The organism is Streptomyces scabiei 87.22 (assembly GCF_000091305.1).
GTDB classification, from domain to species: Bacteria; Actinomycetota; Actinomycetes; order Streptomycetales; family Streptomycetaceae; genus Streptomyces; species Streptomyces scabiei.
Genome location: NC_013929.1, coordinates 7163699 through 7219029, shown reverse-complemented (window position 1 = coordinate 7219029; position 55331 = coordinate 7163699). Strand labels below are relative to the sequence as shown.

Below are 55331 nucleotides of genomic sequence, written 5' to 3'. Positions count from 1 at the left end.
TGGCCGGTGAGGGTGGTGCGGGCCCGTCCGGTGGCGGGGTCCCACAGACGCACGGTGCCGTCGTAGCTGCCGGCGGCCAGGGTTCTGCCGTCCGGGGCGAACGCCAGGGACTCCACGCGGCTGCTGGCGCTGGTGAGCGTGGTCCGCCGGGTGCCGTCGGCCACGTTCCACAGATGGACGGTGCCGTCCTCGGTGCCGGTGGCCAGGGTCTTCCCGGTGTGGTCGAAGGCGAGTGAACTGACCACTCCCGTGGTGCTCCTGAGGGTGAACAGCACCCGGCCGGTCGTCAGGTCCCACAGCTGCGCGGTGCGGTTCCGGACGCTGGTGGCGAGGGTGCGCCCGTCGGGGCCGAACGCGACCGCCATCTCCAGGCCGGTGGGGCCCCGGAGCGTGGTCGTGACGCGGCCGTCGGCCACGTCCAGCACCTGCCCGCTCTCCGTGACGGCGAGTGCGCGCCCGTCGCGGTCGAAGCCCACCGCGGCCATGTTGTCGTCGTCGGGGTGACGGACGGCGACCGAGGCCCGGACGCGCCCGGTGTCCGGGTCCCACAGCCGTGCCTCGTCATTGCCGCCGGTGACGAGGGTCCTGCCGTCCGGGCCGAAGGCCAGGGTGCGGACGAACTCGGGGGTGTCCCGGCCCGCATGTCCGCCGAACACCTTCCGGGTACGGCCGGTCGCCGGGTCCCACAGCCGTACCGTGCCGTCGAAGGCGCCGCTGGCGAGGGTCTCGCCGTCGGGGCTGTAGGCCAGGGCCGACACGGTCGCGGTGTGTCCGGTCAGCCGGTGTTCCAGAGGTACGGCCGCGGCGGCGTACAGGCTCCGGGTGGCCTCGCGGGTGGGGCTCGTCCGGTACGCCTTGATGGCCAGCAGGGAGGCGAGATCGGTGTCGCTGTCCAGCAGCGCGGCGGACTGGGCCGCCAACTGGCGGGAGAGGCCGTCCCGTTGGGCGTCGAGGGCGGTGCGGCGCTGCCAGTAGGCGACGGCGGTCGCGGTGAGCGCGAGGGCGAGGAGGCAGGCGAGGGAGCCGACGAGGACGCGGAGCCGGCGGGTGCTCCGGGCGCGGGCGCGTTCCTCCTGGTCGAGGGCGGAGATGCCGGCCGCCAGGAAGGCGGCCTCCCGGTCGGTCAGGTCGTCGGTGTGGCGCGGGCCCCCGAAGTACTCCCGTGCCGTGGCGAGCCGGCTTCCCCGGTACAGCGCGCCGGCGTCGCGGCCCAGTTCCTCCCAGGCGCGGGCCGCCTCGGTCAGCTGCCGGTGGGCCCGCAGACGGTCCCGGTCCTCCTCGATCCAGCCGCGCAGCCGGGGCCAGGCCGTGATGAGCGCCTCGTGGGCGAGGTCGACGGCCGGGCCGTCGAGGGTGAGCAGACGGGCCCGGGTGAGGGCCTCCAGGACCTCGGCGACCTCCTCCCGGCCGGTGCCGGTGGCCTCCAGTTCGGCCCGGTCGGCGGGCCTGCGGGTGTCGGGGGTGCCGTCGCCGGGGGTGATCAGCCGCAGCAGCACCCGGCGGGCCGTCACCGCCTCGGCCCCGGTGAACCGGCCGTACACGTCCTCGGCGGTCTTGGCGATGGCCCCGTCCAGGCCACCGGCCGCCTCGTACCCGGCGAGGGTCAGTGTCTTGCCCCTGCGGCGCCGCCAGGTCTCCAGCAGGACGTGGGACAGCAGCGGCAGACCGCCGGGCGCGTCGGTGATCTCCTCGACCAGCCGTGCGGTCAGGGCCCTTTCCACGGTCAGCCCGGCGGCCGCGGCGGGCTTGACGACGACCTCGCGCAGCTCCGCCGGACTCATCGGCCCGGCCAGCAGGTTGGCGTCCCCCAGCGCCCCGGCCAGCTCACGGTGTTCGGCGCAGCGGCCGTAGAAGTCCGCGCGCACGGCGATCAGGACGCGCAGCCGGCTCCCGGGATCGCGGGCGGTGAGCAGCAGGTCGATGAACCGGTTCCGTTCGGCCGGGTCGTGGCAGAGGGTGAAGACCTCCTCGAACTGGTCGACGACCACGAGGGTGTCGCCGGTGGCGGCGCCGTCGCCGGGAGCGCTCGCCCGCCTCAGCAGCTCATGCGTGCGGGACAGGCGGTCGCCGGGCGTCAGGATCCGGATCCCGGACAGCCGGCTGCCCCGCTCCCCCGACTCCCGGAGAACGGGGATGAGACCGGCACGCAGCAGGGAGGACTTGCCGATCCCCGACGGACCGAAGACCGCCGCGAACCTGCGGCGGCCCAGCAGTGCGGCCAGCTCGGCGGTGAGGCCGTCCCGGCCGAAGAAGAGCCCGCTGTCGCCGGTCTCGAACCGGGCGAGCCCGCGGTACGGCGGTGCCGCGTCCGCCCCCTCGTTCTCCGGGTCGAACGCGGCGGCCTCCTCGACGGCCCGGTGCCAGCGGCTCTCCCACTCCGCGAGGTCGCCTCCGCAGGCCCCCGCGAAGGCCAGGGCCACCGGCAGCGTGGGCAACTGCTCACCGCCGGCCGCCTGGGAGAGGGTGGTGATCGAGTAGCCCGCGCGCGTGGCCATCGCCCGGTAGGTGAGGCCGCCCGCCTCGGTCCGCAGCTTCCGCAGCTCGAACGCGAACCGTTGTACCGGTCCGGCCCCCGGATCGACCGGCACCTCACGACGACCCGCCACCGCGCTGTTCCCCTCCACCTCGCCCGTACCGTTCCGGAGGACCAACGTACGCATCCGTCCGGCTAAGCGGAGAGGGAGCGTCCGGCCATTGTTTGGCAGGCTCGACACCCCTGCCTGACAATGCGCGATCCGGTGGAATCAGTGCTGTGGGCGGTACGGGGGCCGCACACGGAGCGGCACGCCCACGGGGGACGTGCCGCTCACGGGGGAAAGGGCGGCGCGACCGGCCGCCACGGGGGAACGAGGCGGCACGGGGGACGTGGCCGCACGGGGGAAGGCCCTGCCGGCCGCGGTACGGCCGGCAGGGGCACCTCCGCCGCCTGCACCGGCGGACCCCGCTCACAACCGCTGGATGATCGTCCCCGTCGCCAGCCCGCCGCCCGCGCACATCGTCACCAGCGCGAACTCCTTGTCCGTCCGCTCCAGTTCGTGCAGGGCGGTCGTGATGAGCCGGGCGCCCGTCGCTCCCACCGGGTGGCCGAGGGCGATGGCGCCGCCGTTGACGTTCACCTTCGCCAGGTCCTGGTCGAAGACCTGCGCCCAGCTCAGCACCACCGACGCGAAGGCCTCGTTGATCTCGACGAGGTCGATGTCCTTGAGCGACATCCCCGCCTTCCCCAGCACCGCCCTGGTCGCGTCGATCGGCCCGTCGAGGTGGAAGTGGGGGTCGGAGCCGACCAGCGCCTGGGCGACGATCCGCGCCCGGGGCCGCAGCTTCAGCGCCCGGGCCATCCGCTTCGAGGCCCACATGATCGCCGCCGCGCCGTCGCTGATCTGCGAGGAGTTGCCCGCCGTGTGGACGGCCGTCGGCATGATCGGTTTCAGCCGGGCCAGCGCCTCCCCGGAGGTGTCCCGCAGACCTTCGTCGTGGTCGACCAGCCGCCACATGCCCTGCCCGGCCCCCTGTTCCGCCTCGGTCGTCGGCACCTGGACGGCGAAGGTCTCCTTCTTGAACCGCTCCTCGGCCCACGCGGCGGCGGCCCGCTCCTGGGAGAGCAGCCCGAGCGCGTCCACGTCCTCCCGGGTGAGCCCCCGGTGCCGGGCGATCCGCTCCGCCGCCTCGAACTGGTTGGGCAGATCGACGTTCCACTCCTCCGGGAACGGCTTGCCGGGCCCGTGCTTGGACCCCGATCCGAGCGGCACCCGGGACATGGCCTCGACACCGCAGCTGATCCCGACGTCGATGACGCCCGCCGCGACCATGTTGGCCACCATGTGCGAGGCCTGCTGCGAGGACCCGCACTGGCAGTCGACCGTGGTCGCGGCCGTCTCGTACGGCAGGCCCATGGTCAGCCAGGCCGTGCGCGCGGGGTTCATGGACTGCTCGCCGGCGTGGGTCACGGTGCCGCCGACGATCTGCTCGACGCAGTCGGCGGGGATGCCGGTCCGGCCGAGGAGTTCACGGTAGGTCTCGCCCAGCAGGTAGGCGGGGTGCAGGTTGGCGAGCGCGCCACCGCGCCTGCCGATGGGAGTGCGTACGGCTTCGACGATCACGGGTTCCGCGGCCATGGGGATTCCTCTCAACGGGTTACCCGCGCGGCGCGGGGCGTCCCGGCCCGGCCCGCCACGCAGAACTAGTACGCGTTCTAGTTCTCTTCAGCAGTCTGCTGAGCGCGGCTCCGCCACCGCAAGGGGCGTGCGGCAACTGAAAAGCCCGTACCCCTTGCTTGTTGTAGAACCCGTTACTACGGTCACCGCAATTCTCTATATCTGATGCTCCGTCAGGAGTCGCCGATGCCCTGTCCAGCGCTGCCCGACGGGTTCGACCTCACCGACCCCGACCTGCTGCACCACCGTGTCCCCCTCCCGGAGTTCGCCGAACTGCGCCGCGCGGAACCGGTCCACTGGATTCCGCAGGCACCCGGCATCGCGGGCTTCGCGGACGAGGGCTACTGGGCCGTCACCCGGCACGCGGACGTCAAGTACGTCTCCACGCACCCGGAGTTGTTCTCCTCGACGGTCAACACCGCGATCATCCGCTTCAACGAGCACATCGAGCGCGACGCGATCGACGCCCAGCGGCTGATCCTGCTGAACATGGACCCGCCGGAGCACACCCGGGTCCGCCAGATCGTGCAGCGCGTCTTCACCCCGCGGGCGATCCGCGCACTGGAGGACAACCTGCGCCACCGCGCCCTGAACATCGCCCGGGAGGCCGGCGCCCACGCGGGTCCCTTCGACTTCGTCACCGAGGTCGCCTGCGAACTTCCCCTCCAGGCCATAGCCGAGCTGATCGGCATCCCCCAGGAGGACCGCATCCGGATCTTCGAGTGGTCGAACCGGATGATCTCCTACGACGACCCGGAGTACGCCATCACCGAGGAGGTCGGCCAGCAGTCGGCGATGGAACTCATCGCCTACGCCATGAACATGGCCGCCGACCGCAAACAGTGCCCGGCGAAGGACATCGTCACCACCCTGGTGGCCGCCGAGGACGAGGGGAACCTCACCTCCGACGAGTTCGGCTTCTTCGTGCTGATGCTGGCGGTCGCCGGCAACGAGACGACCCGCAACGCCATCACGCACGGCATGCACGCCTTCCTCACCCACCCCGACCAGTGGGACCTCTACAAGCGCGAACGCCCGGCGACGGCGGCCGAGGAGATCGTCCGCTGGGCCGCGCCGGTCAACGCCTTCCAGCGCACCGCCACCCAGGACCTCGAACTCGGCGGCAAGCGGATCAGCAAGGGGGACCGCGTCGGCATCTTCTACGCCTCCGCCAACCACGACCCGGACGTCTTCACCGACCCCGACACCTTCGACATCACCCGTGACCCCAACCCCCACCTCGGCTTCGGCGGCGGAGGCCCGCACTTCTGTCTCGGCAAGTCCCTGGCCGTCCTGGAGATCGACCTGATCTTCAACGCGATCGCCGACGCGATGCCCGGCCTCCGGCTGGCCGGCGAACCGAGCCGGCTGCGCTCGGCATGGATCAACGGGGTCAAGCACCTCCAGGTGACCACGGCCTGAGAGCCCCACCCCGCAGTGCTCGGGCCGACGGCCTCCCGGCGCCGTCGGCCCGTCCCGATGGAGGCAGGGGCGCAGCCCCCCTACGCCCCGCCCCTGCCTCCGTCGTTCTGCCGGGAGACCGGTGACAGGCCCGGCGCCGGGCCGCGGTCCACGCGCGGGTGCTCACCCGGTTCCCCGGGCTGCGGCCGGGACACCGTGGTCCTCGGTCCCGTCAGGAGGTAGGTGAGGCCGAAGCCCGCGCCGACCACCGCCGCGCCGCCGGCCGCGTCGAGGACCCAGTGGTTGCCGGTCGCCACGATCGCCAGGACCGTGAAGAAGGGATGCAGCAGCCCCAGCACCTTCATCCACACCCTCGGCGCGACGATCGCGATGGTCAGCCCGCACCACAGTGACCAGCCGAAATGCAGGGACGGCATCGCGGCGTACTGGTTGGCCACCTCCGTCAGCCTGCCGTAGTCCGGGCGGGAGAAGTCCTGAACGCCGTGGATGGTGTCGATGATGCCCAGGCCGGGCATCAGCCGCGGCGGCGCCAGCGGATAGAAGAAGAACCCGACAAGCGCCAGCACCGTGGTGAAACCGATCGCGGTGCGGGCCCAGCGGTAGTCCGCCGGACGGCGCCAGTACAGGACGCCGAGGACCGTCAGCGGGACCACGAAATGGAACGAGGTGTAGTAGAAGTCGAAGAAGCCCCGCAGCCAGCCGATCCGGACGACCGTGTGGTTGAACCAGTGCTCCACGTCCAGGAACAGCACCCTCTCGACGGCGAGGATCTGCCCGGCGTGCTCCTCGGCGGCGGCCCGGCTGCCGGTCGCCTCCAGCCGCGTGCGCTGGTAGGCCGCATACGTGACCCGGATCAGCAGCAGCTCCAGCAGCAGGTTCGGCCGGGTGGCCACCCGCCGCAGCAGCGGGGCCCAGCGAAGACGCGTCTGCGGCCTGGGGGCGTACCGGGTGGGAATCGGGGTGCGGTAGTGCTGCGAGGTGCGGGAGAGGAACGGCACGAGGAGTGCGGCGGCGAGTGCGGCCAGCAGGACGACGTTGTCCCGCAGGGGCTGCAGGACGGCCGCGTTCGGGACCATCATCTTCGCGGGCAGTGTCATCACCAGGACCACCGCGACGGGCCAGGCGTAGCGTGAGGACTGCTTCGTGCCGACCCGGCCGACCACGGTGAGCAGCACCCACAGCAGCTGGTGCTGCCAGGACGTCGGCGAGACCGCCACCACCACGCAGCCGGTGATCGCGACGGCGAGCAGCAACTGCCCGTCGCGGGCGTGGTGGACGGCCCGCCGCATGCCGACGACCGCCACGGCAGCGGCCAGCGCGAGGAAGAGGGCGATCTCCGCCGGGCCGGTGAGGCCGAAGCGGAGCAGGGCGCCGTGCAGGGACTGGTTGGCGAGGTCGTCGGCCCTGCCGCCGAGGCCGACACCGGCCAGATGGTGCACCCAGTAGGTGTACGAGTCGTGCGGCAGCGCCACCCAGGCCGGCGCCGTGGCGGCGGCGAACGTGATCCCGGTGCTCGCGGCGGCCCGCCGGCGGTCGGTGAACCACAACAGCACCACGAACAGCAGCACCGTCGGCTGGAACGCCGCGGCCAGCCCCACACAGACACCGCCCGCGCGCTCGCCCCGCACCAGGAAACAGCCCACCAGGACCAGCAGAACGGGCAGGACACTGGTCTGGCCCAGATACAGCGTGTTGCGCACCGGCAACGACAGCATCAACAAGGTGATCGCCACAGGAGCCGCCAGCAGAGCGGTGCGACGGGTGGCGGGCCCGGGCAGGGCACGGGCCGCGACCAGACCGAGCGCGACCACCAGCAACAGCGTGCCGAAGGTCCAGCCCCAACCCAGAGCCTCTTCAGCCGTTCGAGTGAGGGGCTTGAGGACGAGTCCGGCTAACGGGGTGCCGGTGAACCGGGTCGAGTCGTACAGCGAGCCCGTCACGTGCAGGACCCCGCCGGGCCCGACCCAGGTCTCCAGATCCGTGAGCCGCTCACCCTTGGGTGTGCCCAGCGCGACGGCGACCTGCCGCACCGCCAGGACCGCGGCGACCAGCCACAGCACGGCTCGTACCGCCCCCAACCGGCCCACCGCCGCACCCGTGCCGACGGCACCGCCCGGTCTGCTCCGCTCCGTCGCCACGCGCTGTCGTCCCTCCGAGCCGCCCACGTCCCACCGAGAAGGCTCGCACTGCCCCCCTCGCAGGACACGGGTAACCCCCGCTTCACCCGGGAGTCACCTCTGTTTTGTCCGGGATGACCATAGTGCGCGCGAGGTTGCCCGCCCTCGCAGGGCACGACGTCGATCACGGATGCGCGTCACGTGCGGGATCGTGACAGGCCACTGACAATCGCCTGACAGCATGGCCGCAGGCACGGACGCACGACGGGGGGAGCACGGGGGATGAACGGTTGCCTACAGGGGCGCGGACGGCTTCTGGTCGTGGTGCTCGCGCTGCTGGGCTTCCAGCTGGCCTCGCTCGTGGCACCGGCGTACGCCTGCGGCTGCGGGGCGATGGTGCCGGACGGCCGGCGGAACGTGTACGTGAACCGCGAGACGTCCGTGGTGCGCTGGGACGGTCGCGAGGAGCAGATCGTCATGAGTCTGACGGTCTCGGGCGACGCCCGCACGGCCGCCTGGATCATGCCGGTGCCGCACCGCGCGACGGTGCGGCTCGGGGACGCGGCCGTCTTCGAGCGGCTCGCGGCGGAGACCGCACCCGTGTACGAGCGGCGGGAGTACTTCTGGCCACGCTCGCGGGACTGGCCGTTCGACCTGTTCGAGAGCGACGGTGCTGCGGGGGACGCCGCGCCCCGCAGTCCGGGGGCTCCGGTGGAGGTCGTCGGCCGCGAACGGCTCGGCCCGTTCGACGTGGCCCGGCTGACCGCCACCGACTCCGGCGCCCTCGGCGACTGGCTCGACGAGAACGGCTTCTCGCTCCCGGACCGCCTGGACACGGCACTGGAGCCGTACGTGCGGCAGGAGTGGGAGTACGTGGCGGTCCGGCTGGCACCGGAGGACACCGCCGCCGGCCGGCCGCTGACCGGCACCCTCGACCCGCTGCATCTGACCTTCGCGGCCGACGCGCCGGTCTACCCGATGCGCCTGTCCCGCCTGGCCACCACCCCGCAGGCCCTCGACCTGTACGTGCTCGCCGGGCACCGGATGGAGCCCGGATCCTCGATCGGCGGGGACGCGCCGCAGGTGACGTTCGCCGGGCGCCTTACGGGGCGGTCGGGCCCGCTCGCCGGTCTCACCGGGGGCGGTACGGACTTCCTCACCGCCGTCGAGCAGGACTTCCCGCGGCCGGAGCTGATCTCCGGCGACCACACGCTGCGGCGGGCGGCGACCGACGAACCCTATAGAAAGGTCATTCACGTGGACGAGATGTGGACCGTGTGGGGCATACCCGGCTGGCTGGTGACGTTCGGCATCGGCTTCGCCGTGCTGGCGATCAAGGGGGTGGCCGTCGCGATCGTGCTCAGACGCAACGCGAAGCGGCAGCTGCCGCCCGTGCCGCCGCCGGGGGCGTATCCGCCACCGGGCGGGTACGCGCCGCACCCGGGGGCGTACCCGCCGCCGGGCCCGTTCCCGGCCCCGGGCGCGCCGATGCCCCCGGGCGGGCATCCGCAGACCCCCGCGGCCCCGGCCGACCCGAAGTCCGGGCCGATCGGCTGAAACACGCCCCGGGAACCGCTGACAGGGGGCCTGCCCCGCGCCTATTCTTTAGCGCATCTACTTAGCCGTTCTAAGTAACTGCTCCGACGAAAGGCGCGGGAGGCACAGCTTCATGAGCGAGTCGCGGACCTGGGACGACGTCGACACCTACTTCACCACCCACCTCGCCCCGAACGACGAGGTCCTGGAGGCGGCACTGCGCGACAACGAGGCGGCCGGACTGCCGGCCATCGACGTCGCCGCCAACCAGGGCAAGTTCCTGCATCTCCTCGCCCTGATCCAGGGCGCCCGCCGCATCCTGGAGATCGGCACCCTCGGCGGCTACAGCACCATCTGGCTGGCCCGCGCGCTGCCCGCCGACGGCCGGCTGGTCTCCCTGGAGTACAGCGCCCGGCACGCGGAGGTCGCCTGCCGCAACATCGCGCGCGCCGGGCTCGACGGCATCGTCGAGGTACGCGTCGGCCCCGCCCTGGAGTCGCTGCCCAAGCTGACGGACGAGAACCCCGAGCCGTTCGACCTGGTCTTCATCGACGCGGACAAGGCCAACAACCCGCACTACGTGGAGTGGGCCCTGAAGCTCACCCGGGCCGGCAGCGTCATCGTCGTCGACAACGTCGTACGCGGCGGCCGGGTCGCCGACGCCGGCAGCACCGAGCCGGACGTCCGCGGCACCCGGGCCGCCATCGAACTCATCGCCGCGCACCCGAGGCTGAGCGGCACGGCGATCCAGACGGTCGGCACCAAGGGGTACGACGGATTCGCGCTGGCCCGGGTGCTCGACTGACCCGGGCCGGGGCCCCGGCGTCAGGCCTCGTGGTAGAAGCCCACGTTGACACTGCGGGGCCCCGTGCGGTCGTAGATGACGAGTTCGCCGGAGGCGCCGTGCGGGAGCTTCGCGGTGCCGCCGTACGGCAGCGGTGAGGGCTGGTGGCCGAGCAGGGTCAGCCGCACCTCGGAGGAGGGGTCGGCGTGCGAGCCCCGCAACCAGGTGACCTGCCAGCTCCCGTCGGGGGCGCACAGGAACTCCAGATGCACGCGGGAGACGAAGAGCCAGTCGTCCGGTGTCGCGAGCCGGCACACCGCCCGATCGCGGCCCACCCGGAGCACGCCGCCCGGCTCGCTGGGCGCGTCAGCCATCTGCATGCCGGCCGTCGCCCCGGCGTCCGCCTCGGAGACCGAGGCCATGGTGAGTTCGAGCACGTACCGCTCCTAACGGGTCAAACTCCAATTGTCGCTGCGCACGGCACGTTTGGCACGCCGCCGCCGCATGATAAATCGCCGGATCGTCCTGCTGTGCGGGCTCCGGCACAATGGACGCATGACCGAGCGAAAGCCACCCGGTGTCAGCTTCGAGTCCTTCGTCGACAAACAGATCCGTGACGCGGAGGCGCGCGGCGACTTCGCGTCGCTCCCCGGGGCGGGCCGGCCCCTGCGGGACGACGACACGTCCTATGACGAACTCTGGTGGATCAAGCGGAAGATGGCCCGCGAGGGCCTCTCCGTCCTGCCCCCGACCCTGGCCCTGCGCAAGGAGGCGGAGGACGCCCTCGCGACCGCCGCCGAGGCACCGTCCGAACACGCCGTCCGCACGATCATCACCGCGATCAACGCCAAGATCCGCGACATGATGTTCAAACCCCCACCGGGCCCGCCGCTCGGCCTGAAGCCGTACGACGTGGACGAGGTCGTACGGCAGTGGCGGGAGGGACGCGAGGGGCCGGGAGCCACTCCAGAGGCCTGACCCGGCCGGTGCCGGTCACCGAGGGTCCCGGGCCCCGCGCCCACGGGAGGCGTTCCGCCCCCGCCCGCACAGGAGGCCGCGTCCCGGTGCACGAACCGGGGCGCGGCCTCGTCTGTGGATGTCCGCGGCGGTTACAGCCGCAGCAGCCGTTCGGTCAGCTCGCGGTAGTCGCGCAGGGCGAGCCGGAGCTGTTCGGTGTCGGTGGAGCCGCGGTCGCCGGCGGAGGTCTCCCAGGACGTGCGCAGGGTCCGGCGGCGCCGGGTCATCGCGTCGGTGAAGCGGGCCGTGACCTCTTCGAGGACCTGGTCGGCCTCCTCGACGGCGGACCGGGGTTCGTCGACGAACCCGCCGACGGCGTGCTGCAGCCGCGTCGCCAGCTTGTCGTTCTCGTCGTGCGGCAGGAGGGTGGACCCGGTGGAGTGGGAGCCGCCCGGAGCGGTGCCGGTGCCCCGGCCCTCGCCCCTGGCACGGTCCTCGCCGCGGCCGTGGCCGGGCTCGTCGTCCACGCCCATCGTCCTGCCGAGGCGGGTGTCGTCGCCGCCCGTCGTGGTGTCGTGGCCCGCGACGAGCGGGGCCCCGGTGCCGGTACCGGGGGACGAGCCGGTGGCGCCCGCCGCCCGCGTGCCCGGCGTCATCCCGTTCTCCCTGACCCCGTCACGCTCCTTGACGCCGTCACGCCCGGGGACCGCGCCACGGGTCTCGCGCACCCCGCGCTCGCGGATGCCGTCGCTCCTGTTCGTCTCGTCCGTCATACTCCTCAACTCCCCTTCGCGTGGCGCCTGGTGAGCGCCCATGGCAGATGGGACCGGTGGTGGCCGTCGGAGGCGGCGGCGCCGCGTCCGTCGTCGTGCACCGCGCCGTCTCGGCGGGCCGGTTCCTGTCGATCGGCGGTGTCGTGACGGTCCGCACGGTCCGCGCGCGTGTCCCGGCGGCCCGGAGTCACCAGGTCCTCGAACAGGGCGCGGGCCTCGACCATGGCCTCGCGCATCTCCTCGGTGCCGGGTCCGGCGCCGGCCGTGACACCGTCACGGCCCTGTGCGGAGTGCGCCGCGAGGTGCACCCGGCGGTAGCCGTGGACATGGTGGGCGTGGTGGACGGAGAGCGCCTCCACCTGGGTCTCGTAGTGGCCGCCGTCCGGGAAGCCGCGGGCCGCGGCGACCTCGGCCAGCAGCCGGTCCGCCTCGACGACCGCCTCACGGGGCGAGTCGACGAAACGCTCTTGGGCGGCCGCCCAGCGGGACTCGTAGCGCTCGCGCTCCGCGCCCGGCAGCGGCCGCTTCTCCATCGAGCCGTGCCGCTTCACCCGCTCCGCGAGTTCCCGGGCGGCGGCCCGCTCGTCGCCGTCATGGCGGGTCACGGCCCGCTCGTACTCCGGTCCGAAACGCCGCTTCAGGGATCCGCCGCCGCCCGCGCCCGCGCGGGCGCGCAGGGTCAGGACGGCCGCCGCGACGACCACGACCGCCACGATCACGATCAAAGCGATGATCAAGCCTGTGGACATGAATGCCTTCCAGAGTCCTCGGCCCGGGCGTCTCGCCCCGTCGGGCCGTTTCGCATCGGGTTGCCCGAACCCGTTGGTTCAAACGGCAAGCGCGTGGGAGCGGACGACGGCGTAAATCGTTTGCCGACCACCCGCCCCCGCTGCCGACAATGACCGTCATGACCCGTACGCCCCCCACCCCCTCCACGCGTCCCGGCAGTCCCGCGAACCGCACGGCCGCCGGCTGGTCCGTGGACGAGGAGCCCCACGACTCTCCCGTCGCCGCCGCGCTCTGGCGGGCCTACTACACCGAGGTCAGCGACCGGTGGTACCTGCTGCACGAGGGGCGCCCCACCGACCCGGACGAGCTGGAGCGGGAGGTCGCGGCGGACACCGGGGCGTACCTGGCGCCGCCGGACGGCGTCCTGCTGGTGGCGCGGTACGGGGGCGAGCCCGTGGGGACGGCGGGGGTGCGGCTGACGGACGCCGCGACGGCCGAGCTGAAGCGGGTGTTCCTGCTGCCGGAGGCCCGGGGCAGGGGCGGCGCCGGCCTGCTGGTGACGGCGGCCGAGGACGCGGCCCGCGCGCTGGGCGCCGGGCGGATCGTCCTCGACACCCGCGGCGACCTGGTCGAGGCCCGCGCGCTGTACGCCCGGCTGGGGTACGAGGAGAGCGCCCCGCACAACGACCACGCGTACGCGGAGCACTGGTTCGCCAAGAGACTTTCGCCAAGAGACTGACGGGCCTATGACGAGACCGATGTGGACGAGGGAGCCTCCGGGGGCGGGGGTGGTGTGGGCGGCGTACCGGCGGTCGTCGCGCCCGGCCGCCGTCGCGTGATCGCCCCGTCGTCGTGCGGGCGCTCCGCGTCCGAGCCGCACAGTTCGGAGTTGAGCTCCCCGACGAGACGGATGAGGTCGGTGGGGCGGTCGGGCCCCCACCAGTCGCCGAGGAGTTCCGCGAGGGAGTCCTCGCGGGCCGTGGCGAGCCGGTCGGCGGCCTCGTGGCCGGCGTCGGTGAGGACGAGGTCGATGCCGTCGCGCCGGGCGAGACCGCTCTCCTCGGCCTGCCGGGTGGCGGCCATGATCACGTCGAGCGGGACGGTGCTGCGCTCGGCGAGCACGGCCGGTTCCGCCCAGCCGTACCGCCGGATCCGCAGCAGCAGCCAGCTCGTGGCGGGCAGCAGGTCGTAGCCGGCCCGTGCGGTGATCTTCCGGTACACGTCGCGTCGGCCCTCGCGCGACCCGAGCACCGACAGCGCCCGGCACACCTCGTCGTACGACGACCGCTCGACCGGGTTGCTGGCGAGCGTCTCCGTGGCGTCGGGCGCCGTGACGGAGGCCCGCAGCCGGTCCTCGCGCAGGAACCAGGCGAGGACGAAGCCGAGCAGGGCGACCGGGGCCGCGTAGACGAAGACGTCGGTGATGGCGGAGGCGTACGCGTCCAGGACGGAGGGGCGCAGCGAGGCCGGGAGCCGGGCGATCTCGCGCGGGTCCGCCTGCAGCCCGTCCACGCTGACACCGGACGGGAGCGCGGCCCCGTCGAGCGCGCCGGTGAGCTTGTCGCCGAGGTGCCCCGCGAACACCGTGCCGAAGACGGCGACGCCGAACGAGGCGCCGATGGACCGGAAGAAGGTCGCGCCGGAGGTGGCGACGCCGAGATCCTCGTACGGGACGGCGTTCTGCACGACCAGGACCAGAACCTGCATCACGAGTCCGAGCCCCAGCCCGAAGACGAGGAGGTACGCGCTCGTCTCGCCGGTGCCGCTGTCCGCGTCGAGCTGGTGCAGGAGCAGCAGGCCGAGCGTGGTGACGGCGGTCCCGGCGACGGGGAAGACCTTCCAGCGGCCCGTGCGGCTGACGATCTGTCCGGAGAGCGTGGAGGAGAGCAGCAGCCCGAACACCATCGGCAGCATGTGCACACCCGACATGGTCGGTGACACGCCCTTCACGACCTGGAGGAACGTCGGGAGGTAGGTCATGGCGCCGAACATCGCGAAGCCGACGACGAAGCTGATCACGGCGGAGAGGGTGAAGGTGCGGACACGGAACAGCTTGAGCGGAAGGACGGGTTCGGCGGCCCGCCGCTCGACGGCCACGAAGACCACGACCAGCAGGACGGCCAGGACGGACAGGCCGATGATCTGCGCCGAGTCCCAGTCCCAGGTGGTGCCGCCGAGGGAGGCGACCAGGACCAGACAGGTGGCCACGGAGGCGATGAGGAAGGTGCCGAGGTAGTCGATGACATGCCGTTCGGCGCGGCGCGGGATGTGCAGCACGGCGGCGATCACCAGCAACGCCACCGCCCCGACCGGCAGGTTGACGTAGAAGACCCAACGCCAGCTCAGATGCTCGGTGAACAGTCCGCCCAGCAGCGGCCCGAGCACACTGGTCGCGCCGAAGACCGCGCCGAACAGGCCCTGGTAGCGCCCGCGTTCGCGCGGCGGCACCAGATCGCCGACGATCGCCATCGACAGCACCATCAACCCGCCGCCGCCGAGGCCCTGCAGGGCCCGGAACCCGATCAACTGCGGCATGTCCTGCGCCGCGCCGCACAGCGCCGACCCGATGAGAAAAATCACGATCGCCGTCTGGAAGAGCCGCTTGCGGCCGTACTGGTCACCGAGTTTGCCCCACAGCGGTGTCGCCGCCGTCGCCGCCAGCATGTACGCCGTGACCACCCACGAGAGGTGTTCGAGGCCGCCCAGCTCGCTGACGATCGTCGGCAGCGCCGTCGACACGATCGTCTGGTCCAGCGCCGCCAGCAGCATGCCCAGCAGCAGGGCCCCGATCGAGACCATCACCCCGCCGGGCACCCCCTCGGCGACGGGAACGCCCTGGCCACGGGGGCCGGACGGGGATGTGCGCACCTCGCTGCCGTCCGGGCCGCCGGCGCCGTCGGCGGTGCTCGCGGCACCCGCACGTGCGTCGGCGGCGACGTGCGCGGGCTCGTCGCCACCGTCGGCCGGGACGTGGCTGGTGTCGTCGGTCATGCAGACCTCCCGTGGGGCCGAGGGTCTCCTGCCGTGTCCCCGTACGACGCCCTCGGGTTTCCTCTTCCTCCCTGTCCATTCCATCGTGGTCGGTGTGACCGGTTATGGCCTGTCGAGGCGTTCCGGAACCCTTGATTCCCCGCGCTTCCGGGAGATTCGGTGTCGGCCATTTGCTTAAACTCTGGAGACTTCACGGGGAGGAACGACACGTGAGTGAACCGACCAGTCACATATGCCCTGAATGCTCCACCCCCCGGGCCTCGGACGGCACGCCGTCCTGCGCGTGCGGCCGACGCGCCTCCGAGGCCCTGCTCGAAACCCGTACGGCCGAGGCGGCGGCCGCGGAGGACTTCGACCCCCTCCGGATCCGCCCGTACGTGGAACTGGGCGACGCACCCGGGGAACACGACGGATCGCGCGCCGCGGCGGGCCGGGGACCGGCCTCCGACCGGGCCGCCACGATCGCCATGCCGATGACCACGGCGACGACCGGCGCGACAACGGCGACGGGGGCGACGGACGCGACAGGGCCCGACCCGATGGGCGTACGGCCGTTCGGCCGTCGGGGTGGGGGGACGCCCGGCACCGGATTCGGCGCGTGGGGTACGCCGCCTTCACCGGGCCCGGCACCCCTCTCCGCGGACCGCACCTCGCCCGGGACCCCGGCGGGGCGCCCCGGGCGCCGGCGCCGGCGCCGTGCGGGGCTCGTCGTCGTGCTGGCGGGCACCGCCGCCGCGGGGGTGATGGCCGCCGCCGGGTTCGCGAGCGGACTGTTCTCGTACAACGCCCCGGAGCGGGACCGCGCGCTGCCGGACGACCTGCGGGCGAGCGCGCCGGACGCGTCACCGGACGGGGAGGCGTCGCCGGCCGGACCGTCCGGGGAGGGCGGGGGCGGTGGCGGGGCACCCGCTCCGGCGCCGCCGGGCGGTGGCGCGGGCGCGGCGACCGCGAGCCCCTCGCGGAGCCCCTCCCCCTCACCGTCGCCCTCGGAGGCGTCCGGCTCGCCGTCGCCGTCGGTCTCGGCCGAGCCGACGCAGAGCGCCGCACCCGGCGCCGACGCGTCCACGGGCGCGTCGGCCACCGGCTCGGACGGGTCCAAGGACAGCCGCAAGGCCGCCCCCAAGACGCTCCGCCCCGGCGACGACGACCCCGAGGTCACCGAACTCCAGCTGCGACTGAGCCAGTTGGGTATCTACACCGGTGACATCGACGACAACTACGACAGCCAGGTCGAGCAGGCCGTCCTCGTCTACCAGAGCAGTCGCGGCATCACGAAGGACCAGGACGAGCCGGGTGTCTACGGCCTGGTCACCCGGGAACGACTGGAGTCCGAGACGAAGGAGCCGTGACGGGTGATGCAGGATGAGGCCATGAGTATCGTCAAGATCAACGTCCTCACGGTCCCGGCCGAGCAGCGCGAGGTGCTGGAGAAGCGGTTCGCCTCCCGCGCCGGGGTGGTCGAGGGCTCCGACGGCTTCGAGTGGTTCGAGCTGCTGCGTCCCGTCGAGGGCACCGACAACTACCTCGTCTACACCCGCTGGCGCGACGAGGACGCCTTCCAGGCGTGGATGGACGGCCCCATGAAGCAGGCCCACCAGGGCGGTGGCGGCGACCGCCCCCGGCCGGCCGCCTCCGACTCGACCGTCTGGTCGTTCGAGGTCGTCCAGCAGACGGGCCCGAAGACCGGGGCCTGACGCACACCGTCCGGTACCGCGGTACCCCCTTCGCCCCCTCACCCCCGACCCCCGTCCGACGGCTGCGGAATCGCCGCCGGGCGGGGGTTTTCCCGTTCTCGAAGTACCCACCTTTTTGTGGGTACTTGGCGGGCGCCGGCCGTCGAGCGACCCTGGTGGGGAAGGAGCGGCCGAGGGGCCGCGCGGCAGGAACCCGAGGACGGAAGGCGCACCGATGACGGCGATCACAGCCATGCCGGCCATGACGGCGACATGACGACGGCGACATGACGACGGCGACGGCGACGGCGACGGCGACGGCATGAAGGTTCACTGAGCCGGGAGGCGCACCGAATCGTCCTCGACCCCGGTGAGGGTCTCCAGGCGCCGGTGTCCCCAGTCCGACAACGGCCCCAGCGCCTCGGAGAGTTCACGGCCGAACGGGGTCAGGGAGTACACGGTCTTCAGCGGCAGCACGTCGTGCACCTCCCGGTGCACGAGCCCGTCGGCCTCCATCTCCCGGAGTGCCTGGGTCAGCACCTTCTCGCTGAGGCCCGGCAGCGTCCGGCGCAGCTCGCCGGGGCGGTGCGGGCCGGACTCCATCCTCCAGAGCAGCGACGTCTTCCACTTGCCCTCGATCACGGCGATCGCGGCGGTCACCCCGCAGACGTTCGGGTCCCGGGCACGCTCGCGCGACATTCTCGTCCCCCCTCGCCCGTTCCCGGCGCATCGACGACCAGCTTCAACCAGCCTATTTTCCACAGGAGTCACCGAGTCATGCCCGCACACATCGCAGAGCCCGCCCGCAGCGCCACCGGCACGGACACCCCCGTCCCCGCCGTCACCGTACTCGGCCTCGGTCCGATGGGCCGCGCCCTCGCCGGCGCGTTCCTGGACGCCGGCGTGCGGACCACGGTCTGGAACCGTACGCCGGGCCGGGGCGGGGAGGTGGCCGCGCGCGGCGCGGTCGAGGCCGGGTCGGCCGAGGAGGCGGTGGCCGCGAGCGCGCTGACCGTCGTCTGCGTCGTGAACTACGACGCCTCGGACGCGATCCTGCGCGACCCGGGGGTCACCCGGGCCCTCAAGGGCCGCACCGTGGTCAACCTGACCGCCGACACCCCCGACCGGGCGCGCTCCACCGCCGACTGGGCGGCCGGGCACGGCGTCGGCTACCTGGACGGCGCGATCATGACGCCGACGCCGACCATCGGCAGCCCGGAGGGCGTGTTCCTCTACAGCGGACCGGAGGACCTCTACCGAGCGCACCGGCCCGTGCTGGACACGCTGGGCGGCGCCCACACCCACCTGGGCGAGGAGATCGGCCGGGCGGCGACGTACGACATCGCGCTGCTCGACCTCTTCTGGACCTCGATCGCGGGCTACACCCACGCCCTGGCGCTGGCCCGTGCGGAGGGGGTGAGCGCGCGGGAGCTGACCCCGTACGCGCAGGGGATCGCCGCGATCCTGCCCGCGCTGTTCGAGGCGGGTGCGGAGGAGGTCGACAGCGGGCGGCACTCCGGCGAGGGCAATCCGCTCACCTCGGCGGTGTCGACCATGGCCCACGTCGTCCAGGTCTCCGAGTCCCACGGCATCGACGCGAGCGTCATGCGGTCGACCGAGGGCTTCGCCCGCCGGGCGATGGCCCGTGGCCACGGCACGGACGGCTTCACCCGGCTGACGGACGTCCTCGACCGGGCCGGGGACGACCGGTAGCGCCGCCCCTCGCCGCTCCGGCCGTGGGGGTCGCCCCTGGGCCGGGGGGTCGGGGTTTCCCTCGTCGGCCGCCCACGCGCGGCCGCACGGCCCCGGGGGGGGGACCGGTAGCCCCTTGGCCTCCCGGCCCACGGGGATCGCCCCCGGGCCGGGGAGGACCGAGACTCCCCTGCGTCAGCCGCGTACGTGCAGCCGGACCGCCCCGTCCGCCGTCGCCTCGACCCGTACCGCCATGAGGTCGGGGACCACCACGTCCGGGCCGTGGGACCGGGCGCGCTCCCCGATGCCGACGACCCGCATCCCCGCGGCGCGCCCCGCCGCGATGCCGGCCTCGGAGTCCTCGAAGACGACACAGTCTTCGGGGGCGACGCCCAGTTCGGCGGCCCCCTTCAGGAAGCCCTCGGGGTCGGGCTTGCTCGCGCCCACCGACTCGGCGGTGACGCGCAGGTCGGGCAGCGCCAGGCCGGCCGCGGCCATCCGCGCGGTGGACAGCGGGACGTCCGCCGAGGTCACGAGGGCGTGCGGCACGCCGCCGGCGACGAGGGCCGCGAGGAACTCCGGTGCGCCGGGTATCGGGACGACGCCGTCCACGTCGGCGGTCTCCTCGGCCAGCAGCCGCGCGTTGTCCGCGTAGTTCTCCGCCATGGGCCGGTCGGGCAGGAGGACGGCCATGGTGGCGTACCCCTGCCGGCCGTGCACCACCCGCATGATCTCGGAGCCGTCCAGCCCGTGCCGCTCGGCCCAGCGCCGCCAGACGCGTTCGACGGCGGCGTCCGAGTTGACGAGGGTGCCGTCCATGTCCAGCAGGAGGGCGCGGGCGGTCAGAACGGTGGTGGCCGTCATCGGCAGGCTCCAGAGCGCGGGGAGAGCGAAGGTGCGGGGCCGCGGACGGTCGGGCCCGGCGGCCCGCAGGGACAAGGCGGCCCCGCCCACCGGTCAGGGAAATGCGGGCGGGAGCCACTTTGTTCACCCACGGTACAAAACTAAGAGGGCTTGCGCCACTCCCCCGCTCATCCCGACACGGCCTCCCACAGGCTCCACACACCGAGCCCCACCATCAGCACGGCCGCGACCTGCGTGATCAGCCGCAGCGGCACCCGCTTCATCAGCGCCTTGCCCCCCACGATGCCGAGTCCGGCGACGGCCCACAGGGCGAGGACCGCCCCGAGACCGACGGACAGCGGGTCGTCGTACCGGGCCGCGAGGTTCGCCGTCATGATCTGTGTGAGGTCCCCGAACTCGGCGACCAGGATGAGCATGAATCCGGCCCCCGAGACCTTCCAGAAGCTCTGGTCCTCGGGCCGCCGGACCTCGGCGTCGTCGTCCCCGCCCTTCGTCCTGAGCAGCACCACCGCGCCGCCCAGGAACAGCACGCCGGTCAGCGCGTGCACGATCTGCTGCGGCAGCAGGGTGAGGACGCTGCCCGCCGCGACCGCGAGCACGACGTGCACGGCGAACGCCGCGGCGACACCGGCGAAGACGTAGGAGGCGCGGTAGCGGGTGCCGAGGACGAGACCGGCGAGCGCGGTCTTGTCGGGGAGTTCCGCCAGGAAGACGACGCCGAAGACGAGCGCCGTGACACTGATGCTGATCAAGGTTCCTCAGAAGGTCGGGCCACCCCACCGAGACATCATCCGCTCTTGCGACACCTCGGCACGGCAGCACACGGATCGTCCGTGCCGGACGGCACGGACGGTGCACTGCTCTGCCGAAGGTCTCGCTGGCGGGTCCCGCTTCCACGGAACCTGCCTCCGGGCGCCGGCTCAGACGAGCTGAGCAGTATGTCGACGGTCCGGCGAGAATCTCGCGTAGACACATACATGAGCCCTCGGCCTATCCAGCATGCATGCTGCATCCGAATGACCGTTCGCCGCCCCTGCACACGACAGTGCCCCCGATCCGCAGACCGAGGGCACTGCGGCCCATCCCTACCGCCTGGCAGCAGGACAGGGAGGGCCGTCTCACGAGAGGGCAGATACCCCTCTCCAAGCTCTTGCGGTGGTCCGCCGCCGCACGGGGGACGTCGACGGCGGACCACCCGGCCGCCCACCCCCGCCACGCTCAAGCGGGGGCAATCGGAGGGCGGCCTACCTCTGGCGGCCACCGCCAAGCGGCGCCAGAGGAGCCTTGATCACGTCCGGGACTTCCTCGGACGCCACGCGTCGTCTCGGTCACGCGCGGCCTGATACGCCCGCCACAGCTCACCGGCAGACGCACAGCGACTCACGCCCTCGCAGGCAGGGCAAGTCGCGCAGTGCTCCACGTAGTCGCGGTACGCCTGCTGCGAGCGGCTGACCGCCAGATTGAGGGCTCGGCGGAGGAACGCGGGGCCGTTCACGACTCAGGGCTCTCTGCCATCGCCTCACGAGCGGTGGCGATCAGCCGCACCACCCGCGCGGGGTCGCACAGCTGGCCGGCCGACGTCACCGGCACCACCCAGTAGGAGCGCAGAGGGGCCTCCGGGTCGAACCCGGTCCCGTGGCGCGGAACGCCCATGACCGTCCCTGCCCCGAGGATCTCGACACCCAGCTCGCCCCACCGGTCGCCCACGTGCGGCCCGTAGTTCGGCGGCACCAGAGGGGCCACCAGCGCGTAGTACCGCACTCCCGCACGGTCTGCGATGACCGGGCCCCGCAGAGCCGTGGCGATGAACGCATCCGACTCGCTCCGGTCCGATGAGCCGACGACCGCGTACACCAGCCTCGCCGGGATACGGATGGCGCTGTACGCCCTTCCCAGCGGCATGAGCGCGATCCTGTGCTCCTGCCACTGCTTCAGCGCCTTGCCCGAGTCCGGGTCACCGCGAGCGAGCCACGACACGATGGCCGCGGTGTCTGTCGCTGGGCGGCCACTCTGCGACGGCATGAGCGGCATGGGCGGGTTCATGACTGGACGCTGATCTCTCGACATGGCTGTTCTCTCCGACCCGACTCGGCTGTGAGACAGCATCGTCATCCCGGCGCGTCGCCGGTTCGATACACAGCGTGTATCAGCGGGCCGTATCGTCGGCTCATGAGTGGTCGGGAACTCTGGACGGACGCACAGCTGCGCGCCGCTTGGGCGCGCCAGGACTGGGCTGCGATTCTCCGCGAGTACAGACGTGCCGCATGCCTGTCCCAACGACAGCTAGAGCCCCTGGTCGGAATGCCGCAGCCCCACATTTCCGCCATCGAGTCGGGCCGCCGGCGGGTGACTTCCGCTGAACTCATGGCCCGCATCACTGAAGGGCTGCAGGTGCCAGACGAACTGACGGGGATCAACGCGCGACCGGACCTGACGGGCTGGTCGCCCCCCGCCGAACTGCGGGACCGGATTGCACACGCGCACGCCACCGGTCGCACCGACCTGCGCACCGCAGAGTGGATCGGGCGTGTGCTGGTCGAGTACCGGCGCGCCGAGGACGAGGTCGGCGGCCGGGCCCTCTGGACAACCGTGCGCTCCCAGCTGGACTCCATCACCGGCATGCTGCCTGACGCATCCGGCCGTGCCGCCGATCGGCTCCTCCTCCTGGCCGCCGAGCACGCCCACTGGCTGTCCTGGGTGAGCTGGCAGGCGGACAAGCCCGGCCCGGCCCTGTCGTGGCTCGACCTGGCCGGGGGCTGGGCGGTCGACGGCGGACACGCCGACATGTCGTCGTGGGTCAACCGGGTGCGTGCGTACTACTCCCTGCACCGTGGCGATCCCGTCCGGGCTCTGCGGACGGCAGAGGAGGCCCGGGTCACCGCCCAGGCTCTATCGCCGGCAGCCGCATCGGTCGCCGCGCATCAGGCCGCGATGGCGGCCGCCGCTCTGTCCGAGCGCGACACAGCGGCGCGGCTGGCCGACGAGGCGAGGGCCTTCGCGGGCATGGTGCCCAACGTCGAGGACCGGCCCGGCTGGCTGTACTGGCTCACCCCTGTACGAGCCCAGCTGCAGGAGGCTGACACGGCCTACGCGTGCCGCGAGTGGGAGCGTGCCGCAGACGGCTTCCGTGAGGCGCTCCCGCAGCTGGTCGGCTTCCCCCGCGATCACGAGCACTACAGCGCGCGACTCGAAGAGGCTGAGCGACGGTCCTAGGCCAGATCCCAGCTGCGGATGATCGGCTGGTCGCCGGCCTTCAGCGGAACGGCAGCAGCCACAGCCCGCTCCACTTCCTTGACATGCGGGCCGTACTCCATGCCGCCCTCGTGCTCAGGGGCCGGGTCGGACAGTTCGAGGACCAGTTCGCCGCCGTCGAGGTCCGCCGGCTCGTAATCGTCCGGGCCGACTCCGGCGGGCAGAACGCTGTAGCGGACGCGGTACTGGGCCATGCGTGGCTCCTCTACTCCCGACAGTAGGGCGCCCCCGGGGGTTCGGGCCCCGGAGGCGATGACGGCAGCATAGCGGGACGCCATGACAGCGGTACCGCCCATCGGGAAACGACGGAAAACGCCCCCTGTACGGCCCGTGGTGGGCCGTACAGGGGGCATCGGTGTCAGTACTCGCGGCGAGGCAGGATGACACCCTCAGCGAGCGGAGACGAGGGCGACGGCTCATCGGTCGGGGCATCGTCCTTGCGGCACACGAGCGCGGCCTCGTCGTACGGCGGCGCCTGCAGCCGGTAGCCGTCCGGGCAAGTCTGTCCGTCGCGGCCGGCCTCGCCGCGCGGCCCGGTCTCACCCTGGGGCCCGGGCGGTCCCGCCGGGCCCGGCTCGCCCTGGGGTCCGGCCGCGCCCGGGTCGCCTTGCTGGCCCGGCACTCCTGGTTCGCCGGGCTCGCCGACGCCGTCCTGGCCGTCGGTGCCGTCCGTCCCGTCCGCTCCGGAGCGGCCCGGCTCGCCGGTGGGTCCGGTCCGGCCGGGCTCGCCCTGCGGTCCCCGGGGGCCGGGTATGGGGACGGGCACACGGGTGCGGTCGTCGAGGTCGGCGACGGCCTGACTCGGATCCGGTGCCGCCGGCGTCTCCCCCGCCGCCTCGACCTGGGCGCGCAGCACGCGCACATCGGAGGCCAGCGTGCTGACGGCGTCGCCGCGGCGGTCGGCCTCGTCGGCCAGCTGCCCGAACAGCGACCAGCCGGCGACGGCGGCGCCGGTCAGGGCGACGAGCCAGCAGAACACGGTGATCCACCGCCAGTTCCCGGCGAGAGCCCGCTCGGTACGGGTCACGATGGGTCGCCTCCCAGTTCGACGATACGGACGCGGAGCCGGGCAATCTCGACCTGGTCGGCCAGCAGCTGGCGCTGGTCGGTCACCCGCAGTTCGAGGAGTTCGGCGATCCGCGCGTCCCGGGTGGCGAGCTGCCCGCGCAGCCCGTCACGCTCCTCCTGGATCTGGTCCATCTCGCTGTTCAGCCGGGCGTTGGCGTTCTCGCCCCGCTTGCCGAGGTACGTCACCACGCTGCCGGACAGCACACCGATGAACGCGAGCACTGCACCGATGGTGGCGAGGTCCACGGGACTCCCTTACAGCCGGGGGTCGATGCGCCGGCGTTTGCCAGGCCCGTCGCCGGTCACTCCGCCCTGGGGATCGACGGCGTTGCCGAGGTAGCGCACGAACGTGTCGATGTCCTCCCGCATCGCGGCCTGGTCCAGCTTCATCCGAACGGGGGCCGTGATCGGGCCGACGTACTGCGGTGGCCGCGCCCAGCCGAGGAAGATGCCAGCGAGCGTCTGCAGGGGCTGCCAGGCCATCCGCTCGGCGAGTTCTTCCAGGAGCCGGAAGACGGCGTAGTACGCGGCCGCCAGACCGAGGGAGACGGCGCCCGCCGCCGCCTCGCTGTCCACCGGGATGCCGAGCCATCCGGTGGCGGTGAGGACCAGGCCCACGCCGTACGGCACGAACGTCCGCATGAAGCTGACGAAGACGTTGTTCATCGGTGCCTCACTTCCTGGGGAGCTTGAGGGTCTGGCCGGGCACGATCGCGTCGGCGTCCTTGAGGGAGTTGAGGGTGGCGATCTCCCGCCACCGGTTGCCGTCGCCGAGCTTGCTGGCGGCGATCGACCAGAGGGTGTCGCCCTTGCGCACGGTGTAAGTGACCGCCGGGGCGAGCCGGTCGTGGACCCGGGCCCGCATCGACGCCATGGTGAAGCCGCGCGGGTCGACCTTCCCGGGCTGCCACTCCAGGTGGCCGATGACGGAGCGCTCGTTCCAGCCGTGGTGGCGGCAGATCGCGGCCGAGACCTTCTCGATCGCGTCGAGCTGCACATCCGGCCAGGGGTCGATGCCGTCGCCGAGGTTCTCGCACTCGAAGCCGTAGAAGTGGCGGTTGCCGTCGGTGTTGGACTCGTTGTCCGGCGGGAGCGACTTCTCGTCGATGACGGCCCGGAGGACGTCGTCGTCGCCGAGGCCGGCGTGGTTGGCGCGGCCGTAGCCGACGAGGTGCACCTTGCCGTCCTTGGTGATGACGCCGTGGCACAGCGGCCCGGGCAGACCCTCGTAGCCGTTCCGGCAGATCCGCACGGTCTTGGCGCTGCCGGAGGTGACGGTGTGGTGGATCATCACGCCGTGGACCGGCCCCCACAGGCCGATGTGGTTGCGGTTGTGGTGCTCCCAGTCGCCGACCTCGACGACGACGAGCCCCTCCTTGCGCAGCACCGCGGCGAACGTGGCGGGCAGCATGGGTGGTGCCATGGGTCCTCCAGACATGACGATGCCCCGGCCGAGGGCGCGGGGCGGTGGGTGAGCGGGGGGTGGGGTCAGGTGGCGTAGCCGTGCACCAGGATTCCGCTGCCCGCGCCGAAAGCGCCGGCCGTGAAGCCTCCGGCCGTGACCGTCGGCGGGGTGGACAGGCCGGTGTCGGTGCCGCCGAATCCGGGGGCCACGCTGGCGAGGACGTCAGGGACGGCGCCCTCGGAGATCAGGCTGCACACGGTCGTCGCCTTGATCATGACGCCGTAGTAGTGCAGACCGCTGTACGTCGTGGTGTACGAGCTGGCGGCGCCGGCGGTGGTCTGCGCGATCGCCAGGCTCTTGATCGTGTTGGCAGCCCACGCCGTGGTGGTCTGGTCCGCGGTCCTCGCCAGGGCGACCTTCGCCGAGTTGTGGAGGGTGAACCACCAGTTCGTCGGCACGCTCGCCGCGGTGCCGCCGGAGACAAACGCGAGGTTCGAGATGACCAGCCCTTTGGGCAGCCAGACCGGGATCAGGTACAGCGTCCCCGAGGTCGGCGTCGAGGTGGTCCCGCAGCGCAGCCGGCTGGTGGTCTCGTACCGGCTGGAGGGCCGCAGCACGCTCTCCAGGCTGCCGAACCCGGAGTCGAACGGGGAGACCTCGGCGCCCGCGCTGGCGTCGGCGACAGAGCCGAAGGTGTTCCCCCAGCGGCGCAGCCCGGTGATGGTCGAGGTGATGTTGCACCCGGCCAAGGTGGTGTCCCTGGTACGGACGTTGCGCAGGAGCGGGCGGACGGTGTTGGTGGACACCTGCACCCCGAACCCGGTCAGCGCGTAGATGTCGCAGTCGTCCACCACGACGTCCGTGCCGTCCCAGATATGGACCCCGTTCGCCGTCGTGCCGGTGATCGAGCACCGGGCGACCGTGACGTCCGTCGCGGAGGCGGCCGGGGTCGAACGGGAGTCGACGGTCACGCCGGCGCCCGTGGCCCCGTTGACGTGGGCGATGATCTGGCCGCGGCGGGTGCCGAGGGTGGATACGGCGGTGGCGCCGCAGTTGCGGGCCGTGATGTGGTCGGCGGTGTAGTCCTCGACGTCGACCAGGCGCACGGCGGACCCGCCGACGTCGCGGACGGTGATGCCGTCCACGTCCAGGCCCTGGACGTATCCGGTGTCCTCGCCCTCGATGCGGACGGCGGCGTCGTAGGTGCCGCCCCCGTACATGACGATGTCCTTGACGACGATGTTCCGCAGCGGCTGTGACCCGGCGATGGAGGGGGATCCGGCTCCGGCCGGGGTGCGGTGGGCGGCGCTGGAGGAGTCCAGGGTGCGCATGCGCACGCCCGCGCCGCAGTCCTTCAGGGTCAGCCCGGAGACGCGGGAGTCCTGCCAGGTGTAGCCGCCCACCGCCCACTGGGTGAGGCCGTCGCAATACAGGTCCTTGACGACGATGCCGGTGTGAGGCTTGTCGGGGCTGGCGGAGTGCGAGCCGACGGCGCGCGGCCAGCTGGTCGTGCCGGCAGTGCCGGACGGGCCGACGTGGCAGTCCTCGATCACGATGTCGACGCAGGGCGTGTCGTCGTACGGCCCGAAGCCACCGAAGTAGGCGCTGCCCTTGGCGAGGTCAGGCTGGATGAACTCGCTGAAGTCCCGGCCACCGGGGTCGAGGTAGCCCAGGCCGCGCACGTTGGTGATGCGGCCGTTCTTCACCGCGTTGATCTCGATGCCGTGGTACCCGCACACGTCCTTGACCAGGGTGTTGCGGATGATGACGTTCTCGGCGTGCCCGATGCTGATGCACATGGCCGAGGTCGGGTAGGCGTCCGCCCGGGCGTCCCACACGCCACCCTCAATGACGATGTTGCCGTGCCCCGTGTACCCGCCGAACGTCTGGCTCGCGTCCCCGTTCAGCAGCATCGTTCCGGCCCCGGCCCGGCGGATCACGGCCCCGTCGCACAGGGTCAGGCGGGTGTTGCGGTAGATCCGCAGCGGCAGCGAGGCCGCGTCGTAGTTCCCCGGGGGGACGATGACGTGGCCGCCGCCCGCGGTGCCAGCGGCGGCGAGCGCGGCCTGGACGGCGGCGCCGGTCGTCGCGGCGGGGATGATGATCCCGGCCTCGGCCCAATTCGCGCCGAGGTCGAGGGGCTCGCCGCCGACCAGGAGCGTGCCGACGTCGAGGGTGCCGGTCACGTCGAGGTCGCCCGTGATCGTGCCGCCGGCCTTGTCCAGCTTGGAGTTGAGGCCGTCCAGGGCGGCGGTGGGTACCTCCCGGCCGACCTCGTACCAGAGCACCGGCTGCCCGGAGGGGCCGTTGTACTCGTACTGGATCGCCCCGAATCCCTCGACCTTGAAGGTTCGGATCGCGCCGGGGGTGTCGGAGGCGGCGTCGTTGGTGCGGAGCTGGGCGATGGGGGTGGTGCCGTCCTCCTCGAACAGCGCGGTGATGATCGCGCCGGTTCCGGCGGCGCGGACGATCAGCGGGTAGTCGGGGACAACGTCGCCCGTGGTCGTGACGAGGACCGCGGAGGGGTTGCCGCCGTAGGTGTACTGAGGCACAGCAGCCCCTTTCTCAGACGAGGATGTAGAGGCCGGACAGGTCGACCCAGTCGGTTCCGTCGGTGCCCTGGTACCACCAGAGGATGTCGCCGGCGTCGCCGTACGGGGAGGATGTGCCGGTGGGCAGGACCTCCAGCCGTCCGGCGGCGTCGGTGGTGGTCCCGGCCATCGAGCACGCCCCGACCCAGGTGCGCAGCTCGGCCGGGATGCAGGAGCCGGGCACGGCACCGAGGTTGACGGCGTTCGGATCGGTGATCTTCAGGCCGTCCGTGCGCTCGACGCGGCCTTTCAGTTCGACGCGGCGGCCGCCGTCGACCTTCATGAGGCCGATCTCCACGTCGCCCTCCTGCAGGCCTGCGGAGAGCGTCAGCGTCAGGTCCCACAGCGGGGGCGGTTCCCAGATCGTCACCCACGTGTCGGTGACGCTGCTGATCTTCAGCCACATGGTGCCGTCGTCCGCCGTGACGAGCGTGTGCGCGGGCGCCGTGGCGTACTTGGTGGTGCGGTCGGCGAGGTCGGTGGCGGTCTGCCGGAGGTGCGGATCGATGGCCTCGGCAAGCGCGGCCAGGTGCGCGGGCACGGTCGGGGACTGACCGCCCGCGGGTACGGGCAGTTCGGCGTATCCGAGGTTCGCCACGAAGGCCCCCCTTTCTAGGTGGCGGAGAAGCGGATGGTGATCACGCCGCCGGTGAAGGCTGCGTAGTCGCCGCGGCCGTGGCCGTAGATGGCCAGTCCGCGGGCGCTGCCGGAGGCCAGGGCGGTGCGCCAGGCGGCGGGCAGGGTCGCGGTGCCTTTGGCGCCGACGGCGAGGGAGAGCAGCGTCTCGGGGCCGTCGTCGAGGTCGAGTTGGCCGCTGGGGGCGGTGGTGTGGTCGTGCAGGTACAGCCGCATCTTGACCTTGGCGTTGACGCCTGCCCCTCGCTTGCGGGTGAACGCCACCGACATGGAGGAGACGGTCTTGCCCGCACAGGCGTCGGCGATCTTCGTGCCGTAGAACCAGCCGCCGCGCCGGTCACCGCGGCCGGTCCAGTCGCCCTGGGTGGGGCTGGAGGCGTAGTCGTCGGGGCGGCCGCGCCGCCAGGTCCCGGAGTCGTCCGGGGGGATGCTGGCCTTCTTCGGGGCCTGCGTGGCCGGCGCCTCGGGGGACGGGTCGGGGGCGGAGGCGAGCCGCGCGTAGAGCACGCCCTTGCCCGCGCTGTCCTTCTTCGTCCACAGCTCGGTCACCTGCTGGTACCCGGCCCCCGGCGCGGCCGTCCCCCACGTGAACGCGCTGATGGCGATCAGGTCCTGGGCGGTCTCGCGGGCCACTTCGGCGATCGCCGCGGCGTCGGTGTCGGCGGGGTCCTCCCCCAGCCGCCACAGCACCACCGGCACCGCCCCGCGGCGGACCGCGACGACGTCGCCGGCCGCGCGGTTGCGGTAGGCGTCGGTGCAGGCGACGTCGTAGAACGCGGCGCCCCCCATGACCAGGTGGACGGTGCCGGTGTCGGTGACGTCGGTGACCGTGGCCGAGACGGTCTGCAGGCCGCCGGCGTTCTTGTCGAGGGCGTCGAGGGTCTGGCCGAGCTGCTGTCGGGCGCCCATCACAGCCTCCGGGTGCTCGTGCGGGTCTGGCAGGTCTGGGTGATCCCGCCGAGCGCGTACGGGCAGGAGTCGATCAGGTGCCGCTCCCACACGCCGTCCTCTACCTCGACCTCGACGACGTCCCCGGCCTCCAGGGCGGGGTTGCACACAGAGGTGAAGGACAGCGATGACTGGATACCGAGGGAGTCGGCGAGGCGGGCCCGGGCGACGTCGGTGGCCTGGCTCATGCTGGCGATCAGCGGGGACGTGTAGCGGCCGGTGCGCACGCGCACCCCGGGCAGGCCCAGGCTCTGCGGGGCGAGGGGGTCGCCGACGGGGTCGGGGCCTGCGTACGTCAGGCTGCCGGGGTCGTCGTCCCACGAGAAAGCAGGGCCGACCGGCACCGTGCCGGATCCTGAATCGCCGCTCACGGCCCAGAGGTTGACCAGGCCCTCGGCGGTCTCCTCCTGCGCGGGCTGCGCGGTCACCAGCTGACGCGGGATCCGCCACACCACCGCATCCGCGAGGGTCGGCACGGGCGCGAACACGATGGTGCCTTGCGCGTCGGCGTAGACTTCGGCGCCGAGGGAGGCGGCGATGCCGGTGGCGGTGCCGGAGGAGTCGGTGCCGCCGGACAGGGCCGCCCACCGGTCCTCGTCGACGACGACCGCGGGCAGCTGGGTCGACGCTTTGACGCCGTCCCGCCAGGCGACGGGGGCGCCGGGCAGGGCCTCGCCGATCAGAACGCCGGCGCAGGCCCGGGCGGTGTCCGGGCCGACGGTCCGCGCGGTCGGCAGGGAGGCGCCCCGGATGATGTCCTCCCGGCCGAGGAGGTCCAGGCTCACCCCGAGCCGGGTACGGCGCAGCCGGTCGATGCTGTAGCGGCCGGCGGGGATCCACTCGACGTCCCGGCGCGGCACGCCGATGCCCTGGAAGATCCTGATCTCGGTGGCCACGCTGTTGATGCCGTGGCGGCCGCGGGGTGCGTCGAGCAGCTCGACGGCGGCCGAGTAGCGGACCTCCGCGGTACGGTCCGGCGTCACCGCGCCGGAGCCGAACCGGGCCGGAGTCCAGAGCTGACCGCCGTCGTTGGACCACTCCGCCCGCACCGGGCGGGCGGTGGCCTGCCCGAGAGCGGCCAGCGCGGCCGTGGAGATCCGCAGCATCAGGACACCGCGCCATCGGTGGCCAGCGCGGCGTACGTGTCGTACGAAGCCTCCACGGCGTCGTACGTGCCGAACTGCGCGGCGAGGAGGTCGTAGGACCAGCCAGGCGCGTACATCGGCTGTCCGGCCGTGTCGGGGCGCTCGATGGGCACGATGTCGAACGTCACCGTGTAGCCGCCCGTCGAGCCGAGACGGCCGGTGGGCTTCTCGGCGACGTCGCCCGGCACGAAGAACCGGTCACCGATCTGGTAGCCGGGCCGCACCTGCGCGAGCAGCACCCCCGACCTGATCAGCCGCCGGAACTGGCTGATGTCAGCGGCGAGGACGTCCACGGACACGGTCTCCGCCGGCGCGGCCGCGGTGTCGTAGGCGACGGCCATGTACGGGCTCCCCGAGCGGGCGGCGGTGTCCTGGCGGCCCGCGCTGGTGGTGCCCTGAGCGGGCATGAGCATCACCCGCATCGACAGCCCCGGCTCCTCGACGCTCTTGATCCACAGGTCTTTGGCCTGCGCGGCGGGCGGCGCCGGGACCGTGACCGCCAGCGACGTCGACGGCCCCCAGGTGCCGTCCGCGTACAGCGGCCGCGCCGTGTACGCGACCGCCACCCCGAGGGGGGCTTCGTGGTCGTACGCCTGCCCGATGCCCTCGACCGCCCAGGCCAGGTCACCCGAGCGGACGGCCGCGGGCGCGGCCGCGCCCGGGTCCTGGCGGACGATCTCGACCTTCCGCACGTCGGTGACGTCGGGGACGGGGGTGGAGGCGGTGCCGTCGTAGGCCAGCACCACCCCCGCCCACGGCTCGTCGATGACCGCGGTCAGCCATCCCTCGGGGCTGGTGACGGTCGTCGGCGGAGTCACCAGCGGCGCCCCGGGGTCCACGATCATCGGCATGCGGCCTATCCCTTCTTCCCGGCCCGCTTGCTGCGGTGCACGTCGTCCAGGGCGCCGTCCACCCGGTCGTCGACGTAGGCCCGCAGGACCGTGCCGTCCTCGACGACCAGGTACAGCGGGCGTCCGTCCAGGCCCGCGGCCGACTGCTGGCCGGTGCCGGCGGAGGTGACCGGGACGACGCCGGCGGGCACCGCGTCGGCGGCCATGCGCTCGGCCGCCGAGACGACCGACGGACCGGCCGCGACCATCCCGGCGACCAGGCCCGCCCCGAGGTCGGCACCCGCCTGCTCGCCCTTCCTCGACGGGGAGTGCGCGTCGATGCCCTTCTTCGAGCGGATCGCCTTGATGGCGCCGGCGCCGAGCTTGGCCATGGCGGCCTGGATCTCCGCCTCTTGCTTGAGCAGCCCAGTCAGAAACCCTTTCGCTGCGCTGTCGCCGGCGTCGTACATCGAGTCGGCCATGGTCCGGCCGTAGCTGGTCGACAGCTTCGCCCCGGACTTCGCGAGGGCGTTGAGCTGCTTGATCTGACCGCCGGACGCGCCGGAGATCAGACCGGCCAGCTGACTGCCCGGGCCCATCGCGACCAGCTGACTGATCAGTTCCTGGTTCAGGCCCTTCTTCGACAGCGCCTTGATCTGCGCCTCGGACGTGGCCACGGTCGACTGCCGTGCCCGCATCCCGTCCAGGACCTCCCGAATGCTGCCCGCTTCGGCGAAGTTGCCCAGGCCGATGAAGTCAGCGGCGGTCTTCTTCTGGTCGGCGGCCGCGGACAGGGCGGCCTCCAGCTTGCTGTCGACGGCGTCCCGCTGCCGGGCCATCGCCTGCAGCTTGGCCGACACCTTCGTCACGGAGGCGGCGAGGGCCTTGCCGCTTCCGCCGGTCGCCCGGAGGTCCTTCGCCAGTTCCTTGGCCGCCTTGGCGATGTCGGACGCCGAGCCGGTCAGGGACTTGGTGAAGTTGGTCAGGTCGCCGGGGATGTCCTTGCGGGCCTTGGTCCGGGCGGCCGCGGTGCCCTTGGCGAACCCCCGCGCGCCGATGCCCTCCCACATCTGCATCGAGTCGCGGTGGTTGAACACCTCCGCGCTGCCGCTGCCGAACTTGACCAGCTCGGGGCCGCGTTCGCCGACCCAGGCGACTTCACCCGGGCGGGGCTTGCCGCCGTCGGCGTAGCCCTTGGCGGCGAACCCGTACCAGTCGCTGAACAGCTTGTCGCGGTAGCCGCGGGCCCCGGAGCCGACGACCACGCCGTCCCCGCCGCGGCTCTCCACGTTGGTCCCGTTCAGCGTGCCGGCCGTGTGGCCGACACCGCTGTTCGTGATGCCGATCATGAACGGCGAGCGGCGGCCGCGGACCCAGCCGGGCGGGGCCGTCGCGCCGGAGAAGCTGCCGGTCGCCCAGCGGCGGTGGGGTTTCTGACCGCGGATCACGGACTCGATCGCGGACATGAACCCGCTGCAGTCCCAGCTCGGGTTCCCGTTGCCGCCCCACTGGTACCGCTTGCCGTGCTGCGTGCGCGCCCACGACAGCGCGCCCTTGTAGCCCTTCCCGCCGACACCGGCGGCCTCCAGCTTGCCGTCGGCCTTGGCGGAGTAGCCGACGATCGCCTTGATCATCCGCTTCGGGATGCCCGTGATCATGTCCCGGTACAGCGACGCCGAGCCGGAGATCTTCTCGATCAGCGGCCTCACGACGGCGTTCAGGCCGGCCTCGGCGGAAGCCTTCAGCCCGTCCTTCAGCCAGCTCACCCCGGACTCGGCCAGGTCCACGCCCTTGGACGCGGTCGACTTCACCCAGCCGAAGATGCCGCCCTCGGCGAACCCCTCGCCCGCCTGGAACGGGCGCAACGACTTGCCGCGCATGGCAGCCTGGTTGACCGCCAGCAGCCGGCGCCTCTCGTAGGGGTCGCGCATCGCCTCGGACACGGCCACGCCCTCGCCGCGCCGCATGGGCACGAGCTGGTCGTCGCCCTGCCGGTAGGAGGACTGCCCGGGCAGGATTCCGCCGCGGCGGAATCCCTCGGGGTGGAACTCCTTCAACTGGGGGGCGCCGAATGCCTTGGCGACCTTGTTCCAGGTGCCGACGATCCCCCGGTTGTAGACCGTGTTGATCACGAAGGCGATCGGCTTCTTCGCGAGCTGGCCGACCTTCCCGAACTGCCGGCCGATGGTGTCCTTCGCCGAGACGAACGCCTCGCCGAACGCCTTCGCCGCCCGCTTCGCGGAGTCGATGGGGGGCTTGATCCCCTTCTCGTACAGCCACTTCGCCACGGTCGCGATGCCCTGGAACGCGGGCTGCAGGGCTGTCTTCCACAGCCAGGTGGCCCCGGCGCCGACGGCCCGGAACCCGGTCTTCACCAGGCCGAAGTACAGCTTCACCCCGGTCCACCACAGGCGGAATCCGCCGACGATCAGGTCGAGGGTGGGGGAGATCGCGACGTCCCACAGCCACACCGCGCCCGCGCCGACGGCCCGGAAACCGGCGCCGACCAGGGAGAAGTACAGCTTCACGCCGGTCCACCAGAGGCGGAATCCGCCGACGATCCAGCCGATGACGGGAGAGATGGCTTTCTGCCACAGCCAGACCGCGACCGCGCCGAGCCCGTACAGGATGACGCCGACCGCTGTCGCGTAGATCTTGACGGCGGTCCACCACCACTTGAAGGCGGTGACGATGAAGCCCACGACGGGCTTGAGGACGACGTTCCACAGCCACAGCGCGGCGACCGAGACGGCCTTGAAAGCGGCCTGGACGATGTTGCGGAACGTCTCGGATTTCTTGTAGGCGACGACCAGGGCGACGCCGAGCGCGACCAGGGCGATAGCGACCAGCACGAAGGGGTTCAGCGCCATGACGGCGTTGAGGACGGCCTGGGCTGCCGCGAACCCGCCGGTGACCGTGGTGCCGATGAGCATCGCCGCGCGGTAGACGGAGAACACCGCGGTGACGAGGCCGGTGGCGATGGCCTGCGCGTTCAAGGCCAGGGTGAGCCCGCCGACGAGGACGATCACGGGGAGCAGCCAGGGCCCCCACTTGTTGATCCACTGGCCGGTCGCCTGGAAGGCGTCGCCCACGTGGTCCACACCGTAGACCAACCCGTTGATGGCAGGGATGACGACCGCGTTCACGACCTGCCCGAAGGTGTCGGTGAAGCGGCGCTTCAACACTTCGAGGCGGGTGGCGGTGTTGCCCCGGATCGTCTTGCCCAGCTTCGCGGCCGCGCCGGCGGTCTTGTCCATACCGGCCGATGCGGCGGCGGAGGCGGGGTCCATGGCGAACAGGGCGTCGCCCATCACGGTGCCCGGGTCACCGAACAGGGCGGTGGCAGCGGTCAGCTTGACGGTCTGGTCCTCGGTGCCGCGCAGCGCGTCGAGGGTCTGCTGCAGCGCGCTCGTCGCCGAGCTGCCGCCCTTGCCGATCAGGTCGGCCATGTCCCCGGCGTCCAGGCCGATGGACTTGAAGGCGTCCTTCACGCCCTGCTCGGAGGCAAGCGCCAGCTCACCGAACTGACCGATGGCGTCCGCGACCTGGTCGCTGTCGCGGGCGCCGCCCTTGATGGCCTGGTCGATCAGACCGATGGCCATGCTGCCGTCGATCCCGACCCGCCGGAACTGGGTCGAGTACTCGTTCATCGTGTCCAGCAGGTCATCGGCCTTGTTCGCCGACGACTGGAAGCCCTTGGTGAGGATGTCCAGGGCCTGGCCGCCGTCCTTGGCCATGCCCGTGCGGATCATCTGGGCGGCGGCGTTCGCCGTCTTGGACAGGTCCTGCTCGAAGGTGGTGGACAGGTCGGTGACCTTCACGGTCAGCGACTCGATCGCCTTGCCGGTGGCCTTCTCCGGGATGAGGCCGGAGCCCATCACCTGCCGGACCGCTTCGGCGCCTTCCTCGAAGGTGTCGACGACGGCCTTGGAGTACAGCGACCCGGCCAGCTTCCCGGCCCGCTCGGCGCCCTTGCCGGAAGCACCGAGCTGGGCGGCGAGACGGTCGGCGGTCTTCTCCTTCTCCAGCTGCTTGACCGCAGACGCCGCGATCGCGGCCCCCAGCAGGGCGCCGGCCGCGACGCCTCCGGCCTTCAGCTTCTCCTTCATCCCGCCGACCATCTCGTCGCCGCCGGCTTCACCGGCGGCGCGCGAGGCCTGCGCGACGGGCTCGCCGATCTCCCGCGCCAGCTGCCTGCCGAACCCGGACATGTTCGGCAGGACGTCGACCCACACAGCACCAGCGCGGGGCATGGACTCACCCCTTCTCTGCGTACTGGGGGGTCACCTGGGCGACGATCCGCAGATAGCCGGAGCGCGCCTCGGTGGCCTCCTTGCGGGCCTTGTTCTTCCGCTTCTTCTGCGCGGACTTCGGCTCGGGCCGCCACACGGGCTCCGGGTACTGCTGCGGCGGCGACTTCTCCGCCCGGTTGGCGTTGCGGAAGTCGGTCACCAGCTGGCCCATCAGGTCGACCATGTCGGCCATGCGGAAGTCGCCGTAGCCGAGGGCGTGCCCGGCGGCCGCGCGGGCCACGGCCCCGGTCGGGGGCAGGCCCTCGACCAGGACGCGCAACTTGCGCAGCGTGATCTCTCCGCGCCAGTACTCCGCCACCGGATCACGCGGGGAGTAGTGGTGGCACAGGTCGGCCTCGACGGCCTCGGGGTAGTGCCCGAGGACGTCTAGGACCGTGTAGGGCGCTTCTTCACCTGGTCCCGCATGTCCTGCTGCACGGCCAGGAACAGCAGCGCGATGTCGTTGTCGGAGTGCCCGGCGGCCACGTACTTGTCGTACTGCTCCTCGCCGAGGATCGCGACGGCCTTCTCCCGGGAGGACTCGGCGTCGTCGACGGCGGTCGACCACTCGTCGTCCGCGAACAGCGGGTGGGGGAAGGTGAGGATCTCGCCGTTGTCCAGCTCGAACTCCACCTCCTGCCCGCCGAGGGCTTCGGTGAACTGCTGCTTCACCGTCGACAGCTTGTAGCGCTTCCTGTTGGGCTTGCTCACGTGCGTCTCTTCTCTCGTGCTGGGGGTGGCCTCGGGGTGAACCGGTGGAGGCTCCGCGGCGGCGGGGCTCACCCCTGGCCGCCGCCGCGGAGCCCGCTTGCGGGGGGCGGTCATGCTCACGCGCCGCCAGGCGTGACCGTGGTGACGTTCACGGCCGGGCTGGTGCCGCCGGTCAGGCTGGCCGCCGAGGCGGTCATCTGCGCCACGTCCGTGCCGGCGAGCGCGCCCTGGAACGTCACGGTCACAGGCGTGCCCGGGTGCGGTCCGCCCGCACAGACCACGTCGCCGACGCCGATGTTCGACAGCGCCTCCAGCGCCGACTGCACCGCCCCGGCCGTGGCGTTGTAGGCGATGCCGGCGGTGGTCTGCCCGGAGTACGTGAGCGTGTAGGTGCCGCCGGTCGGAGTGCCGGTGATCGCGACCTGCTGCACCTCGTTGGACAGCGGCTCCAGATCACGCCAGCCGGGGCCGTCGATCCACGTCAGGCAGTCCGTGCCGAGGACGTCGTCGACGTACGCCTGATACGTCACGCCGCGGGCGATCTCCGCCGTACGCGTCCACTGCTCGTCCTCCCGCCCCGTACGCAGCGCACTGGGCATGTGGCGGACGATGTACAGCGGCTCGCCGGTGTTCTTGTTCAGGTCCTCGGCGATGAACACCAGCCGCCTGTACCTGGTCGGCGGGGTCTTCGGCCGCGACCACGCCCACGCCTCGGAGCCGATCGTGGGCAGCGCCCCCACCCCGGACAGCGGCAGGTTCTCGTACAGCGCCACCGCGGCGGCGTTGGTCTCCTGCGGCACCCACTGCGCGGTCGCGGTGTCGGTCTCGACGTCGGAGCGCGTCGGCGAGGCGGACTGCCCCGACTCGACGTCCGAGGTGGACAGGTCGCCGGAGAAGGTGACGCCGTCGGTCGTGGTGTAGCCGACGGGCACGTAGCCGGAGGGCAGGGTCTGCAGGACGCCGTCGACGTCGAACGGGTCGGTCACCGCGTCGGCGGAGGCGTCCGCGGCGAAGATCGCGTAGCGGAGCGCTTTGCGGATCAGCGACGAGCGCAGCTCCGCGATGGTGGTGAAGTCAGCGGCCGGCATCGCGGCCCCCTTCCATGACGAAGCCCCCGCACAGGCGGGGGCGGGTGGGTTGCCGCGCGTCAGGCTCGGGTGCTGGCGCGGGTGGTGAGCGTGTAGGTGGCGATCGCCCGGCGTACGGCGGGGTTGCCGTAGGGGATCGGTACCGGGCGCTGCAGGGTGTCGACGGTGTCGATGACGACCTCGCCGGCCACGCTCGCGGCGAGGGCGTGGACGGCCTGGCGGGCGCGTTCGGCGAGCTGCCACATGGCGGCCCGGTCAGCGGCGAATGCCTCCACGTCGATGGTGGCGGTGTCGCTGGTGTGGCTGTCGGCGCCGCCCGCCACCTGGACGACGACCACCGGGACGAGGGTCTCGACCTTGGGCGGGACCTCGTCGGTGACGCGCACGCCGGCCAGATGGGTGCGCATGCCCTTCATGACGGCCAGCTCGATGTCCGGCCACATCAGGTGTCCCCGGTGCGGGCGGCCCGTCCGAGGATGCGGCGCCGGGCGGTGGTGCTGTCGCCGTACTCGTGTGCCTCGGCGTCCGCCCGGTCGGCGACCACCTTGGCGGTGGGCCGGCCGCGCGGCCGGATCTCTTCCGAGACGGTGATGGACTCGGCGAACTCCTCGCCGATCTCTGCGCGCGCGAGCGCCTGGGCGCGCGGCACGATCTCCTCCGCCTTCTGGCGCAGCGCGTCGCGGACCGGGGCGGACTGCATGACCTCCTGCAGACAGGACGGGTCGAACTCGAACCGGATCCCGCTCATCCGCTCACCACCTTCAGAAACGTCTCGGTGTGGTCGAGGAGCGCGGCGAACGACTCGTGCTCGCCCGGGTCGCCGTCGACCTCGTAGAGCACGCCGCGGAACCGGACCCTCGACAGGGCGGTCAGCCCCATCGCCGGCGGTCCGGCCAGCCTCCAGCGGGTGACGACCTGCGTGCGGTCGTCGTTCTGCTCGGTCGAGGTGACGGGCTGCATGTTGCAGTTGGCCACCTCCCGCTCGACGTCGTCGTAGACGTCGTGACCGCGGTCGTCCTGCCCGGTCACGACCCGGTCGATGACGGTGACCGTGTGCCGCCGCAGGGGGTTGGCCAGCGGCGGCATCAGGCGTCGTCTCCCCGGTTCAGGCGGTGCGCCTCGACGGCGGCCCGCCACTGCTCGGTGATCCCGACCGCCGCCGTCACCGCGAAGCTCACGGACTCGGTGCCGGTGGTCACCTGCTGGATCGCCGGGTCCGTGCGGTAGATGGCGCGGGCCTGGTCGATGACCGCCTCCGCCACCTCGCCCGGCACCGGGTCCAGGCCGTGATCCCACGCGACGGTGACCTCCGACCACTCCGGCCAGCAGCCGCCCGGGTGCAGCAGCAGCCCGGCCTGCCGCCGCACCTTCACCCCCGCCAGCTCCTCGCCGTCGACCAGGACCGAATGCACGGCCACGACCGGGGCGGCGGGCAGCCGCAGCACGGCGCGTCCGCTGCCGTCGAGGTACGACGTGTCGTCGGTGACCAGCGACACCGGGTGCCGGACCTGCCCGCGAAACCGCCGGGTCGCGGCACGCAGTGCGGCCAGGAGCCGCACGTCGTCGGCGGGCAGGTCCAGGAACTCGGCCAGCTCGGACGGATCGGCGAGGTACGGGCTGGCTGCCACGGTCAGGTCCCGGCGATCACGCCGCGCGTGCGCAGCGCGGCGAGCAGCGCGTTGTGGGCGTCCGCCGCGGCGGTGAGGCTGGCGAACGGGCTGGCCACGTTGTTGATCGTCGGCGCCGTGCCGGCCATGCCGCCCATTCCGACGGTCCGCAGCGGCGCCACCCGGATCACGGTGCCCGCCGAGGCCGCGTCGTCCAGGGCCATGCCGACCGCGTAGAGGTCGCCGGGGTCGCAGACGAACGCCTTGCCCAGGGTGCCGCAGCGGACCATGTTGCCCGGGTCGATGCCCTCCCCGGCCTCCACCTCCCACACGGCCCGCCCCGACACGGAGAACGTGAACTCCTCCCCGTTCGCCAGGTCGGTGCCGTCGGTGACTCCGACGGGGATCTCGCCGGCGACGGCGAGCCGCATCACGGCCCCGTCGTCGACGGCCGCGGCCGTCGTCAGGAACCGGTGCTTGGGTGCGGCGCCGGACATCGTGACCTGGAACGTGCTCATGCTCATGCGCTGTTGTCCTTCCCCATGATCGTCTTACGGTTCTTGCCCGCGGCCTCGGCCGCCAGGACCCGCGCGGTCTCCGCCTCGTCCGCCTCGGCGAGGTACTCCAGCACCGACGGCGCATCGTGCTGCGACGGGTCGAACACCGCCTGAGGCGTGGGCTCCTCCGGCTCCCCGGCGTCCTCGGGCTCCTCGGGCTCCTCGGGCTCCTCGGGCTCCTCGGGCTCCTCGGGCTCCTCGGGCTCCTGCGGGGCGTCGGTCTTCGGGGGCTCTGCGAGCGCGCGCGTGAGCGGGCCTGCGCCTGCCCCCGTGCGCGCCCGGTAGCGGTCCTCGTCCTCGGCGCGGACTCGGATGCCGTCGATGGTCACCATCTTGTGGTTGGGCATCAGCTACCGCCCCCGGCCGGCTTGACCACGATCAGCCGGTTCGGCTTCCAGATGACCTGTTCGGCGCGCAGCTCCGCGCGGACGTAGACCAGGTTCCGCTGGGCGTAGTCCTTGTGCTGGTTGAACGCCAGGATGGACAGGCCCTCGACGTCGAGGAGGGCGACCTGCCGCCAGTCGCCGAGGATCACGGTGCCCGGGGACAGCCGCTGCGACAGCGCACGCGCGCGGCCCCAGCTGGTGGACGGGCCCTGCCCGAACGGGCCCTGGCCCATGAACCGGTCCGTGGTGTCCTGCAGCAGGTCCCACGCCTCGTCGTCCTCGGGCGACATCAGGCACGCCGTGACGTTGCCGCCCGGCAGGGTCGTGATCTTCGTGATGGCCTGCCGAATGGCCTTCACCTGGGCCATGGCGTCCGGGCCCGGGGAGTACGTCAGCTCCTGCACGCCCGTGGTGTGCAGGATGCCCTTCGGCTCGCCGCTGGCGCCGGTGCCGTTGAGGAGCTTGTCCTCGATGACCGAGTCCAGCGAGTACTCCAGCTCGTTGTTCATGTACGTCGCCAGCGCCGGCGCGTCGGAGAGCAGAGCGTTGGTGACGTCGTAGCCGTCCGCGTACGTGTACGGCTTGGCGTCGGCCAGCTCCGTCTGGATCGTGCTGGTGGGCTTCACCGTCGCGTCGCCCGGGAGGATCTCGTCCGGGACGATCGCGGCGTTGCGGGTGACGCCGGTGACCTGGAGGTACTCGAACGGGCCGGACGCCTCACCCCGCGTGACGAGGTCGAGGATGGTCAGGTTGTCCCGGTCGACCTGGTCGACCATCGGCATCCTCACCGGCTGGACGTGACCGAGGGCGACCTGCAGCGGGGAGGCCGTGGCCTTCCGCCCGCCCAGCCACTCCTTCATCGTGCCGACCTTGATGCGGCCGATGTCGACCGCGCTGCCCTGGCCCAGCCCGGTCGGGTGCTGCTTGCGGAACTCGCCGTACAGGGACGACTTCACGAACCGCTCGCCGAGCGTCGCGGCGTCCGCCGTCTCCTGCCGGTCCTTGACCTGGAGGGCGCCGGCGGGCCCGGCCGGGGGCGTCCCGGGCTGGACGCTCGCCTTGCCCGCCATCGCCGCGGCGGCGGCCTGGGCGGCGTCCGCCGCCTGGACCTTCGCCTCGACCTCGTCGCTCTCCTTCTTCAGCTCGGTGATCCGGGCCACCTCGTCCTCGGTGAACTCCCTGTTCTCCTCGCGCGCCTTGGCGACGAGGTCCGCCGCTTCCTTCAGCAGCGCCTGGAGCTTCTCGCGCAGTGTCATGCTGTCCTCCGTGCAATCAGGTCTCGTGCGGTGATCCACGCATCGACCTGGGCGAGCGACGGACCGGCAGCCTTCGCGGGCGCCTCGGGGGCGGCGGCGGGCGGCACGGCCGGCCGGTGGCCGGTCTCCTCGGGGTTGCCCCGGCCTGCGGGCCGGGAAGTCTTCTGTGGTTCGGCCGAGGCCAGCACCTCGCCGATCGAGGCGTGCGCGCTGGACAGGGCGTCGTAGTTGGCCTGGCTCAGCACCCGGCCGGCCTTCGCGCCGCGCACCAGGTCGGCGGCCTTCGCGGCCAGGAGCTGGGTCTGCTGGTTCGCGCCGACCAGGCACGGCCCCACCTCGTACAGGCGGGAGAACCGCTTGATCTCGTAGTACTCGCCCCACGGGTGGTGCACCAGGTCGTCGGTGTCGACCCAGCCGCCCTCCCCCACGTCGTAGGCGAACGAGAACTGCTTGATCCGGCGGCCCTTCAGCAGGCCGTGCACGTGCTTCGCGGTCGGGTTGGTGTCCATGTCCTCGATCTGCGCGAGGACCTCCAGCCCTTCCGGAGTCTCGGCGGCCTCCAGCACGCTGCCGATGTGGGCGAACGCGTCGCCCCACTTGTGGGACCAGACCACCGGGATCGGGTCGCCGGTCGCCTTCCACTCGGCGAGGACCTGGGCGAACGCGCCCGGGGCGATGACGTCGCCCATGTCGTCCTCGTTGCCGAACACCGAGACCAGCGCCCGGAACTGTCCCTCGGCGAGGCCGTCGGCGGGACCGGCGGCCTTGATCCGGGCGGATGCTTCCTTGGTGCGAGGCACGGTCAGCCCTCCTTCGATTCGCGTGCGGCTCGCAGCGTCGCCTCGGCGCGGCGGAAGCCTTCGTTGTCGACGTCGTCGGTGAAGGCGAACGGCTCGTCTGCAGCAGCGGTGAGCAGCTTCCACCCGTGCGCCTGGTCGCCTTCCTGGTACAGGGCGAGCGCGAGGCCGCGGGGGTGGAACACGGTCCGGTTGATGAGCCACAGCAGGCCGGACTCGGACAGTTCCAGCAGGGGGCGGAAGTCCGGTTCCGGGGACGCGTGGTGGTTGGCGTCGCGGGGCACGGTCAGCCCCCCTCTCGTGTGTAGTCCAGGCGGCAGTTGCAGTTCGCTGTCTCCTCGGCGCTGCCGTTGGCGTCCCCTGGCCAGCGCAGGCCGTTGGAGAAGGTGCCGCCGAGCTCGACGGCGTCGCCGTCCAGGCGGACGTGCGAGGCCCGCGGGTTTTTGCCCCCGGTGCGCCACACCTTGTGCGTGAGCCCGGAGGCGCCGGCGGCGTCGTGCGAGCCGAAGGAGCGGGCCTCGGTCGCGGCGGTCACGGCGCGCATCCCGGCCGCGACGACCCATGACGCCAGCCCGGCCTTGAGGTTGTCGCGCCAGTCGCCCTCGTCACGGACGGCCGCGGTCGCCGCGGTGTAGGCGGCCTGCTCGTACTGGGCTGCGTGCGAGGCCGCGGCCACGGCCAGCCACGCCTCCATGACCGCCGGGTCCCAGCCGTCCGCCTCGGGGTTCCACATCCCGAGCACCGACCAGGCGCCGATCTGCGCGAGCCGGAACCCGTACCCGGCGATGAGCGCGGCCAGCTGCGCCTGCCGCTCCGGGGACTGCGCGGCCCACAGGTCGAAGAAGTCGGGCGGCCCGTCCGCTTTCGCATCCGCCCGTTCCAGCAGTCCGTCGGCCTGCCGCTGCGCCCACCCGGCCAGGGCCGCGGCGAACGCGTCCCGCTCGGCGTCGAACGTCCCCAGGTCGTCAGGCCGCCCGGCCTTCACGCCAGGCGGCCGCGCCCTTTTGGGAGCGTGTCCGGTGCGGTGTCCCGTGGTGAGGCGAGGCCGCCGACGAGGACGTTGAGCGGCACGACCAGTTCCTCGGTGCCTTCGATGTACGGCAGGTTCATCACAGCGCGGGCCTCGGCGCGCTCCATGTACGGCGCCCCAACAGCGGTCTGCAGGAGCGCGGCCTGCTCGGTGAAGGAGCCGCGCAGCTTGGACTCCAGGTTCGCCTCGACGTACAGGTCCGTGCCGGGTGCGAGCAGCGGCACCAGCATGGAGTTGAGGACGTCCTGCCACTGCGTGACGTACGGCCCGAGGCTGATCGTGAACAGCATCTGCCGGAACGCGTCGATGTTGGAGAACGTGCCCTCGCGCGCGCCCACCAGCTCGGGGGCGATGTGGTAGGCGGAGGCAACCTCGGCATCGGTGAGCTTGCGGCCCTCGATGTCCTGCGTCTCCTGCGGGTTGAACGCGTTCACGGTCACCAGGCGCATGCCGTCCTCGAGAATCGGCGTACCGCCGGCCTCGGGACTGCGGCCCATGAACGCGTTGAACCCGGCGATGAAGCGGGCCTTCGCCGTCGCCGACCAGCTGGGCGCGTCCGCCGGCCGCTCAATCACGGTCGGGACGCGGGCGCCGTTCCTCCACACCTGGCGGCGCCACTCGACGGCCTCACGCTGCTCGGCGAGGATCTGCTGCAGCGTCATCATCGGCGACGTGCCGTCCGCCCCGATGGTGGCGTACCCGTGGTCGAACAGGTACGGCGCGGGCAGCGTCACCACCTGCGCCGGCCCCCGCGATGAGATCAGGTACAGCGCGGCCGGCTGGTCGTCGTCGTCCGCCAGGACGTGAAAGCGGCGGGCCGGTTTGCGCCGGAGCTCGAACCCGGACGCGGTGTCGGCGGAGGGCAGGATCTGCTGGCACCACCGGTCGTAGATCAGCCAGTCCACCAGCGTGGAGTGCCACAGCCGCGACGGCGAGCGGTGCGGCCCGGGCTGTGAGAGCAGCTGCGCGAGCGGGTGGTCGGTGACCCGGCGCCGGTCGGTGTCGGAGACTCGCTCGTAGACGTGCCACGGGATGGTGCACAGCTGCCGGGCGATGTAGTCGACGACCTTGCGCACCGAGGGCTGGGTCTCCCACACGCGCGCGGCCGCGGCCGTGTCGGCGTAGTTCGACAGCGGCACGCCGGGGTCCACCACCCGGATCCCGTTCGCCGCCAGGTAGTTGCCCAGCTGCGTCAGGTCGCCGAACTGCTCGGCGGCCTTGGCGAGTACGGGCACGCCGTCCTGGTCGACGACCTGCCCGGAGACAGGCGTCTTGCGGCGTGGCCACCAGCGCATGCGTCCACCCCCTTCTCAGATCGCTTCGAAATCGGAGTCCTCGTAGGCGGACACGCGCTTGGGCGGACGGGCGAGGACTTCGGACATCGCGTCGCACAGCGCGGACACGCCGTCGATCTTGTCGGCGGCGCTGGCCTTGTCGGGCTTGACGTTGCCTGCGGCGTCCATGGCGACGGCGAGGTTGTCGACCATCCACGTCATGACGAGGTTCCCGGCGTGCCGCAGCATCGGCCGGCCCCCGAGGCTCACGGCCCGCTCGCCGGACAGCAGCAGCCGCTTCACGGCTTTGAGCGCCGGGGACATGGTCTTGAAGCCCTGGCCGACGCCGACCATCGGCGCCCGCTCGCCTTCGAGGTCGTTCGTCAGCGACGTCGAGGACCAGCGGTCGAACCCGAGGGCCTTGACGTCGAAGGTGTCCAGGTCCTGGCGGACGACCAGGCCGATGGCGTCGTAGTCGGTGACGTTGCCGGTCGTCGTCTTCAGCCAGCCCTCTTTCACCCATCGCGACGCCGCGCCGGCGGTGCGCTTGTCGAGGGAGGCGAGGTTGTCCTCGGGCGTCCAGAACCTCAGCACCAGGTCGAGGCCGCCGTCGGTGTCGTCGGGGAACAGCCAGGCCAGCGCGTTCAGGTCGGACACCGCTCCCAGGTCCAGGCCGCCGTACGCCTCGCGGCCCTTGAGCTTCGCCTCGTCGACGAGGGCGAGGTTCGCGCGCCAGGACTCCAGCGTCAGGTACTTGGTCACCTGCTTCGTGCGCAGGCCCAGGTGCAGCCGCTGGAACTTCGCCAGGTCCGCCGGCGACTGCTGCGCCTCACGCGACTTGCGTTCCAGGTAGGAGCGGGTGGGCGAGATCCCGAACCCGGGGTTGGCCGCCCGCCACGTGGCCTCGACGAACGGGTCCGCGTCCTTGGGCACCGCCCACACCACGCCGTACACCGACGGGTCCGAGAGGACGCCGCGGGCCAGCTGCTCGATGCGGGTCCGCTTGCGGTTGTAGATCGTCTCCGGCTTGCCGCTGTCCGCCGTGGTGATGATGACGATCAGCGGTTGGCGCCGGGAGCCGGTGCCGGTCTCGATGACCTCGACCATCTCGGGGTCCTTGTGGACGTGCAGCTCGTCGATCACGGCGCCGTGCAGGTTCGCGCCGTGCTGGGCGTCCGCCACGGAGGCGATCACCTCGAAGTAGCTGCCGCTCTTGGGGTGGATGATCTTGCCCCGGTAGGGCTTGACGTGGCCCTTGAGCGCGGGTGCCCGCTCGGCGAGCTGCCGGATCGGGGTGAAGACGTACCCGGCCTGCTGCTTCGTCGTCGCCGCGGCGATGACCTGCGCGCCGGGCTCGCCGTCCGCGCACGTCAGGTAGATCGCCAGCCCGCCCGACAGCGTGCTCTTGCCGTTCTTGCGGGGGACGTCGACGTACAGGTCGGTGATGATCCGGACGTACATGTCGGCGTCCGCGTCGAAGCGGACCCAGCCGAACACGGGCGCGATGATCCAGGCGACCTGCCACGGGTCCGGCACGAGGGGGCGGCCGGCCCACTGGCCCTGGGTGTGGCGTAGCAGGCTGAAGGACTTGATGACCTTGTCGACGCGCTCGGGGTCGAACCGTGCGCCGGCGACGTCCCGGGGCTCAGGGGTCTTGATCAGCGGCGGGCAGTCGGGCAGCGGGATGCCGCGCGAGGTGAGGTACCAGGCGACCTCGGGCGACAGCTTCAGCCGCTCAAGCTCGGCGTCGTCGAGGAAGGCGGCGGGCGTGACCTCGGCGGTGGTGCCCTCGCCGGCCTTCCTACGCGAACGGGTTGTCGTCCTCGTTGCCATCGTCGGCCCCCCTGCTCAGGGCCTGCTCGGTCGCCGGGCTGAGGCCGAACTGGGCGGCGAACCCGCGCAGTTCCCGGCCGGCGTTCCGCGCCACGGCCACCGAAGGGTTCGCCACGGGCTTTTCGATCCGGGCCTCGCCCCGGTAGGTGACCTGCATGACGGTGAGCCCCTGCTTGGTCACGTCGCGGGTCGCGCGGACGAACACGGACCAGGTCTCGCAGTACGCCGAGAGCATCGCCCGGTCCTCCTCCTTGAGGAGGTCGAGGCGGGACAGGCCGGGGGCGACGCGACGCCACTCGGCCTTGGCTTCGGGGGACAGCCACGTCGGGGGGTTCGGGGGGATCCGGCGGAAGGCCGGGCCGGGGTTGACCTTGCGGCCGCCGGAGTCGCGGCCCTCGGCGCGGCCGGTCAGCAGCTTCAGCGCGGCGGGCTGGGCGGTGCGCCCCATGGGACCACCTCCTGACCTGCGAAGACGTCTGTCACGGTGAGTGATCGGGGGCCGTGCACGGGATTCACAATTCTGAGCGTGTGTGTGCCGAGCTGACGGCGCCGGGCCCCCAGCCGATCACCCCCGCGATCCAGACTCCCCTACCCCCGGGGAGACGATGCCGAGGATGCCGGTGAACTGCGGCGGGGCAGCCTCGAACTCTGCCCACGTGCGGTAGCCGGTGATGGGGTCGTAGGGCGGAATGCTGGCGCGCGGGTCCCAGCGGACGACCTCCCAGAACCAGGGACCGAGGGCCCGCACGGTGGCCCGGACACTGGCCTGGCTGGGCTTGGCGGGGTGGGCGAACACGGGCGTACCTCCCTGGTGGTCAGCGACGCCTGCGGCGTGCCCTGTTGGCTCGTACGGCTTCGGCCTTGGACTTGACGAGGTGGCATGGGCCGCAGATCAGTCCGAGGTTGTCGAGGTCCTCGGCCGCTCCGCCCTCGAAGATCGGCGTGATGTGGTCCAGCTCGTGCTGGTGCTCGCCGTCGGGGTCGTCGTCGAGGCTGGGCTGTTCGTCGCCGCATCGGTAGCAGCATCCGTTGTCACGTGCTGTGACAAGGCGCTTGAGCGTGCGCCATCTGCCTGAGCTGATGCCGTACCTGCTGGCTTTGTCGTCCCTGCCTGCCCATGGGATGGGCTGGTGGTCGTCGCACCTGCCTCGCTTGGTCGCGAACACCGAGCAGCGGGGGTCGGAGCACCGGGAGGGGGGCCGGGTAGGCACGGGGGGTACCTCCCATGGGGTGGTCCTGGGGTGTCAGGCAGGGGTGAGTGCCCTGCTCATGCCAGGTCGAGGGTCGCTGTGGTGACGATCATGGTGCGTGCCCTGGCCTTCTCACTGTCTACGCGAAGGTGGCTCGCCAGGGTCTCGGCCTCGTTCTCGGTGGCCTTGTCGATGAGGATCACGAACGGGGTCTCGGTCTGGTCGCCCTGGTGGACCAAAGGGAGTTCGAGGATCTGGATACGGGCCATGGGGTGAGCCTCCTGAGGTTGTTGGTGTAGGGCAGTGCGGGGCCGCCGGAGTCTCAACGCCGGTGATGGCCTTGCCAGAGGCGCGCCATCCAACCAGTGCCAGAGCAGCGGTCGCGGCCCCGCACGTCATGGGGTGGGGTGCGCGCCGGCCGGTTCCGAAGTCGACTCCAGCACCGCGTGCAGCGGGAGTTCGCCGTCGGCGAGGCCCTGGGCGACGCGTGCCCACATCTCGGCCAGCCTGATGGCCTCGGTGGACCGTACGCCGTGGACCTGGGCGAGGCTGCGGGCCTCGGCTGCCCGGTCACGCTGCCATCCGCTGTCGTACTGCTGGCGTTCGCGGGCGTCGTCCTCGTGCCGTACGGCCTGCTCGTACTCGCTGGTGGCCCGTTCTGCCCAGTGGAAGGCGTGGGCCTGGGCGCGGTTGTGGTGCTCGGTGCGCCAGGCTCCGAAGCTCTGTTCTTCGTCGCTCATGGGCGGGACGTCTCCTGGGTGGTGGAGCCGATGCCGACCAGGCGCAGGGCGCGGCGGCGGGTGGCCAGCTCGGCGCGGGCGATGTCGGGGAGGGCGAACAGGGGCCGGTTGTGCTCGTCGAGGCCGGCTGGCTTGAGGTGGCCGCGGGCGACCCAGTTGGAGATGGCGGAGCGGGTGACGGCGGCGGCGTTGGCGCTGACGGTGCGTCGCCATCGGGTGGCGAGTTGGGCGGCCTGGGTGCCGGTGTAGAAGTCGGGCACAGGGGCCACCTCCTCCGGGATGCACGACAGCCCCAGACCGGTTGGGGGTCTGGGGCTGTGGGAGTCGTGTGAAGCGAACACAGGTGTGGCGCTGGCCCCATGTTCACGCTAGGACCGGATCTTGTCCAGTGACAACGCTTGTCGGCCCGCAATGAGGTCGGTCAGGCGTTCGTGGTCTGGGTGTCCTGGGCTCGGGCGGTGACGAGTTGCAGGGCGGTGCGGTAGAGGCCGGGGAGGACGCGGCGGGCGTGGTCGAAGTACTCGGCGTGGGTGAGGAGCGCTCCGCAGACGGTGCACTCGATGTAGTTGGCCCAGTCCTCGTCGACCAGGGCGAAGGCGTCGCAGTGGGGGCAGGGGGCGTCCTGCAGGTGGCGTTGGGGTTCGGTGTGGGTGATGGCGCGTACGCGGGCGAGGACGTCGCCCAGCTCCTGGTGGAAGAGGCCGGCCCAGTCGGCGGTGAGGGTCCAGGGGAGGTAGGCGATGTGCCAGGCGGCCCAGGTACGGCCGGGGCGCAGCCAGGGGGTGGGGGCGATGCGGATGTGCTTGGCGAGGGCCTCGGCCCATCCGCGGAGCATCGTGTCGACGGGTATGGGGCCGTCCTGGTCGCGGCGGGCGTCGCCGTACGGGTCGTCGAGGGTGCTGTTGGATCCGGCGGCGAGGAGGTTGAGGACGTCGCCGCGTGCGGGCAGGGGTGAGTGGGCGCGGCCGCCGTGGATGCTGCCGGTGGTGGGGCTGCGGTCGGGGTAGAGGCAGGCGCGCAGGTGCGGGAGCTGCCACTGGAGTTCGTGGAGCTGCGCGGTGAAGCGGTCGCTGCAGCGGCGGCACAGGCGGCGGGTGGTCTTGGTGTCGCGGGCGCGGCCGCAGCCGGGGGTGGTGCACATGATCGTTCTTTCCGTCCGGGGCGCTGCGCCCATTCGTACTGGCGGGTAGGGGTCTCGCGCGTGCGCCTGCGGTTACCGCGTGCGCAATCGCAGGCGCGTGCGCGCGCGAGGCTGGGTCAGGCGCGGCGGGGGTTGCTGAGGGCTTCGCGGATGGTGACGTGCCACCAGGCGCGGATGTGGGCGGGTGCGTCGCCCGTTTCGGGGGTGAGGCGGCCGTCGACGACCTCGCGGGTGCAGAGGCGGGCGATGCGGCGGGCCTGGTCGTCGGTGGCGGTGAACTGCTCGGCCACGTTCACGGGGGTGAGGTGCTGCAGGTAGTCGGGGCGGACGAGGCGGGCGTCGTAGGGGCCGTGGTCGGGGTTGAGGACGACGACGAGCAGCTCGTGAGTGACGTCCGGGGTGCGCTTCTTGGCCGGGGGTGCGCCCTCGATGTCGGCGAGGCTGAGCGCGCACAGGAGGTACTGGGACCAGGCGGGATGCCAGCGTTCGGCGGTGATGATCCAGGCGTCGAGGGTGGCTCGGTGCTCCTCGCGGTAGCGGGCAGTGGGGATGCGGTGGGCTACGCCGTGGCGGCCGGTGAGCGTGTCGGGCTGGGGTCCGGTCACGGCTGGTCCTTGAGAGTGTCGAGGGCGGCCAGTTCGGTACGGGCTTGGAGGAGGGCGGTGCAGTACTGGCAGGGGCCGGCGCCGTCCCAGGCGGGCGGGTGGGTGTGGCAGTGGGTGGGCGCGTCGGGGGCGCTGGTGAGGGTGCGCAGGAGTTGGGTGTAGCGGGTGAGCTGTCCGTGGGGCCCGTACACGCGTTCGACGGTTCGGGGTGAGGCGACGGTGATCTCGCCGTCGGTCCACTTCAGGAGGGTCCAGCCGGGGCGTGGCTGCATGTCGCCGAGGTCGGTGTGGAGGGTGAGCTGGTCGCCGTCGAGGGTGTGGGGTGTGTCGGCGAGCCAGGCGGTGAGGTCGGGGCCGGGCGGGTGGGCCAGGACGTGGGTGTCGGTGATGGCGGGGGTGTCGTCGGGTGTCGTCATGTGTCTTTCCGGGTCTTCAGGTGCCGAAGATCTGTTCGAATGCGGTGTCGGCGCGTTGGTTGGCTTGGCGGATGCGGCGGTCGGTGAGGTGGGGGCCGGCGATGCAGCGGGGCTGGTCGCAGGCGACTTGGACGCGGCCGTCGGGTTCGCGGCCGTGGTGGGCGAGGAAGGCGACGCGCCAGCCGCTGAGGGCCTGGTGGCGGGTCCAGATGGTGGGTTTCCCGGCGCCGTCGGTGGGGCCGGTCCAGGTGGTGTGGCCGTCTGCGGCCGGCCGGCTGTACTGGGCGAGGGTCTGTTCGGGGGTGCGGGGGCCGTTGTGGCCGGGGCAGCGGCCGGCGGGTACGGGGATCTTCTGTTCCAGGCGGACGCCGGAGATCCGCTGGGCGCTGACGTGCAGCTGTTCGCGGACCTCGGTGTAGGTGGCGCCGGCGCGGAGCATCGCGGCGATGGCGGCGTCGACGTCCGCGGCTCCGGGGGTGTCGCGGTGGCGGCCGGTGCGGCCGGCGGGCAGGGGGATGCGGTACGCCTTGCGGGTGGCGGCGATGGTGGCCTGGCGGACGCCGAGGCGGGCGATGATCTGCCGGTAGGTGGCGCCGGCGCGGAGCATGTCGGCGACGTCCTCGCGAACCTTGCTCATGTGCTGCTCCCGAAGATGCGTTCGAATTTCTTGTCGGCGTGCTGGTTGGCTTGGCGGAGGGTGCGGTCGGTGAGGTGGGCGCCGGCGATGCAGTCGGGCTGGTCGCAGGTGCGGCGGGTCTGTCCGTCGGGGTCGCGGCCGTAGTGCTTCCGGAACGCCACGTGGCGGGCGTTGTGGGTGCGGCCGGAGGCGATCAGGTCGAGGCCGCGACCGCTGCGAGGGCCGGTCCAGATCAGGTGGCCGCCCTCGGGGGTGGGCCGGGCGTACCGGGTGAACGACTCCTCGACGGTGAGGCGCAGGGGTGCCCAGCGGTCACGGGGCGGGACGGGAATGCTGTGCTGCTTCCGCAGGCGGGAGATGCGGTTGGGGTCCAGCCGGAGCGCGCTGCGGATCTCGTCGTAGGTGGCGCCGGCGCGGAGCATGGTGACGGCCTGGGCGTCGACGGCGACGAGTTCTGCTCTGCTGCGCTTGACCCGCTCCGGAGGCAGGGGGATGTCCAGGTCGTGGCGGGTGCGGCTGATCAGCAAGTCGGAGACCTGCAGGCGGGACTTGATCTGGGCGTAGGTGGCGCCGGCGCGGAGCATCGCGGCGACGTCCTCGCGGGCCTTCATCGCTGCTGCCTGATGGGGCGTACGCCCTGGCGGACCTTGGCGGAGGAGAGCCGGCGTGCGGCGGGGGTGGGCTTGGGCGGGGGGTTGGTGCAGGTGGGGGCGTGGGGGTAGTGGATCGCCTCGCTGCCCTCCAGGGTCTTGCGGTCGCCGGCGAGCTGGCGGGTGTGCCAGCGGCCGGCGACGTCGACGCGGACGGCCTGGTTGCCGTACTCGGGGGTGCGCTGGCGGTTGACCGGCTGGGTGATCCCGTTGGCGTTGAGGCACCAGATCACCTCGGCGCCGCATCTGGGGCAGGTGCCGGGGCCGTTGCGGGGGGCGGGCCGCGGGGGCGGGGTGTAGGGCATCGCAGTGTCCTTCCGGGTCAGCCGGTGTTGCCGGGCAGGTGGTGGGCGTGGGTGCCGGTCCAGCGGTCGCCGTAGACGGCCTGGGCGTCGTCGGGGCGCTCGCGGGCCACAAGGGCCCTCCAGCCGTCTCGGGGCCCTCCGATCGAGTGATCACCCGCGCTGGGGCCTGCGGGAGGCTCCTGGGGGTCGTGAGGGGCCGGGACGGTCATCAGGAGCGGCATCTGCCCGGACGGGCGAGCCGGGCGTGCGCCGGAGCGCTTGCCGTCGACGGCGCGCAGCGGACGGGCCTCGGCGGTCGAGGCGTCCTCGGCCCGCTCATGGCTCTCGCGCCCCCGCGCATCCCGCACCTGAGGTCCTACAGACAGATCCTCATGGGGTAGTTCATGGGTAATACCTGGGTGGTGGGACCACTGTGGACCGAACTCGCGGGACCACTGTGGACCGAACTCCGAGGGACCACTGTGGACCGAACTTGCCGCGGCGGAGTTGGGTCCACAGTGGTCCGAACTCGGGGCCTGGGACGTCGGTCCACTGTGGACCGAACTCGTCGGCTCCTCGGCGGGCTCGCGGGTGGTGGTCTTGCCGCGCCGGTGGTTGTCGACGACGGCGGCCGCGGCGGCCCAGTTCGGCCGGGGGGACACCAGCAGGCAGTAGACGGCCGCCACGCCCCTGCGGCGGGCTCCGACGGTCGTCACGACCCCGGCGGCGATCGCGGCCGTCAGGAACGCGCGCACGTCCTTCTGGCTCGACCTGCAGGCGGCGGTGATCTCGGCGAGGGTGATGCCCTTGCCGTCACGCGCGTACTTCAACTGGCCGTCGGCGGACGCGAGCTGACGCAGCGCGTACAGGCAGGTGAGGAACCCCTGGGTCAGCGGCCGGGGCAGTTCCGGGGCCCAGCGCCGGGCGAGCGCGTTCCCCCAGTTGTGCGCCACGCTGCCGCCAGCGTTCGGCTCCAGCTCGGTGTCAGACACGATGCTCCTGGTCCTGGTCGTCGTGGATGCGGGGCCGCCCGCCCACGCCACGCCACCGGCCCCGTCACCAGGGGTGTGACGGGGCCAGGCCGGGCGTGCGGGCGGACGGGTCACGGGCGGATGCCGTCCGGGAGTGGCGAGGTCAAGGCGGGGACTCCTGAGGGCCGGTGAGGGCGGGCACGGTGTAGGTGGCGCCGCACGGCGTTGTGCGTACGCCGGGGCCGGTGTGGCGGTGGTACTCGCCGCAGCCGGACTCGCAGCGCACGGTGAACTCGGTGCGCCCCGACGTGGTGATCGGCGTGGCCGGCACCGCGGCCGGACCGCCGTAGCGCGGTGGGTCGTCGGGCAGTAACTCGATCTGCCCGGGCACGTGCCGCACCTGGTCGCTCACGGGCGCTCCCCGGGATGCGGGGGCCGCTCGTGCCGGGCCGGGACAGTCAGGACGATCCCCCGGGCGACCCCGCGCGGCGCGCTGGCGCTGAGCGGGACACGGACGAGCAGTCCCAGGACCTCCAGGTAGCGCAGCGCCTGGCGGATGTTCTCGGAGCTGATCATGGTCAGCTCGCGCATGCGGCCGGTGCGCTGGATGCCGTCCTCGGCGAGGATCCCGCCGGGCCCGGCGTGGTGGGACAGGATCAGTGCGACCGCGAGGGTGCGGTAGTGCAACTGCCGGGCCAGCACCGCGGCCTCCCAGCGGGTCCGCTCGTACGGCACGGGCAGCGCGGCCACTGCGGCCGGGGTCGGGACGGGCTGTCTGGTCTCGGTCATGCGGGCCTCGATTCGGGCTGTGTCTTGACGCGGGGTGTGGGGCTGTCGTGGCCGGCCCTGCCCCAGGGGCTGTGGCGGTCGCACTTCCAGCCGCTCGGGTACAGCCGCGAGTTGAGGGAGTGCGGCAGGGCCGGGACGTCGCACGGCTGGCGGCGGCGGTTGGGCACGGGTCCTCCTCAGCCAGTGGTCGGCCAGTGGCCGACGGGGTGGCCGCCCGCCCCGCAGAGGGGGCGGGCGGGCGGCCGGTCTCAGGTGGCGTGGCGGCAGGGCCGTACGCGGGTCTGCACCTCGTAGGACTGGCCCGGGGCCAGGTGGCCGCCGGTCACGGCCTCCCAATAGGCGGCCGCGAAGCTCCGCACGGCGATGTCGACCACGTGCGGGATCTGCAGGCCGAGACGCACCAGCCGCATCAGGTCCCGCAGCAGCCACGGCCGGCCGGACAGATCCACCTGCAGCCAGGGACTCCGCGACCCCGGCAGCCGGAACAGCCGCGCCACTCCCGTCGCTTCAGCCACCTGGCCGGACGGCACGACCGCCCCCACGGCCACCGGCGGCCGCTGGTCGGCCACCTCAGCCACCCGGGCAGCCACCGGCCGTTCCGGGACGGCCAGTTCGGCCACCGGCTCAGCCACCGGCCGTTCCTGCGCGGCCACTTCGGCCACCTGGTCGGCCACCGGCAGCCGCTCGGCGGCCACTTCGGCCACCTGGTCGGCCACCGGCTGAGGCAGTGGCTGCGCGAGCAGCCGGGTGGCCGCGTGGCGGGTGATGCCCAGCTCGGCCGCGATCCGGCGCGCGCCGTAGCCGTCCTCGTCGCGCAGCCGGTGCGCCTCGGCGTGCTGGTCGACGGCGCTCACCGGCTGCCTCCCTCGGCCTCGTCGGCGGCCGCGGCCTGCTCGGCGGCGCGCTGCTCGGCGAGCTGCCGACGGTGGGCGTTCTTCGGACCGAGGAGTGTGTACTGCAGGGCGCGCTCAAGGAGACGGCCGTAGGCGTAGGCGGCATCCGGGAGGCCGCGGGCGTAGTCGCCGGCCTCCCACATGTCGCTGGCGTCGCGCTCGGTCACCTCGTGGTCGGGGCGGCCCGCGATCTCCTCGGAGATGTCCTCGGCCAGGTGCATGGACCGCAACTGCTCGTACGCGGCGGCCAGCTCCTTCGCCCCCGCGTACGGGCCGAGGCACTCGATGCCGTAGCCGTGCGGGATGGGTGCGGGCCGCTCGTAGTGGTCGAGGGTGAACACGACCTGGTGGGGCTCCCGGCCGGTCTGCGCCTGGGTGATCGCCCACGCGGCACCCGACGCGTACAGCATCGCCGTGTCCCGGTACCCGCGGCGGGTGCGGCTGCGGTGCTCCCGGTAGAGGCGCTGCAGCTCGTAGCACGCGGACACGTGCGGGCGGCGGTTGTCGTACGTCCGGCGGTGCAGGGGCACCGTGTCGGGGCCGGGCTCGTGGGTGGTGCGGCCCTCGTGCAGGACGCTCCGCTCCATGCCCACGTGGGCCTCGTTGAGGGAGGCCGC

At 72.4% G+C, this 55331-nt stretch carries 64 protein-coding genes (2 of these 64 running past the window's edge); 9 read left to right on the top strand and 55 right to left on the bottom strand.

What is annotated here, in order from left to right; all coding sequences use genetic code 11:
• Positions 1-2606 carry the 5' portion of an nSTAND1 domain-containing NTPase gene (locus tag SCAB_RS31205; protein ID WP_041671093.1) on the bottom strand. 1168 nt of this gene lie to the left of the window's left edge, so 2606 of the gene's 3774 nt are visible here — the first part of the coding sequence; its start codon is at positions 2604-2606; its stop codon lies beyond the left edge, outside the window.
• A gap of 339 nt (positions 2607-2945) precedes the next feature.
• The gene (locus tag SCAB_RS31200; protein ID WP_013004091.1) at positions 2946-4115 is read right to left on the bottom strand and encodes a steroid 3-ketoacyl-CoA thiolase; all 1170 of its coding nucleotides are present in this window, start codon (positions 4113-4115) and stop codon (positions 2946-2948) included.
• 225 nt (positions 4116-4340) lie between these two features.
• Here SCAB_RS31200 and SCAB_RS31195 point away from each other — a divergent pair, with 225 nt between their 5' ends.
• Positions 4341-5576, top strand: coding sequence for a cytochrome P450 (locus SCAB_RS31195; RefSeq protein WP_013004090.1), 1236 nt, complete (start codon positions 4341-4343; stop codon positions 5574-5576).
• A gap of 80 nt (positions 5577-5656) precedes the next feature.
• On the opposite strand, the gene SCAB_RS31190 is transcribed toward SCAB_RS31195, so the two are convergent.
• Positions 5657-7714, bottom strand: a complete 2058-nt coding sequence (locus tag SCAB_RS31190) for a bifunctional glycosyltransferase 87/phosphatase PAP2 family protein (protein ID WP_013004089.1) — start codon at positions 7712-7714, stop codon at positions 5657-5659.
• A gap of 261 nt (positions 7715-7975) precedes the next feature.
• Between SCAB_RS31190 and SCAB_RS31185 the strand changes: the two genes are divergently transcribed.
• Positions 7976-9250 (top strand): DUF2330 domain-containing protein, encoded by a 1275-nt coding sequence (locus SCAB_RS31185; protein WP_041669876.1) that lies wholly within the window; start codon positions 7976-7978, stop codon positions 9248-9250.
• A gap of 112 nt (positions 9251-9362) precedes the next feature.
• A complete protein-coding gene (locus SCAB_RS31180) occupies positions 9363-10034 on the top strand; it encodes an O-methyltransferase (protein ID WP_013004087.1) in 672 nt (223 codons plus the stop codon).
• Positions 10035-10054: 20 nt separating this feature from the next.
• Here SCAB_RS31180 and SCAB_RS31175 read toward each other — a convergent pair whose 3' ends face one another.
• The gene (locus tag SCAB_RS31175) at positions 10055-10450 is read right to left on the bottom strand and encodes an FHA domain-containing protein (RefSeq protein ID WP_013004086.1); all 396 of its coding nucleotides are present in this window, start codon (positions 10448-10450) and stop codon (positions 10055-10057) included.
• Positions 10451-10568: 118 nt separating this feature from the next.
• Here SCAB_RS31175 and SCAB_RS31170 point away from each other — a divergent pair, with 118 nt between their 5' ends.
• A complete protein-coding gene (locus SCAB_RS31170; protein ID WP_041669875.1) occupies positions 10569-10991 on the top strand; it encodes a DnaJ family domain-containing protein in 423 nt (140 codons plus the stop codon).
• 131 nt (positions 10992-11122) lie between these two features.
• Here SCAB_RS31170 and SCAB_RS31165 read toward each other — a convergent pair whose 3' ends face one another.
• Together SCAB_RS31165 and SCAB_RS31160 are read right to left on the bottom strand one after the other, a co-directional pair.
• A complete protein-coding gene (locus tag SCAB_RS31165; protein WP_013004084.1) occupies positions 11123-11743 on the bottom strand; it encodes a hypothetical protein in 621 nt (206 codons plus the stop codon).
• Positions 11744-11748: 5 nt separating this feature from the next.
• Positions 11749-12492 carry a hypothetical protein gene (locus SCAB_RS31160; protein WP_013004083.1) on the bottom strand — a complete coding sequence of 248 codons (744 nt, stop codon included), beginning with the start codon at positions 12490-12492 and terminating at the stop codon, positions 11749-11751.
• A gap of 158 nt (positions 12493-12650) precedes the next feature.
• Between SCAB_RS31160 and SCAB_RS31155 the strand changes: the two genes are divergently transcribed.
• Entirely contained in the window at positions 12651-13211 is a 561-nt protein-coding gene (locus SCAB_RS31155; protein WP_049875794.1) for a GNAT family N-acetyltransferase, read from the top strand.
• A 5-nt stretch (positions 13212-13216) separates the two neighbouring features.
• On the opposite strand, the gene SCAB_RS31150 is transcribed toward SCAB_RS31155, so the two are convergent.
• Positions 13217-15463 (bottom strand): MDR family MFS transporter, encoded by a 2247-nt coding sequence (locus SCAB_RS31150; RefSeq protein WP_037725275.1) that lies wholly within the window; start codon positions 15461-15463, stop codon positions 13217-13219.
• A 209-nt stretch (positions 15464-15672) separates the two neighbouring features.
• On the opposite strand from SCAB_RS31150, the gene SCAB_RS31145 reads away from it, so the two are divergent.
• Complete coding sequence (locus tag SCAB_RS31145) at positions 15673-16812, top strand: peptidoglycan-binding domain-containing protein (protein WP_013004080.1); 1140 nt, start codon at positions 15673-15675, stop codon at positions 16810-16812.
• A gap of 21 nt (positions 16813-16833) precedes the next feature.
• Complete coding sequence (locus SCAB_RS31140; RefSeq protein ID WP_037725362.1) at positions 16834-17157, top strand: antibiotic biosynthesis monooxygenase family protein; 324 nt, start codon at positions 16834-16836, stop codon at positions 17155-17157.
• Between the two features lie 309 nt (positions 17158-17466).
• On the opposite strand, the gene SCAB_RS31135 is transcribed toward SCAB_RS31140, so the two are convergent.
• Entirely contained in the window at positions 17467-17835 is a 369-nt protein-coding gene (locus SCAB_RS31135; RefSeq protein ID WP_013004078.1) for a winged helix-turn-helix transcriptional regulator, read from the bottom strand.
• A 78-nt stretch (positions 17836-17913) separates the two neighbouring features.
• Here SCAB_RS31135 and SCAB_RS31130 point away from each other — a divergent pair, with 78 nt between their 5' ends.
• On the top strand, positions 17914-18849 hold the full coding sequence (locus SCAB_RS31130; protein WP_013004077.1) for an NAD(P)-dependent oxidoreductase: 936 nt from the start codon (positions 17914-17916) through the stop codon (positions 18847-18849).
• Positions 18850-19023: 174 nt separating this feature from the next.
• On the opposite strand, the gene SCAB_RS31125 is transcribed toward SCAB_RS31130, so the two are convergent.
• The 3 genes from SCAB_RS31125 to SCAB_RS31110 form a co-directional block, all read right to left on the bottom strand.
• Positions 19024-19692: an HAD-IA family hydrolase gene (locus tag SCAB_RS31125; RefSeq protein WP_037725271.1), complete on the bottom strand. Its 669-nt coding sequence runs from the start codon at positions 19690-19692 to the stop codon at positions 19024-19026.
• Between the two features lie 167 nt (positions 19693-19859).
• On the bottom strand, positions 19860-20444 hold the full coding sequence (locus tag SCAB_RS31115; RefSeq protein ID WP_013004075.1) for a TMEM165/GDT1 family protein: 585 nt from the start codon (positions 20442-20444) through the stop codon (positions 19860-19862).
• Positions 20445-21183: 739 nt separating this feature from the next.
• The gene (locus SCAB_RS31110) at positions 21184-21669 is read right to left on the bottom strand and encodes a hypothetical protein (RefSeq protein WP_148274239.1); all 486 of its coding nucleotides are present in this window, start codon (positions 21667-21669) and stop codon (positions 21184-21186) included.
• Positions 21670-21861: 192 nt separating this feature from the next.
• On the opposite strand from SCAB_RS31110, the gene SCAB_RS31105 reads away from it, so the two are divergent.
• Positions 21862-22905 (top strand): helix-turn-helix domain-containing protein, encoded by a 1044-nt coding sequence (locus SCAB_RS31105; protein WP_041669870.1) that lies wholly within the window; start codon positions 21862-21864, stop codon positions 22903-22905.
• Here SCAB_RS31105 and SCAB_RS31100 read toward each other — a convergent pair.
• The 44 genes from SCAB_RS31100 to SCAB_RS30885 form a co-directional block, all read right to left on the bottom strand.
• A complete protein-coding gene (locus tag SCAB_RS31100; protein WP_013004072.1) occupies positions 22902-23138 on the bottom strand; it encodes a hypothetical protein in 237 nt (78 codons plus the stop codon). The two genes, SCAB_RS31105 and SCAB_RS31100, sit on opposite strands and share 4 nt — an antisense overlap.
• A gap of 164 nt (positions 23139-23302) precedes the next feature.
• Positions 23303-23971, bottom strand: a complete 669-nt coding sequence (locus SCAB_RS31095) for a collagen-like domain-containing protein (protein WP_013004071.1) — start codon at positions 23969-23971, stop codon at positions 23303-23305.
• The gene (locus SCAB_RS31090; protein ID WP_013004070.1) at positions 23968-24258 is read right to left on the bottom strand and encodes a hypothetical protein; all 291 of its coding nucleotides are present in this window, start codon (positions 24256-24258) and stop codon (positions 23968-23970) included. The genes SCAB_RS31095 and SCAB_RS31090 overlap by 4 nt, the downstream gene beginning before the upstream one ends.
• Positions 24259-24267: 9 nt before the next feature.
• The gene (locus SCAB_RS43875; protein ID WP_013004069.1) at positions 24268-24678 is read right to left on the bottom strand and encodes a hypothetical protein; all 411 of its coding nucleotides are present in this window, start codon (positions 24676-24678) and stop codon (positions 24268-24270) included.
• Positions 24679-24685: 7 nt separating this feature from the next.
• On the bottom strand, positions 24686-25435 hold the full coding sequence (locus SCAB_RS31080; RefSeq protein WP_173402919.1) for a LysM peptidoglycan-binding domain-containing protein: 750 nt from the start codon (positions 25433-25435) through the stop codon (positions 24686-24688).
• 65 nt (positions 25436-25500) lie between these two features.
• Positions 25501-27969 (bottom strand): right-handed parallel beta-helix repeat-containing protein, encoded by a 2469-nt coding sequence (locus SCAB_RS43870; protein WP_013004067.1) that lies wholly within the window; start codon positions 27967-27969, stop codon positions 25501-25503.
• 13 nt (positions 27970-27982) lie between these two features.
• Complete coding sequence (locus tag SCAB_RS31070; RefSeq protein ID WP_013004066.1) at positions 27983-28606, bottom strand: hypothetical protein; 624 nt, start codon at positions 28604-28606, stop codon at positions 27983-27985.
• A 14-nt stretch (positions 28607-28620) separates the two neighbouring features.
• Positions 28621-29553, bottom strand: coding sequence for a hypothetical protein (locus tag SCAB_RS31065; protein ID WP_041669869.1), 933 nt, complete (start codon positions 29551-29553; stop codon positions 28621-28623).
• Positions 29553-30698 carry a hypothetical protein gene (locus tag SCAB_RS31060; RefSeq protein ID WP_013004064.1) on the bottom strand — a complete coding sequence of 382 codons (1146 nt, stop codon included), beginning with the start codon at positions 30696-30698 and terminating at the stop codon, positions 29553-29555. Before SCAB_RS31060 ends, SCAB_RS31065 begins: the two co-directional genes overlap by 1 nt.
• Entirely contained in the window at positions 30698-31588 is an 891-nt protein-coding gene (locus SCAB_RS31055) for a hypothetical protein (protein WP_013004063.1), read from the bottom strand. The genes SCAB_RS31060 and SCAB_RS31055 overlap by 1 nt, the downstream gene beginning before the upstream one ends.
• Positions 31589-31593: 5 nt before the next feature.
• On the bottom strand, positions 31594-35820 hold the full coding sequence (locus SCAB_RS31050; protein WP_041669866.1) for a phage tail tape measure protein: 4227 nt from the start codon (positions 35818-35820) through the stop codon (positions 31594-31596).
• Positions 35821-35824: 4 nt separating this feature from the next.
• Entirely contained in the window at positions 35825-36178 is a 354-nt protein-coding gene (locus tag SCAB_RS31045) for a hypothetical protein (RefSeq protein ID WP_013004061.1), read from the bottom strand.
• Between the two features lie 68 nt (positions 36179-36246).
• Positions 36247-36570: a hypothetical protein gene (locus tag SCAB_RS31040; protein ID WP_041669864.1), complete on the bottom strand. Its 324-nt coding sequence runs from the start codon at positions 36568-36570 to the stop codon at positions 36247-36249.
• A gap of 116 nt (positions 36571-36686) precedes the next feature.
• A complete protein-coding gene (locus tag SCAB_RS31030; RefSeq protein ID WP_013004059.1) occupies positions 36687-37658 on the bottom strand; it encodes a phage tail tube protein in 972 nt (323 codons plus the stop codon).
• A 59-nt stretch (positions 37659-37717) separates the two neighbouring features.
• Positions 37718-38101, bottom strand: a complete 384-nt coding sequence (gene gp17, locus SCAB_RS46045) for a tail completion protein gp17 (RefSeq protein ID WP_013004058.1) — start codon at positions 38099-38101, stop codon at positions 37718-37720.
• Positions 38101-38406 carry a phage protein gene (locus SCAB_RS31020; RefSeq protein ID WP_013004057.1) on the bottom strand — a complete coding sequence of 102 codons (306 nt, stop codon included), beginning with the start codon at positions 38404-38406 and terminating at the stop codon, positions 38101-38103. The genes gp17 and SCAB_RS31020 overlap by 1 nt, the downstream gene beginning before the upstream one ends.
• Positions 38403-38744, bottom strand: a complete 342-nt coding sequence (locus SCAB_RS31015; protein ID WP_013004056.1) for a hypothetical protein — start codon at positions 38742-38744, stop codon at positions 38403-38405. Before SCAB_RS31015 ends, SCAB_RS31020 begins: the two co-directional genes overlap by 4 nt.
• Positions 38744-39286 carry a hypothetical protein gene (locus SCAB_RS31010; RefSeq protein WP_013004055.1) on the bottom strand — a complete coding sequence of 181 codons (543 nt, stop codon included), beginning with the start codon at positions 39284-39286 and terminating at the stop codon, positions 38744-38746. The genes SCAB_RS31015 and SCAB_RS31010 overlap by 1 nt, the downstream gene beginning before the upstream one ends.
• Positions 39287-39288: 2 nt before the next feature.
• A complete protein-coding gene (locus SCAB_RS31005; protein WP_013004054.1) occupies positions 39289-39789 on the bottom strand; it encodes a capsid cement protein in 501 nt (166 codons plus the stop codon).
• Positions 39786-40169: a hypothetical protein gene (locus SCAB_RS47445; RefSeq protein ID WP_013004053.1), complete on the bottom strand. Its 384-nt coding sequence runs from the start codon at positions 40167-40169 to the stop codon at positions 39786-39788. Before SCAB_RS47445 ends, SCAB_RS31005 begins: the two co-directional genes overlap by 4 nt.
• A complete protein-coding gene (locus SCAB_RS30995; protein ID WP_013004052.1) occupies positions 40169-41464 on the bottom strand; it encodes a phage major capsid protein in 1296 nt (431 codons plus the stop codon). The genes SCAB_RS47445 and SCAB_RS30995 overlap by 1 nt, the downstream gene beginning before the upstream one ends.
• Positions 41461-42264 carry an HK97 family phage prohead protease gene (locus SCAB_RS30990; protein WP_013004051.1) on the bottom strand — a complete coding sequence of 268 codons (804 nt, stop codon included), beginning with the start codon at positions 42262-42264 and terminating at the stop codon, positions 41461-41463. The genes SCAB_RS30995 and SCAB_RS30990 overlap by 4 nt, the downstream gene beginning before the upstream one ends.
• Positions 42265-42266: 2 nt before the next feature.
• Positions 42267-42545, bottom strand: a complete 279-nt coding sequence (locus SCAB_RS30985) for a hypothetical protein (protein ID WP_013004050.1) — start codon at positions 42543-42545, stop codon at positions 42267-42269.
• A gap of 2 nt (positions 42546-42547) precedes the next feature.
• A complete protein-coding gene (locus tag SCAB_RS30980) occupies positions 42548-43246 on the bottom strand; it encodes a hypothetical protein (protein ID WP_013004049.1) in 699 nt (232 codons plus the stop codon).
• Positions 43243-44586: a phage portal protein gene (locus SCAB_RS30975; RefSeq protein WP_013004048.1), complete on the bottom strand. Its 1344-nt coding sequence runs from the start codon at positions 44584-44586 to the stop codon at positions 43243-43245. The genes SCAB_RS30980 and SCAB_RS30975 overlap by 4 nt, the downstream gene beginning before the upstream one ends.
• A gap of 15 nt (positions 44587-44601) precedes the next feature.
• Positions 44602-46398, bottom strand: coding sequence for a terminase large subunit (locus SCAB_RS30970; protein WP_013004047.1), 1797 nt, complete (start codon positions 46396-46398; stop codon positions 44602-44604).
• Positions 46367-46846, bottom strand: coding sequence for a phage terminase small subunit P27 family (locus tag SCAB_RS30965; RefSeq protein WP_013004046.1), 480 nt, complete (start codon positions 46844-46846; stop codon positions 46367-46369). Before SCAB_RS30965 ends, SCAB_RS30970 begins: the two co-directional genes overlap by 32 nt.
• 117 nt (positions 46847-46963) lie before the next feature.
• Positions 46964-47194 carry a hypothetical protein gene (locus SCAB_RS30960; RefSeq protein WP_013004045.1) on the bottom strand — a complete coding sequence of 77 codons (231 nt, stop codon included), beginning with the start codon at positions 47192-47194 and terminating at the stop codon, positions 46964-46966.
• Between the two features lie 19 nt (positions 47195-47213).
• Positions 47214-47609 (bottom strand): HNH endonuclease, encoded by a 396-nt coding sequence (locus SCAB_RS30955; RefSeq protein ID WP_041669860.1) that lies wholly within the window; start codon positions 47607-47609, stop codon positions 47214-47216.
• 56 nt (positions 47610-47665) lie between these two features.
• Positions 47666-47857 carry a hypothetical protein gene (locus tag SCAB_RS30950; protein WP_013004043.1) on the bottom strand — a complete coding sequence of 64 codons (192 nt, stop codon included), beginning with the start codon at positions 47855-47857 and terminating at the stop codon, positions 47666-47668.
• A 126-nt stretch (positions 47858-47983) separates the two neighbouring features.
• On the bottom strand, positions 47984-48328 hold the full coding sequence (locus SCAB_RS30945) for a hypothetical protein (protein ID WP_013004042.1): 345 nt from the start codon (positions 48326-48328) through the stop codon (positions 47984-47986).
• The gene (locus tag SCAB_RS30940) at positions 48325-48588 is read right to left on the bottom strand and encodes a hypothetical protein (protein ID WP_041669858.1); all 264 of its coding nucleotides are present in this window, start codon (positions 48586-48588) and stop codon (positions 48325-48327) included. The genes SCAB_RS30945 and SCAB_RS30940 overlap by 4 nt, the downstream gene beginning before the upstream one ends.
• A 161-nt stretch (positions 48589-48749) precedes the next feature.
• The gene (locus tag SCAB_RS30935) at positions 48750-49469 is read right to left on the bottom strand and encodes a hypothetical protein (protein ID WP_013004040.1); all 720 of its coding nucleotides are present in this window, start codon (positions 49467-49469) and stop codon (positions 48750-48752) included.
• 116 nt (positions 49470-49585) lie between these two features.
• Positions 49586-50074: a hypothetical protein gene (locus SCAB_RS30930; RefSeq protein ID WP_013004039.1), complete on the bottom strand. Its 489-nt coding sequence runs from the start codon at positions 50072-50074 to the stop codon at positions 49586-49588.
• Entirely contained in the window at positions 50071-50490 is a 420-nt protein-coding gene (locus SCAB_RS30925) for a hypothetical protein (protein WP_013004038.1), read from the bottom strand. The genes SCAB_RS30930 and SCAB_RS30925 overlap by 4 nt, the downstream gene beginning before the upstream one ends.
• Positions 50491-50506: 16 nt before the next feature.
• Positions 50507-51127 (bottom strand): hypothetical protein, encoded by a 621-nt coding sequence (locus SCAB_RS30920; protein WP_013004037.1) that lies wholly within the window; start codon positions 51125-51127, stop codon positions 50507-50509.
• On the bottom strand, positions 51124-51738 hold the full coding sequence (locus SCAB_RS30915) for a hypothetical protein (RefSeq protein ID WP_013004036.1): 615 nt from the start codon (positions 51736-51738) through the stop codon (positions 51124-51126). The genes SCAB_RS30920 and SCAB_RS30915 overlap by 4 nt, the downstream gene beginning before the upstream one ends.
• Positions 51735-52082 carry a hypothetical protein gene (locus tag SCAB_RS30910; protein ID WP_041669854.1) on the bottom strand — a complete coding sequence of 116 codons (348 nt, stop codon included), beginning with the start codon at positions 52080-52082 and terminating at the stop codon, positions 51735-51737. The genes SCAB_RS30915 and SCAB_RS30910 overlap by 4 nt, the downstream gene beginning before the upstream one ends.
• Before the next feature lie 17 nt (positions 52083-52099).
• Complete coding sequence (locus SCAB_RS30905) at positions 52100-53053, bottom strand: hypothetical protein (protein WP_041669853.1); 954 nt, start codon at positions 53051-53053, stop codon at positions 52100-52102.
• Positions 53054-53195: 142 nt separating this feature from the next.
• Entirely contained in the window at positions 53196-53444 is a 249-nt protein-coding gene (locus tag SCAB_RS30900; protein WP_013004033.1) for a hypothetical protein, read from the bottom strand.
• The gene (locus tag SCAB_RS30895; RefSeq protein WP_013004032.1) at positions 53441-53821 is read right to left on the bottom strand and encodes a hypothetical protein; all 381 of its coding nucleotides are present in this window, start codon (positions 53819-53821) and stop codon (positions 53441-53443) included. Before SCAB_RS30895 ends, SCAB_RS30900 begins: the two co-directional genes overlap by 4 nt.
• Positions 53818-53988 carry a hypothetical protein gene (locus tag SCAB_RS47440; RefSeq protein WP_158512268.1) on the bottom strand — a complete coding sequence of 57 codons (171 nt, stop codon included), beginning with the start codon at positions 53986-53988 and terminating at the stop codon, positions 53818-53820. The genes SCAB_RS30895 and SCAB_RS47440 overlap by 4 nt, the downstream gene beginning before the upstream one ends.
• Before the next feature lie 81 nt (positions 53989-54069).
• Positions 54070-54675 carry a hypothetical protein gene (locus tag SCAB_RS30890; RefSeq protein WP_013004031.1) on the bottom strand — a complete coding sequence of 202 codons (606 nt, stop codon included), beginning with the start codon at positions 54673-54675 and terminating at the stop codon, positions 54070-54072.
• Positions 54672-55331, bottom strand: the 3' portion of a protein-coding gene (locus SCAB_RS30885) for a hypothetical protein (protein WP_013004030.1). It continues 105 nt past the right edge of the window; 660 of the gene's 765 nt are visible here — the last part of the coding sequence; its start codon lies beyond the right edge, outside the window — the gene reads right to left on this strand; the stop codon is at positions 54672-54674. Before SCAB_RS30885 ends, SCAB_RS30890 begins: the two co-directional genes overlap by 4 nt.

Coding starts and splice junctions, on each gene's coding strand:
- SCAB_RS31200 (WP_013004091.1), bottom strand. CDS start 4,115: ATGGCCGCGGAACCCGTGATCGTCGAAGCCGTACGCACTCCCATCGGC.
- SCAB_RS31195 (WP_013004090.1), top strand. CDS start 4,341: ATGCCCTGTCCAGCGCTGCCCGACGGGTTCGACCTCACCGACCCCGAC.
- SCAB_RS31185 (WP_041669876.1), top strand. CDS start 7,976: ATGAACGGTTGCCTACAGGGGCGCGGACGGCTTCTGGTCGTGGTGCTC.
- SCAB_RS31180 (WP_013004087.1), top strand. CDS start 9,363: ATGAGCGAGTCGCGGACCTGGGACGACGTCGACACCTACTTCACCACC.
- SCAB_RS31170 (WP_041669875.1), top strand. CDS start 10,569: ATGACCGAGCGAAAGCCACCCGGTGTCAGCTTCGAGTCCTTCGTCGAC.
- SCAB_RS31165 (WP_013004084.1), bottom strand. CDS start 11,743: ATGACGGACGAGACGAACAGGAGCGACGGCATCCGCGAGCGCGGGGTG.
- SCAB_RS31160 (WP_013004083.1), bottom strand. CDS start 12,492: ATGTCCACAGGCTTGATCATCGCTTTGATCGTGATCGTGGCGGTCGTG.
- SCAB_RS31155 (WP_049875794.1), top strand. CDS start 12,651: ATGACCCGTACGCCCCCCACCCCCTCCACGCGTCCCGGCAGTCCCGCG.
- SCAB_RS31150 (WP_037725275.1), bottom strand. CDS start 15,463: ATGACCGACGACACCAGCCACGTCCCGGCCGACGGTGGCGACGAGCCC.
- SCAB_RS31140 (WP_037725362.1), top strand. CDS start 16,834: ATGAGTATCGTCAAGATCAACGTCCTCACGGTCCCGGCCGAGCAGCGC.
- SCAB_RS31135 (WP_013004078.1), bottom strand. CDS start 17,835: ATGTCGCGCGAGCGTGCCCGGGACCCGAACGTCTGCGGGGTGACCGCC.
- SCAB_RS31130 (WP_013004077.1), top strand. CDS start 17,914: ATGCCCGCACACATCGCAGAGCCCGCCCGCAGCGCCACCGGCACGGAC.
- SCAB_RS31125 (WP_037725271.1), bottom strand. CDS start 19,692: ATGACGGCCACCACCGTTCTGACCGCCCGCGCCCTCCTGCTGGACATG.
- SCAB_RS31105 (WP_041669870.1), top strand. CDS start 21,862: ATGAGTGGTCGGGAACTCTGGACGGACGCACAGCTGCGCGCCGCTTGG.
- SCAB_RS31100 (WP_013004072.1), bottom strand. CDS start 23,138: ATGGCCCAGTACCGCGTCCGCTACAGCGTTCTGCCCGCCGGAGTCGGC.
- SCAB_RS43875 (WP_013004069.1), bottom strand. CDS start 24,678: ATGAACAACGTCTTCGTCAGCTTCATGCGGACGTTCGTGCCGTACGGC.
- SCAB_RS31080 (WP_173402919.1), bottom strand. CDS start 25,435: ATGGCACCACCCATGCTGCCCGCCACGTTCGCCGCGGTGCTGCGCAAG.
- SCAB_RS31065 (WP_041669869.1), bottom strand. CDS start 29,553: ATGGGCGCCCGACAGCAGCTCGGCCAGACCCTCGACGCCCTCGACAAG.
- SCAB_RS31060 (WP_013004064.1), bottom strand. CDS start 30,698: ATGCTGCGGATCTCCACGGCCGCGCTGGCCGCTCTCGGGCAGGCCACC.
- SCAB_RS31055 (WP_013004063.1), bottom strand. CDS start 31,588: ATGCCGATGATCGTGGACCCCGGGGCGCCGCTGGTGACTCCGCCGACG.
- SCAB_RS31050 (WP_041669866.1), bottom strand. CDS start 35,820: ATGCCCCGCGCTGGTGCTGTGTGGGTCGACGTCCTGCCGAACATGTCC.
- SCAB_RS31030 (WP_013004059.1), bottom strand. CDS start 37,658: ATGCCGGCCGCTGACTTCACCACCATCGCGGAGCTGCGCTCGTCGCTG.
- gp17 (WP_013004058.1), bottom strand. CDS start 38,101: ATGTGGCCGGACATCGAGCTGGCCGTCATGAAGGGCATGCGCACCCAT.
- SCAB_RS31020 (WP_013004057.1), bottom strand. CDS start 38,406: ATGAGCGGGATCCGGTTCGAGTTCGACCCGTCCTGTCTGCAGGAGGTC.
- SCAB_RS31015 (WP_013004056.1), bottom strand. CDS start 38,744: ATGCCGCCGCTGGCCAACCCCCTGCGGCGGCACACGGTCACCGTCATC.
- SCAB_RS31005 (WP_013004054.1), bottom strand. CDS start 39,789: ATGAGCATGAGCACGTTCCAGGTCACGATGTCCGGCGCCGCACCCAAG.
- SCAB_RS47445 (WP_013004053.1), bottom strand. CDS start 40,169: ATGCCCAACCACAAGATGGTGACCATCGACGGCATCCGAGTCCGCGCC.
- SCAB_RS30995 (WP_013004052.1), bottom strand. CDS start 41,464: ATGACACTGCGCGAGAAGCTCCAGGCGCTGCTGAAGGAAGCGGCGGAC.
- SCAB_RS30975 (WP_013004048.1), bottom strand. CDS start 44,586: ATGCGCTGGTGGCCACGCCGCAAGACGCCTGTCTCCGGGCAGGTCGTC.
- SCAB_RS30970 (WP_013004047.1), bottom strand. CDS start 46,398: ATGGCAACGAGGACGACAACCCGTTCGCGTAGGAAGGCCGGCGAGGGC.
- SCAB_RS30965 (WP_013004046.1), bottom strand. CDS start 46,846: ATGGGGCGCACCGCCCAGCCCGCCGCGCTGAAGCTGCTGACCGGCCGC.
- SCAB_RS30950 (WP_013004043.1), bottom strand. CDS start 47,857: ATGGCCCGTATCCAGATCCTCGAACTCCCTTTGGTCCACCAGGGCGAC.
- SCAB_RS30945 (WP_013004042.1), bottom strand. CDS start 48,328: ATGAGCGACGAAGAACAGAGCTTCGGAGCCTGGCGCACCGAGCACCAC.
- SCAB_RS30935 (WP_013004040.1), bottom strand. CDS start 49,469: ATGTGCACCACCCCCGGCTGCGGCCGCGCCCGCGACACCAAGACCACC.
- SCAB_RS30925 (WP_013004038.1), bottom strand. CDS start 50,490: ATGACGACACCCGACGACACCCCCGCCATCACCGACACCCACGTCCTG.
- SCAB_RS30920 (WP_013004037.1), bottom strand. CDS start 51,127: ATGAGCAAGGTTCGCGAGGACGTCGCCGACATGCTCCGCGCCGGCGCC.
- SCAB_RS30915 (WP_013004036.1), bottom strand. CDS start 51,738: ATGAAGGCCCGCGAGGACGTCGCCGCGATGCTCCGCGCCGGCGCCACC.
- SCAB_RS30910 (WP_041669854.1), bottom strand. CDS start 52,082: ATGCCCTACACCCCGCCCCCGCGGCCCGCCCCCCGCAACGGCCCCGGC.
- SCAB_RS30895 (WP_013004032.1), bottom strand. CDS start 53,821: ATGACCGAGACCAGACAGCCCGTCCCGACCCCGGCCGCAGTGGCCGCG.